Here is a 57,671-nt window from a genome sequence, read left to right as displayed (position 1 = left end):
GTTCAATGCTACTACTTCAGATAATTTGAATTTAGCACCAACACCTACAGGAACGAATGCTGTCAATTTGTTGTCACGGCCTTCATCGTTTTTATCACGGTCACCGATGATGCCTTCACCCCATTTACCTGAGTTATCATAAACAACTGTTCCTGAGAAATCGTTGTTTGAATATTGAACAGGGTTGTAAGCCATTGCTCCTAAACCGACTTTAGCGTAGAAGTTAACTGCATTTTCTCTTCTCAAGAAATCGATAGTACCCAATTGGAATACACCGTTCAAGCTAGCAGCCCAGTTTACTTTAGTTTCTACTGAACGAGCGCCTCTTGAGTTTTCGATAGCAGGACCTGATAAATCGTGGTTGTAAGTTTTGATCTTACCACGGTTTGCTTCAACTTCTAAACCGAAAAGGTGAGAGAATTGTTTACGTACTGTCAAACCATAGTATTCACCAACTTTGTTTTGGAAGTAACCTACTTTTTGACCAAAAGCGTTAGTTCCACCAAGAACGTTATTAGGTGTAGTGATACCACCTTGAACTCCGATAGACCAAGTTCTGTATTGTGATCTACCACCGAATACTTGTTGAGCTTGTGCTGTATCAGCGAAACCTAAAGCGGCAACTAATGTAGCAGCAACAGCTGTTTTTTTAATTGTAGAATAGTTCATACTCTTGTTTTTAAGGTTATTATTAATTTTAATTGTTTTCAATTTTTTATTACTTGTCTTAACATCTGGTACAGTACAATTGCCGTGCCAAAGTCTTAAAAATATGTTAAATTTTTATTTTTCCTATATGTCCACCCTAAATTAAGTATTTAATGTGAAACAACAAAACAAAAATCCGGTACGAAAGTACCAAATTTTTGTTTTGTTTCAATAGCTTTAAGAAAAAAATTAATAAATTCTTTCTAAAGTAAATAATGAACGATAACCAAGGATAGCCCACCAAGCAGTGCGGATACTGGAATTGTTAATATCCAGGCCCATAATAAACTGATGGTAACGCCCCAGCGAACGGCTGATACACGTTTGACAACACCAACGCCAATAATTGCCCCTGTAATGGTGTGCGTAGTGGAAGCTGGGATTCCAAAATGCTCCGTAATGCCTAGCGTTACTGCTCCGGCAGATTCAGCACAGACGCCTTCCAGTGGGGTTACTTTCGTAATTTTGGTTCCCATGGTTTTGACAATCTTCCAGCCACCACTCATGGTTCCAGCAGCAATTGCTGCATAACAGGTCAATGGAATCCATTCGGGCATATGTTCTGTTGTTGGTACATATCCTCCTGCGACCATGGCCACAAGAATAATACCCATTACCTTTTGGGCATCATTACCACCATGGGCAAAGCTCAGCGCTGCAGAGGAAATTAATTGCAATACCTTAAACCATTTTTCAGCAACACTGGGCCGTGAGTTTTTGGCCAAATTGATTACTATCAACGTGATAATAACAGATATGGTCAAACCAAGAATTGGGGCCAAAACGATGAAAGCAATGATCTTTAAGGTTGCATCGATGTTGATGGCATGGATCGGGTCGGCACCAAGAATGAAAGCATATGCCATCCCAGAGCCTGCAAATCCCCCAATTAACGTGTGTGAGGAACTGGATGGAACGCCATAATACCAGGTAAATAAGTTCCAGCCAATAGCCGCAAGTAAACCTGCGAAAATAACTTCTAGGGTAATGTACTCTTCTAGGACCGTTTTGGCAATGGTGTTAGCCACTTTATGGTCTGTAAAGTAAAAGTAAGCTGCAAAGTTGAATATGGCAGCCCATAATACCGCCATTGCTGGCGTTAAAACTTTTGTTGAAACAACTGTCGCGATTGAATTGGCTGCATCATGGAATCCATTGATGTAGTCAAATGCAATAGCTAGGACAATCACAACAACGAGTAATGTTGACATCATAATCTCGTAGAATTTTTATGCACTTAAATCGAATGATTATGCGTTTTTAACTAGAATGCTTTCTAATACATTCGCAACATCCTCGCATTTGTCTGTTGCGTCCTCCATTGCGGATAATACTTCCTTGTGTTTGATCAATGAAATCGCATCTTTTTCAAATTCAAAAAGATCGGCTACAGCTTTATCAAAAATATAATCAGCCTTGTTTTCTACGCTATTGATGCGGACACATGAATCTGTGATATTACGGATATTCTTTAAATCCCGAAGTTCGTGGATGGCCTTTGAAACATGTTCAGTTGCCTCGACTAATAAGTCGGCAATCTCGATCATCGGTTCAGTTGCTTTTTCTACTTTGTATAAATCCATTCTGTTGGCAGCACCATGAATGAAGTCTGCTACATCATCTAATGAACTTGCCAAGGAGTGAATATCTTCACGGTCAAATGGAGTAATGAAATTTTTTCCTAGTTCCAAATGAATCTGATGGGTGATGTTGTCGCCTTTGTGTTCCAAATCTTCCATCTTGCGCGTAAAGTCCTTCTTCTTCTCTGGATTGCTTGAGTTAACAATATCTTTCAACAACTTTGACATCTCGATCAAATTGTTACCGGCTTGTTCAAACAAAGGGAAGAATTTTTTGTCCTTTGGAACGAAGTATTGAAAAATGCTATTTAAAGACATATCTTAAATTTATTTCTGCAAAAATAATACCCTAATGTTAAGTTAATGTTAACATTGGTTTTGTTTAAACACAAAAGTGTCATCAATTGTTTAGTCGCCGGTCTGAACTTTTTGCAAAGTGAACCCAAATGTGGTTCCTATCCCTTCTGTACTGCGAACATTAACATTTTGTTGATGGGCCTCAATAATATGCTTTACGATAGCTAAACCTAGTCCTGAACCTCCGATATCTCTTGATCTACTTTTATCCGTACGGAAGAAACGCTCGAATACACGGTTGAGATTTTTTTCCTCAATACCATAACCATCATCTGTGATTTCAATCAGCACCTGTTCAAATAATGGAAAAATTTTAATTTTAGTCGTACCGCCCTCTTTTCCATATTTGAGTGAATTGTCGATGAGGTTATACAATACCTGATGAATTTTATTCCGGTCAGCTTTGACCCAGTGTGGAGTGCCGGCTTTGATTTTAAACTCAATCTTGATATTGTGCTGTTTTGCTTTGTCTTCTAACGAATAAGATGTGTCCTTTATGAGTTCGACGATATCGAATTTTTCTATATTCAGCACCATTTTCCCAGATTCTAGTTTTGATATCTCATCCAGGTCCTGGATCAAGTAATTTAATCGGTCGAGATTACGGGCGGCTTTATCCAGAAAATTCTTGGCCATGTCCATATCTTCTTCTATAAGCCCATCTTGTAATGTTTCTATATACCCTTGGGTGGCAAATAATGGGGTTTTGAATTCATGGGAAATATTGGATAGAAATTCCCGTCTAAACTTTTCTTGCGATTTTAGATGCTCAATCTCATTTTTTTTGTCTTTTGCCCAAGCTTTTACCTCGTTTTCAGCATCTGTAATAGGATCTTCACTCACATGTTCTCCGATTGCGTCTTTGAGGTCTTTGCCAAGTTTGAGGTTGTGGATCAATTTATACATCGTGTTGAGCCGGCGGTAGATGTATTTCTCAAAGAGATAATTGAAAAGCAGAAAGGTGATTATAAGGGCAACAAAAAAGATAATGACTGCGGTCTGCAAGTCATGTTTATAATAAAAGCTAATGGTTGATATGGCTATGCCCACACCTGCGGAGTTTGCCAATAATAATTGTCTAAAATTCATTTGTTGAATAAAAAAGGCCCCTAATTGGGGCCTAAGTTACTTATAATGATATTAATAAATTGTTAAAATTTACCAATGATCGTTTTAGCCCCGGTAACCTTGTCGCCAATATTAACATTAATTTCTGTTCCCAAAGGTAAGAATAAGTCGACACGGGAACCGAATTTAATAAAACCAAATTCATCACCCTGAACAACTTTGTCTTCTTCTTTTACATACCAGACAATGCGGCGGGCAAGCGCACCTGCGATTTGCCGGAAAAGAACTTCTCTTCCTGCATTGTCTTTAACCACTACTGTTGTCCTTTCGTTGTCTGTGGATGATTTGGGATGCCAGGCCACCAAGAACTTGCCCGGGTGATATTTGAAAAATGTCACAATACCGCTGATGGGGTTCCGATTGACGTGAACATTGACCGGTGACATAAAGATGGAGACCTGAATACGTTTATCATGAAAATATTCATTTTCCTCTGTTTCTTCTATTACAACAACTTTTCCGTCAGCAGGACATAAAATAGTTCCATCCTGAGGAACAACAACTTTTCTTGGGCTCCTAAAAAACTGGACCACCGTAATAAATAGAAAGGCTGAAAGGGCGTAAATAAACCATTTGACATATTGCGAAGCATCATAATAATCAGCAACAGCGTTGATGATGAAGATAATAAGTATAGCTATCGCTAACGTGGTATATCCTTCTTTATGGAATTTCATATCTATTTCTTTCTGCAAAGATAATTATTTACTCGAATTGTCGATTTGTCTTTCTATTTTAATTGAATGGGCATACGCTTTTCCATCACTGTTCTTACCTATGCTACCAGAAACTTTGATCGTATCGTCTTGAGGCTGATCGGGTTTATAGGTAGGAAAATAAAAGTCGATGTTTTTAGCAATCCGGCTTAAGATAGTGTCAAAATCCTCATTGTTGGAATCTGAAACCAATTTTAAGCTCCGAATAGTGGCCATTCCCGTTTTCTTTACTTCTACTAAATAAGTGAAATTAACCTGATTGACAAGCTCCATGCCGCTTTTATTGACCCCATCCGTAAAACGTTTGGCAAGAAAAGCATAAAAATTTGAGAAGTCATCAAAATTACACGATTTACTGGTCAGTAGATCTGCCCGGGAAAAGTAATCGTACGGCAGTATGCTTAATATCTGAAAATCTTCATTATTGAGATCCCCATTGTCATCATAGCTTGCTACTAGTTCACCATTGACAAACCGTTGGGTGAGGGCATAAATAGGCTGTTGACCAACATTATAGAAATAGGTATTCCAATTTCCCTGTGGTTTACCATTTTTTACTTTCCCTCTGCGGAGATAGAAATCATAGCCAAATTCAGTAAAACCTTCAAATGGTATGGCAAATTCGTAGTTCCCCTCGCCGTTGGAGACGTCTTGCTTTCCACGGTTGTCCCAGTAATCTTTGATGAAGTAGCCCCGTTCGTTTTCAGTGATGGTCAAGAGCGGCTTCCCATCCGGATAGTAATACTTCCATTCTCCTGAGGGACGGTTGGCTTTAAAATTTACTTCCCATTTCAGCACGCCATTTGGGTGAAAAGCCTGGAAAAGGCCTTCTTTTTTGCCGTCTTGATAGTTCCCGACGAGTATGCGGCTCCCATCGGAGGCAAAATCACGAAATTCACCTTCAAACACTTGCTTTGTGAAATCAAATTTACAGACACGTTCAATGGTTTTAAATTCACAGTCTTTTGCGGCAAGGTAATAATACTTATCAAAATAAAAGCGAATTAAACCTTGATCTAATTTTTCGTAAAAGACAGGTTTGTCTTCTTGAGCTTGTATCGTTTGAAAGCCAAGAGACGACATAAATAACAGTATATATATGAGTTTTTTAATCATCATATCGTCTTAATCTAGTGTGCTTCGAGCCAATTTTTTCCTTCTCCGATCTCAACAACCAAAGGAACAGTTGTGTTGATCGCATGTGTCATCTTGTCTAGAATAATGGTCTTGAATACTTCAATCTCTTGTTTTGGCACATCGAATACAAGCTCATCATGTACCTGCATGATCATTTTTCCTTCCAGTCCTTGCTGCTCTATTTCTTTTTGGATAGCTATCATTGCAATTTTGATTAAATCTGCAGCGGATCCCTGAATCGGCGCGTTGATCGCATTGCGTTCAGCAAATCCACGAACCGTCATATTTGCAGAATTGATATCTCTCAGATAACGTCTGCGCTTTAGAATTGTTTCAACATAACCGTTTTCTTTGGCGAATTCTATTGCATCGCTCATGTATTTTTTTATGCCTGTATACTGATTAAAATATTCGTTGATAATGTCAGAAGCTTCTTTACGGGAAATACCCAGATTTTGTGAAAGGCCAAAAGCTGATTGTCCATATATAATACCGAAGTTAACGGCTTTAGCATTACGGCGCTGCTCAGCGGTTACTCCGTCGAAATCCATGCTATATACTTTTGCTGCTGTGGCGCGGTGAATGTCATGGCCTTGACTAAAGGCCTCCATCATGTTTTGATCTTTGCTTAACTCTGCGATCAGCCTTAACTCAATTTGAGAATAATCCGCTGATAAAATGACATTGTTTTCGGAGCGTGGAATAAAGGCTTTTCTTACCTCTCGGCCCCGTTCGGTACGGATTGGAATGTTCTGCAAATTCGGGTTGGTGGAACTCAGGCGACCTGTGGCCGCGACGGCTTGATTGTACGATGTATGGATGAGGCCAGTTTCTGGATTAATCAATTCAGGCAGGGCATCCACATAGGTCGATTTTAGCTTTTGCAATTGTCTAAAGTTCAGGATGTCCTGCACGATGTCCGATTTGTTGGCCAATGCCATGAGTACGTCTTCGCCAGTTTTATATTGACCTGTTTTTGTTTTTTTCGCCTTCGGATCCAATTGTAGCTTGTCGAACAATACCTCCCCCAATTGTTTTGGTGAAGCAATGTTGAAGTTGATCCCTGCTTTTTCAAAGATGGTGGCCTCCAAGTTTCTAATATCCTCTTCTAAGGTCTTTGAGAATTCTTCAAGCGCCGGAACATCGATCTTTACCCCATTTCGTTCGATTTCGGCCAGCACATATACTAATGGAAATTCAACTTCTTGGGCTAACTGCATCGTATTCGTTTCCACCAAAAGGGGCTGAAATATATTTTTGAGCTGCAAGGTAATATCAGCGTCCTCTGCTGCATATTCTTTGATTTTTTCGAGTGCGACATCGCGCATATTGCCCTGTTTTTTACCTTTTTCTCCAATAAGCTCGGTAATTGAAACGGGGGTGTAATTGAGATAATTTTCGGCGAGCACATCCATCCCATGTCTTGTGTCGGGGTCAATGAGATAATGGGCAAGCATGGTGTCGAACAAAATTCCCTGAACTTTTACACCATATCTAGCCAACAACAGGATATCGTATTTAATATTTTGACCTATTTTTTCAATGGCAGGATTTTCCAGTACTGGTTTAAAAATATTGATCACGGCCTGCGCTTCCTCACGGCTTGCAGGCGTAGGGATATAATAGGCTTTACCAGTTTCAAAAGAAAAGGACAGTCCAACGATGTCTGCAAGATTTGCGTCCAGTCCGGTTGTTTCGGTGTCAAAGCAGAAGCTGTTCAGTGATGCTAGCTCCTGAGCAAGTTTTTCTTGTTTTTCGGTAGTATCTGCTAAGATATAGTCGTGATCTGTATTATGAATCGTATTTATTGTACCAGTATCAACAGGGATGTCCGTTATAATTTCTGTTGTCATGGTCACTGTTGTCGTTGTCTGAACCGAAAAGAGATCCATCTGTCCGTTTGTGGGGGTATTTTTTTCGAGAATGGAAAACTCCTCCCCAAAAACTCTTTTGCCTAGCGTTCTGAATTCCAGTTCAGCAAAAAGAGGCTCCAAAATATCCCTGTTTGGATCTTCAAGTTCCAGTGCTTTTTCATCGAGTTCAATAGGTACGTCCAAGAGGATGGTTGCCAGTTTTTTAGAAATCAGCCCTTGCTTCGCAAAATTCTCAACATTTTCACGCATTTTACCTTTCAGCTGGTCGGCATGGGCAATAATGCCTTCTACGGACCCATATTCTTGAACAAGTTTTTTTGCTGTTTTTTCACCAATACCTGGAATTCCAGGTATATTATCAACGGCGTCACCCCATAACCCCAAAATATCAATGACCTGGGAGACATCGGTAACTTCCCACTTCTCGAGAATTTCTTTTACACCTTGTATCTCTGCACCATTGCCCATGCGGGCGGGCTTATAGATAAAGATATTATCGGAGACAAGCTGACCGAAGTCTTTGTCGGGGGTCATACAATAGACCTCAAAATTTTGGTTTTCAGCTTTTTTTGCCAGGGTACCGATAATATCATCGGCTTCATAGCCATCCATGGTAATGATGGGAATATTAAATCCTTCGATCAGGCGATGAATATAAGGAATAGAGGTCGCAAGATCCTCAGGCATTTTTTCGCGATGTGCTTTATAAGCTTCAAATTCAATGTGTCGGGCAGTAGGGGCCGCTGTATCGAACACTACTGCTATATGAGAAGGTTGCTGATTTTTCAATACTTCCAAAAGCGTATTGGTAAATCCCATGATTGCCCCGGTATTTAGTCCCGTAGAGGTGATGCGCGGGGTTTTGCTCAATGCAAAATATGCTCTGTATATCAGAGCCATTCCATCTAAAAGAAATAGTTTTTTCACAAAATTGAATTTTAGTCTCCTTACAAAGGTAAGAAATTCATCAAACCGTAAGTTTAATAAATTTTTCCGATTTTTGCGCTATGACACATTTAATGCAACAGGATTTATGAGAGGATTGGTAACGAAGTCCACTGGTAGCTGGTATCAGGTTTTGGGTGAAGATGGCAAGAAGTATGATTGCCGGATCAAAGGTAAATTTCGTACGAAAGGAATTAAAACGACCAATCCTGTTGCCGTGGGGGACTGGGTGCATTTTGATCTGGAGCCGGATCAAGAAAGTGCTGTCATTCGTGAGCTTGAGCCCCGTCGGAATTATATTATCCGAAAATCGGTGAATCTTTCCAAGCAGACTCAAATTATTGGAGCCAACTTGGATCAAGCTTTTTTAGTGGTCACGTTGGCTTCTCCGCCAACCTCCTTAGGATTTATAGACCGTTTTTTAGTGACAACCGAAGCTTATGGAATACCGGCTGTCCTTATCTTTAATAAGCTGGATCTTTTTAGTGATGCAGGATTGGAGATACTCGCCGACTATAAGGCAATTTATGAACGGATAGGTTACCCTTGCTTTGAAGTTTCGGCTTTGACAGGAACGAATATTAATGTTATAAAAGATTTACTTCACGATAAAATTACCCTGGTTTCAGGACATTCTGGCGTGGGAAAGTCTACATTGATCAATGCTATTGTACCAGAATATGGATTAAAAACGGGTGAAATTTCGGATTGGTCCGACAAGGGAAAGCATACAACCACATTTGCCGAAATGTTTGACTTACCATTTGGGGGAAAACTGATTGATACCCCTGGTATCCGGGAGCTTGGGATTGTGGATATAGAAAAGCAGGAGTTATCCCATTTTTTCCCCGAAATGCGGGCGCTGATGAACCAGTGCCGGTTTAATAACTGCCGACATATCAATGAACCGGGATGTGTCATTATGGAAGCCGTAGAGGAGGGGCAAATTGAACGTTCACGTTATGAAAGCTATCTCAGCATATACCATAACGAAGATAGCCGGGCATAAACAACAGGGATCCATCCGAATTCTGGCGGATTCCTGTTGTTATAAAGCACAATACACTAGTGCATAACTGCTGTTGAATTGATAAAATCCCGTAGATAAGTACACTCCCTGGAGGCAATCCTGAAAAACGGCGTATCTTTATAGTGAGCATTTAATTCCTCAAAATACTTATTCTGCATGGAGAAACGGTAAAAAGGATCTTTTAATGGAGAATCGTAGTATTGCCAACGTGCTTCCTTGCTGTACACAAAATCCTTTTGTTCACATTTAGCCAGCATGAAGGTACATTTTGCTTTAAACTCTTTATCAGAACTTAGTGCGCGTGCTTTGCTATACCATTCTTTCGCAGATTTTGTCCGTAAATAATTCCGTTGCCAATGGAGCGTTGATGGTGCCTGGTTGTCGGCAGATGACCATTCATAGGAAACCATTGACCAGGCATTTCCATATGTGCTTGTCTGATAGATGCCGGTAGCCATCTGGAAATATAAATCTGCTTTTTTCTGGTTATTTTTTTCAGCTTTTATGGTATTTTCCAAGTGCGCCATACGTTCCGCATACTTTAGTTTGGTCGTATACTCTTTGCCATACTTTTTAGGGTAGTCATTGATGGCGACAATAAACGGGTTGGGTTTGATGTCTTCATCCTCATTATACCAATTCTTTAGTTCTTTTATTTTATGGTTTTTAGGAAGCTGTTGTAAGGTTTTTGCAGCCTGTTGAAAATCTAATTCCCGAAGATATGTCGTCCCCAAGAGCTCAGTAAGATAATCATGATTAAAATGCTTGATGTCTTTCAGCAAAAACTTGGATAAGGTATTCTGCTGCGAATCGTCAGAAAGCAAGCTCTTGATTTTTAGCAGGCTTTTTGGCGTTAAGCTATTTTCCCAGAAATGCATGGTTGGCCATTGCATATTGTCTTCAAGAGAATCCTTCACAAAGCCATAATTAAAGAAAATATCCGCCTTAACAGCTGCTAGGCCAGCCATTGCTGTATCCTGTGTTTGGAGATAATGTTTGACGACTAGGTTTTGAAGGATATTTCTACTGATCAGGCTATAGTTGCTGTATTCAAAGGTACTGTAGCTCCAATCGTCTTTCTTGGGATTGTTTTCCTTTTCCGATTTGGCTTTCTCTTCGAGCCAGGCTAATGTTTTTACAAGCTTTGACTGATCAAGCTGTTTGTTGCTTTGCCAGTCGGCCAATTGAGTCAGTAATACAGTGATCTGGAATTGGTCTGCTAATTTAGTGTTGAGATCGGCCTGATTGACCTGCTCAAGATACTTTTTTGCCAGATCATTTTCTTTATTCATCCAGCTTAAATACGCTGCGGTAATAAGTCCTAGCTGTGGTTGAATGTATTTTTTGTCGTGATAGAGATGTAAAGCAAAATTCCGGACCGAGTCCAGATGTAGTTGAGCTGTGTTTTTATCCTTGTTCCAAGCATAATAATTATAATGTTCGCCATAGCCAATATAAAAGGATTCATTCATGTCCCCTTCTATTTTATTGACCTCTCGTCCCAGCAGTACTGCATTGACGGTATTGGCTGGATCAAGATTGTAGCAGGCATCTAGGTATTTCATGGAGCGATCACTCGTCCCGAATCCCATAATTGCATTGATGTTGAACTTATCCGCGTCATTCTTAGCATATTGAAAAATTTCGGCATCGGTTGCGGTGATGTAATGGAAATTTGAATAGGCTAAGATACGTCGCTCAGGGCTTGCTGTAAATAATTTCGAAAAGAGATAAGCGGCTTTGGCTCCATCCCCATTTTTACGTACTGCACCTGCATAATTGGACAGGGCCCAATTTAAGATGGCATCGTTACCGTTGAGTGGCTGTAAGTATTTTTCATAAACAGCAATGCTTTTGGCATATTTCTGCCCGAATAAATATAACCGGGCAGCCTGATAGGCATAGCGTACATATAAAAAGCTTTTTCTGGGAAATTTGTCGATCTGCTGTTCTGCAAGTTCGGCATAGTGCACAATCGCTTTAAAATTTCGGGTATCAGGATCCCAATAATTATGCTGGATATTCGTAATGGGCTCTTGTTTCTTTGTGAAAATAAAGTAAGCTCTTTCTGGTTCGTGCCTACCATCGATCAATGTTTGAAGGAAAGTGTTTCTTTTGACGGAATCGGGGAGATTGCTCCAGGATGATTTTTGCTGATCAGTAACCAAATTTGATGTGGCTTCATCAGTATGATACATGAATTGTTCAATATCTCTTATTTTCACCCGTTTGCCCAGATGATTTGCCCATGCTTCGCTATTGATGAGACTCTCTTTGACAGGAGCCTCTTCCGTATAAAGAAATTGATAGGGGATGTATTGAAACGCGGAGAAACCTTTATCCTCTAAATTGGGGAGATAATAGGTTGTCTGATTGTCATAAGGATCCACTTCGGGGCCACAGGCTATATTTGTTGCGATCTCTCCAAAGAAGAAAGCCATGGTGGTGCTAGAAAGCACGAATAATTTCTTGTAATTCGGCGTTGCCATGATGTGCTAGTGTCGCTTGATCTAAATGATAAAAAATAATCTGATGTTCTTTGCCTTTCAATTCCGACCTCAAAAATTTTGCCGTTTGTAAAAGATCATCTTGGGTAGCCCGTTCGTAGCGGACAATATCTCCCTTTTTAAGATTTGCTCTTGGAAGGTCTGTTGTTAAAATGTATAGATTGGTCTTCGGGTTATGGGTAAATAAAGAATCATTCGAGAGGTCCTGTTCATCAATATGTTTGGAAATACCGATATAGCGGTTGTTTCTGAAAACTACGAACCACTGAAATAAGGGGAGCGCAACAGCGACGTCCATTGGATAATTGCGCAATGTTCCATTTAAATAAAGTCTCAGATCCTGTTGGTTCAAAATAGAGTTCTGACTTCCAAATTGACGCAAATTGCCCATATTGTAACACATCAAGGTGGCCTTTTTTACTGGCGGTATGCCACTTGTTGCGGTATTCTTGATTTGGTGCAGGCGTAACGTCGAACTAACCAGTACTTCCTTTAATGCTGGGAGTTCCTGGAGGTACTTGAGCAGGTAAAAGAATTTGTCCCGTGAAGCTTTGGTCCAATCACAATCCAGTTGTAGTTCGGTAAAATCTTCTTTGCCCGCTTGTTGTATTTTTGCAGCGATAAATGGGACGATCTTATTGGCAAGTCCCCTGATCTGTAGGCTGTCCATTTCCGAGAAAATGCGCTGGTTGATAAAGACGACTGGGATCAACTGCTGCTCTTTAGGCACAGGCTGAGCAAATGTGATGGGACTTATCGGGACTGCCTGAATGCCGGAAGGGTCGAAATCAATGTCCATAATCCGTACATAAATAGATTTTGCCCCAATTTCTTGTAAAGCCTTATGTTCCAGGGTGTCTAATTGGAAGGTCGTTTTCCAGAAATAAAAGCCAGTTTCATGTTGATTTTTATGGCAGGAATTGAATAAAAGTAGCGATAACGTTACAAGAAATAAAAATAATAGTGATCTATGGCGCATATTAATCTTATTTGATCGTATTGGAAACAAAAATGAGTTTAATTTTGTTTGTTAATCAATAAAATAAAGACGAAATTACAAAGAGATTGTGACTTTATGAAGCCTATTTTTAAATGGATCCTCGGTATTGTGATGTTTATCGTGGTGGCATTGACCGGAAGTGTCTGGTATTTTAGCAATAAGTGGAAGCCTCTCCTGGATACAAAGGTAAAGCAGCTGGTTCTGCAAGCTACGGACAGCTTGTATTCCATTCGTTATGATGATATCCATGTTAATTTGTTGTTGGGCAATTTAACAATAGAAAACCTCCATCTTATTCCAGATAGTATGGTTTATAAAAAGTTGGAGTTGATGAAAAAAGCTCCTGACAATCGTTTTGAAATTGCCATCAATAAGCTTAAAATAAAAAGCTTCGGTATACGTAAGGTGTTGATGGACAAAGAATTGTTTTTGCATGATATAACCGTAGATACGCCCACAATACATGTTGTAAATGAAGCTCATCATTACAATGACACCATTAATCAAGGACCGAAGAAACCACTTTATGAGAAAATAAAAGAAAACCTTAAAAAGATTCAGGTCAAGGCCGTGAACTTAAATGATATTAACCTGAAGTATACACAGGTGCAAAAGGGGGTGCATCAAGACATTGAAATTAAAAAGGTCATGGTCCGGATAGATGACATATTGATCGACTCTACTTCTGCTACTGATAAACAGCGTTTCTATCATTCAAAGATGATCGATATTGAAGTCCCTGGCTTTACCTATAAGACGCCCGATGGATTTTATAAAATCGACTTTGATAAGCTAAAGATCAATAGTAAGCACCGAAATGTTCTTTTAACGAAAGTCGCGTATCAGCCTTTATTGAATAAGGCTGCTTATTATAGAAAAAAAGGAAAAGGTGGCAGTTACATTGTCTTTAAGATGGATACGCTACAGTTAGCGGAGTTTAATTTTGGTAAGCTTTCCAGAGACAAAAAGATTTATGCGCAGAAGGCCTTTTTAAAAAATGGCCAACTTGCTGTGTACAGTGATAAGCATTATAAAAATCCGCCATCCCGTCAGATTGGCAATTCACCGCAGATGAAACTGATGCGCATGTCAACCCGGCTGGGCATTGACTCGATGATTTTAGATAATATTGGTATTTCTTATTCTGAAATGAGTGATCAATACAGCCAGATCGGAACGATTACCTTTGACCATACGTATGGCACACTTTTGAACGTAACCAATGACTCGACAAAATTGCAGCAGCAAAAGCTTATGCGTGCTAACTTGAGTACAAGTTTTATGAATTCAGGAAAATTGTTGGCCAATTTTGTATTTGATATGACCTCGAAGGTTGGGGCATATACCTATAAAGGAAGTCTGGGAAATATGGATCTGACTGTTGTCAATAAGATGATTCGACCACTTTTGAATGTTGAGGTCAAATCTGGAAATCTACAACAAATATCATTTGATGTTTGGGCTAATGATTACAGGAGTAAAGGTACATTTAAAATGGACTACAATGATCTAAAAGTCAATATTCTATCTGAGACAGGCGATAATGGTCGGCGGGAAAAGAAAGGATTACTTTCGTTTATGATCAATCAGGTTCTGTTCAACCCCAGTAATCCTGATCTGTATGGTCATTATACTACTGGGCACATCAACAAGCATCGGGACCCCAATCATCCATTTTTTAAAGCAATGTGGCAGAGTTTGCTGATGGGAATCAAGCAATGTGTAGGTCTGGGACCAGAGCGGGAGGCTAAATTAATGAATACCGCTGACCGGGTGGAAGAGGTTGTGAGCGGTGTTGGCAAAGCCAAGAAACTGATTTCAGGAATTTTTAAACGGCATAAAACGGCTGCAGAGTTGTTAGAAGAAGAAAAGAAAGCTGAAGAAGAGGCTGCGGCAAAAATGGAGGAAAAACGAAAAAGGGATCGTGAAAAAGCTGAGCGGGAACTGGAAAAAGAAGGAATAGAAAACTAAATATAATGCTGATGAGCTTGTTGAAAGTGAAAAATGTATTGTCGTTTCACGTGGAAAGCACGAGGGTAGCACCGGATGTTAAGGATAAAAAAATGCCGAATCTGTGGCGATGGGTCAATAAATTTGTAAATAAAGCAAATTTATCTTAGTTTGAGGCTTATCATGGTAGATTCGATATTAAGTTTTATTCGTTTTGTTTTCAAATATAAAAATGGGCTTGTAGATAAGATCATGCTCTATGTCAGCATGATTTGTGCAGCTATCGTGATCTTTAATGTTGGCTATGTGACCGATCCTATATTAGGTGATCTGCTGGGTAAGACGATTCATTATCTTTTTTTTGCGCTTTTCTTCATGATCGCGCTACGTGAATCCTCATCCATCTATGCGCTGAAGAAGATTGCTGTCGAACATTATTCAGGGCTACTGATCTTAATGTATTTCTTTTTTATCCTGATTGCCCGTTTCGGGGGTATCGGAGCACTGTCTGTCTTTTCCCGTGAGCAGTGGATTTATCTGGGGATTTACATTATCTTCATCGCAGAGTTATCCAAAAGTACCCTATTCTTTGATAATTTTTATTTTAATCCGACCATTTTATTTGTCATTAGCTTTCTGGTACTTATCCTGATCGGTACAGTACTATTAATGTTGCCTAGGACTACGGTGGAGGCTCCTTTAAGTTTTGTGGATGCATTGTTCATGGCCACTAGCGCGGTTTGCATAACGGGGCTATCTGTTGTGGATATATCGACCAATTTTAGCATGTTCGGACAAACAGTTATTATCGTCTTGATCCAGGTAGGTGGATTGGGTATAATGACCTTTACGGGCTTCTTTGGCTATTTTTTTTCGGGCGGTTTTTCGTTTAAAAACCAGTTGATGTTTGGTGAGATTTTGGGTGAAAATAAGGTTGCTTCGGTCATTAAGACCTTATTGACCATTATATTTATTACCCTGCTATTTGAATTTCTCGGTGCAGTATTAATATTCAGCACCTTGGAGAGAGCTAACTTTCCGAATGTGGGGGGTATGGTTTTCTTTTCTATCTTTCATTCCATCTCTTCATTCTGTAATGCCGGTTTTTCAATCCTATCTGGTGGGATTACCAACGAAGCTTATAAATTTAACTATCCTTTTCAGCTTGCCCTTTCGTCCTTGTTCATCCTGGGTGGTTTAGGTTTTGGCATTGTACTGAATTTTTATACTTACATCAAGGAATCCCTTCTGCTTTGGTATCACCGTTTGATTACCAAAAAGAGCTATAAACATAAAGCCTGGAGTTTTAGTTTTAATTCAAAACTGGTGCTGGTATGCAATGCCATTATTATTATCGGAGCGACGCTGTTTTTTTATTTTTTGGAGCGCAATCATACACTTTCGCTTGAAAAGGGAATCGATGGCGAATGGGTCACTTCCTTTTTCATGGCTAATGCAGCCCGGTCTGCAGGGTACAACAGTATTGATTTGAGCTTTGTGGGGGCTCCAACCGTCTTTTTGACCATGGTCTTAATGTGGGTGGGCGCTTCTCCTGGATCTACCGGTGGCGGGGTGAAAGTAACAACAGTAGCACTATCGCTGATCAACATCGTATCATTGGCAAAGGGAAAGGAATATATTGAAATCTTTAAACGAAGAATTGCAAGTGAATCGGTCAGCAAAGCTTTTGCAATAATTTTATTGTCCTTTATAGTCGTCGGACTCAGCTTTTTTATGCTCATTTTTACAGACCCTGATAAAAGCATGAAAAATCTATTATTTGAATCCTTGTCCGCATATACGACCTGTGGATTGAGTTTAGGGGTGACGCCTTCTCTAAGCATGGGGGGAAAACTCATCATTGTGGTGACGATGCTGGTGGGACGGGTTGGCATGTTGACATTATTAGTTGCTTTCATCAAAAACACAACACGGAGGAATATCATATTTCCGGAAGAAAAAATATTGTTTTAATGGCATATATTCTCCGCAATTAATACAATACAAAAAAGGTGCTGATCATATCATCGGTATAATGTGATTACATTTGTAAATAAAAGTAAATTTATCTTAGTTTGGGTTATGAAGTATATCGTTTTAGGGTTGGGGCATTTTGGTCGTTCATTGGGTGTTCACCTGACAGAACTGGGGCATGAAGTGATTGGTGCCGATAGGAACCTGAATATTGTTGAACAATTAAAGGACAAGATCACACATACGGTATGTCTTGATACAACAGATCGGGAGGCTGTAACGTCATTACCATTAAAAGATGCTCATGCCGTGATTGTGGCGATTGGAGAGGATGAAGGAGCATCGCTGATGACTGTGGCGCTTTTAAAACAATTAAAAGTAAAACGAATTATCGGGCGTATTGTGTCTGAACTACAGAAAACAGTTTTGGAAGCCATGGAGATCAATGAGTATATCATGCCCGAAGAAGAGGCAGCAGAGCGGTTGGCCATGCGTTTGGATAATATTGATATCGTGGATTCTTTTAAGGTTTCGGATCGATATTCCATTGTGGAGACCAAGGTGCCTACACGTTATGTGGGTATGACATTACGTGAGGCCAATCTCACGAACCTATATAAAATTATTGTACTGACTACGGTAAAAATAACAGAGACAAAAACAGATGGGGTCACTAAAGAACAAAAAGAAGCTTCCGGCATCGCCACGTCAGAGACAATCATGGCGGAAGGAGACATCTTAGTTGTTTTTGGGGAACTATCCAATATCAACAAATTAATTCAAAAAGGAGAGTAAATTATGTTATTGACAACGACAAGTAATATTGAAGGACATCAGATAGACCGTTATTTGGGGATCGTTTCTTCAGAGGTTGTGCTAGGAGCAAATGCCATCAAAGATATGATGGCTGGCTTAAGAGATTTTTTTGGTGGACGGTCCAATTCTTATGAACGTGCATTTCAGGAAACACGTGAGGCTGCTCTGCGAGAACTTGAGGACCGGGCCAGAGCATTGGGCGCTGATGCTGTAGTGGGTGTAAGGTTGGATTTTCAGACTGTTGGAACAGGCGGTATGATGATGGTCGGAGCGACGGGAACTGCTGTCAAAATGAAATAAACTTCGAAATGCCCCCAGTCTGATTGGGGGCATTTTGTTACAAAAAGATTTGGGCTTGGAGGGCTTTCAGCTGATGTCCATGTAGCCGCTGCGACAGCTGATTTCTGTGAGACGAAAAACTGAGGGAGACGAATGATCCATCGCAAATCAAAAGGATGCTTTGCTTTTGTGTTGCGCATAATTATAATTGTATATAAAAACAAATTTATCTAAGTTTGGCTTTTAAGACTTTTAAACAACCTAAGAGGATAAATGAAAAATTGGTTTAAGGCGAATTCGGCACATTTGATCGTTATTGCGATATTCATTGCCCTGGTATCTTTTTATTTCACACCCGTATGGCAAGGTAAAACATTGGCCCAATCGGATGTGGTACAGGCACAGGGGGGACAAAAGGAGTTATTTGACTACAAGGCTAAAGACGGGAAAGCCCCGCTATGGACCAATTCCATGTTTGGTGGTATGCCCACATATCAGATTTGGCAGGCCAATGAAAATAATATTGGTACTTATGTGTTGAAAGCCGTGAAATTTGTTTTTCCGCCCCCAATGGATACCGTATTATTCTATTTGCTGGGAGCTTATCTTCTTTTCAGCGTATTACGTATCAGGCCATGGCTCGCTGCGGTAGGAGCTATTGCCATAGCGTTTACATCTTATAACTTTATTTATATTGAGGCAGGCCATATCACCCGGGCTAATGCGATCGCATTTATTCCGCCTGTCCTAGCGGCGGTTATTATGTGCTACCGGGGGAGCAAACTGTGGGGACCTGTCCTATTGGCGCTTTTTCTCTCTTTAGAAATTCGTGTCAATCACCTACAGACCACTTATTATCTCCTTATGGCGCTCATGGTGTATGTTATTTTCACACTGGTAGATGCGATCAGGCAAAAGCAACTGAAGGAATTTTTTATTGCTTCTGGCAGGCAGGTTCTGGCCGTGGCAATTGCGATCATGGTTAATGCATCTATCTTATTGCCAACTTGGGAGTACAGCAAACTGAGTACCAGGGGACATGCCAATATCACCAAAGTTGATGATAATAAGACGAAAGAAAAAGGTCTGGATAAACAATATGCATATGAATGGAGTCAAGGTGTCGGTGAGAGCATGACCTTTGTGATTCCGAATGCTTATGGTGGAGCAAACGGAGGCCAACTGGACGAAAAGTCACATGTCGCCAAGTTTTTTATGGAAAAAGGCGGTATGCCTGCCGTTCAAGCAGGACAGATTGCCGAAGGAATGCCCACTTATTGGGGGGACAAGCCGTTTACTTCCGGGCCTTGGTACTTTGGGGCAGGTATTTTCTTCTTGTTTGTATTGGGTTTAATTATTGTCAAGAACCGGTTGAAATGGTGGATATTGGCAACAACCCTATTAGCCTTATTGTTGTCCTTTGGAAAAAATTTCACCCTGGTTTCAGACCTGTTCTTTGATTATTTCCCCATGTACAATAAATTCAGGGCTGTGGAATCCATTTTGGTATTGGTGTCAATTACGGTGCCTCTCATGGCAGTTCTGACCGTTAATGAGCTCTTGACCCGTGCAAAAGAAATTCCAAATCTGGAAAAAAAGGTGTTATATACCTTTGTTGGTGTCGGGGGATTCTGTCTGCTGATCGGCCTGCTCCCAGATCTGTTCCTGAATTTTAGAAATGCTGAACACAATACGCTCATAGAATCCTTTACGCAACAGATAGGGGATAAGACTACAGCAACCGAATTGGTCAATCAACTGGTGTTAGACCGTAAAGATATTGCCAGTAAAGATGCCTATCGTTCTTTTGCTATCATCTTGCTGACTTTTGGTCTTATTTGGTTCTACCTGAAGAAAAAATTAAGCGAAGGTATCTTGTTAGGAACTTTGTTGGTCCTCTTTTTGTTCGATCTGTGGAGTGTCGATAAACGTTTTTTAAATGACCGTTCATTTATGGATAAAGGGGCGACAACAAGCCAGGTCTTTCAACAGCGTGAGGTAGATCAATTGATCTTAATGGATAAAGATCCGAGCTATCGTGTGCTTGATCTGACTACAAATCCATTCTCTGATGCCCGTGCGTCCTATTTCCATAAATCTTTGGGTGGGTATCATGCGGCCAAATTGATGCGTTTTCAAGAAATTTTGGAAAACCAGTTCAATGGTGCACTGAATGAAGATGTACTGGATATGTTCAATGTCCGTTATCTCATTACTACTGACCAGCAGAATCAATCGCAACGTATTGTGAGAAGAAGTACTGCTGCCGGCAATGCCTGGTTTGTGGACAAAGTCTCTTTTGTGAAAGGAAACGCAGAAGAAATGCAGGCGATCAATTCTTTTGACCCACGTAAAGAAGCTTTTGTCAATCAGCAATACCAAAATGAGATTAAGGCAAAAACATCTAATGCTCCGACTACTGGAGAAATCAAATTGACATCTTACCATCCAGATAAGATGCAGTATGAGTATACCACGGCAAATGATGCCTTTGCGGTATTCTCTGAAGTGTTTTACGATAAGGGGTGGAAGGCCTTTGTGGATGGAAAGGAAACGCCAATCATTCGTGCAGACTATCTGTTAAGGGCATTGCAATTACCGGCGGGGACGCACAAGGTGGAATTTATCTTTGATCCTGAATCGCATAAGATGGGTAATATATTGACATTGATATCCTCCATTATCCTCGGTCTAGGGGTTGTGGCGGCAATATATTTCTCTTTTAAGGGAAGACAGAAAGAGACAGTGGCTTAGGCCAATGTCTCTTTCAAAAAAGGCAGGCTTTAAAATAATTTGAGCTGAGGGTCAGTTATTTTAAAGCTTTTTCTATGATGTGGTGTCGGACCATATTGCAGTACAGCAGTTCGATGTTTTACTGTTGGGTACCCTTTATTGCTGAGCCAATCGTAATTTGGATAGTCCTTTGCAATATTGTCCATGTATTCATCGCGATAGGTCTTTGCCAAGATCGATGCTGCGGCAATAGAAAGGTATTTTCCATCACCTTTGACGATACAGGAATGAGGGGTTTCCTGGTAAGGGATAAACTTATTTCCATCCACAATAATATATTCCGCTTTTAGCTTAAGCATATCCAGAGCCTTATGCATGGCTAAATAGCTCGCATTATGTATATTGATGCGGTCAATTTCCGCTGCCGATACGCTGGCTACAGCGTAAGCCAGGGCTTCACGTTCAATAATTGGCCGTAGGGTCATGCGTTTTTTTTCACTAAGCTTTTTGGAGTCATTAAGAAGTTCATGGTGGTAATCCGTTGGAAAAATAACCGCAGCAGCAAAGACAGGACCCGCCAGACAACCTCTACCCGCCTCGTCACAACCCGCTTCTATCCACTGTTCCTGATAATATGATAATAGCATATTTAGTCTCGTAAAATAAACGAAAGTACAAATAAATTTAGAGTTATCCATTGTAACTTCTATGTGAAAATTACCCATTTACACTAATTAACACTAATAATATCTTCTTTTGTAAAGATTTTGGATAGTTTGTCTGCGAATAGGTCTGGGTATAAGCGAGATGGTGAATTTGTTCGCGTATAGTTAAACTTAAGTAGCGCTATTCGGTCAAAGATTTGTCAACTATAGAAATATAAAAATAAATATTATGAGAGGCTTTGTGCTTTTTTTGTTAAGCATGTTTATGGGGTGGACCGCATATGGCCAGACCAAAAGTGTGCAGGGAATATTGAAAGATGATAAAAATAGAATTGTTGCCGGTGCCACAGTCAGATTGACTTCCAAACTGGATTCCATGACTACAGGATCAAATATGGCCGGTATTTTCACCTTTGATAAGATCAAGGCAGATACTTTTAAGATTATTGTGTCTAATTTGGGGTTTGAACGTTTTGAGAAAGAATTTGGTTTTCCTGAGGGGACGGAAAAATACATGATCCCAAGCCTGACCTTACAGCAAAATGCACAGATGCTGGAGGAAGTGGTTGTGGATGGTGTACCGACAGTGGTGGTGAAAGGCGATACCTTGGAATATACGATGAAAGATCTTAAACTGCGTGACGGATCGGTCGCTGAGGATGCGTTGAAAAAACTGCAAGGTGTCGAGGTTGATAAGGATGGGAATGTTACGGCCCAAGGAGAGACCGTCCAGCGGGTACGTATTAATGGTAAAGATTTTTTTGGTGGGGATGTAAAGACCGCAACACAGAATTTGCCGGCCAATATCATTCAAAAGATGCAGATCATCGATGATTATGGTGAGATGGCCAATATAACAGGCAATAAAGACGGAGAGTCGGAGAAAGTGCTGAATATTCAGATTGATCCCAAATATAATAAAGGCTATGCCACGACATTACGTGCCGGATATGGTACCGAAGACCGTTATCAGGCAACAGGTAGTTGGATGGGGCTGCGTGAAGGCGAACAGATCTCTGTTTTGGGTAATCTAAACAATACCAATGCACCTTTGTTTGATTTTAATACAACAGGGGGCGGAGCACGCCGGCGTCAGGGAGGTGGAGGCCGCCGTGGGGGTGGTATGTTCGGCGGTTCGGATGGCCTGACTAAAATCGGATCCATAGGTCTCAACTATCGTAAAGATTTCTCCGAGAAGCTGACAATGTATGGAAGTTATAGCTATAGCCACACCAATAATACGACACTGTCGGAGAAATATCAGAACAATACATTACCCGAAATCCAACAAATAGACAGCGTGCTGACCAATTCAAATACGATCGGTGGAAGCCATCGTTTTGAAGCGAACGTGGAATGGAAACCTACCGATAAGGATTACATCAAGATATCCCCTCAGTTTGGTTATGATGATGGGGATGCAACGACCTTATCGAATTCGGTAACCTATCGAACCGCGGCATTCAATAATTCACAGGACCAAAATACCCTGGCAAATTCTACTGCTCCACGTTTTGGTATCAGCGGGTTATACAACCGTAAATTGAATGATAAAGGCAGAAATGTCTTTGTCAATATGAATTACAATAATGCAAAGACAGTAAAGGATCAAAATGCGATTCTTGACAGGTTGTTGGCAGACCCAAATAATGCGGACTCAAGTTTGAGTTCAATTTATGAAAAAACCATTTTGGAGTCAAATAACAAAAGCTGGAATGCTGGAGCTTCCCTTAATTATACAGAGCCCCTTTCAGATAAAGGACGATTGGAACTGACCTATGATTTCAATAAAAATAAATACGATAATGCTAATTTTCAACAGGGCTTTGACAGAGATGGTAATCTGATTGCTGAGGATCCTAAATTGAATTTTGATTACAATTATGACTATTCCTTCTCCACACATAAAGTGGGGGCAAACTATTTGTATAATGGGGATAAAATAACCTATTCCATTGGAGCGGCTGCACAGCCTTCGCAATTGCGGGGCGAAGCGATCAGTTCGGGCTTAATAGTCCCTATCCATCGCAATAATATGAACTGGATGCCAATCGCGCGGTTTGAATATAAGTTTTCCCGGCAAGCAAATATTTCTGTAAATTACTCAGGAACACCCAATGAACCTTCGGTGACACAGATCCTGCCGTTTGATATGAGCACAAACCGGACAAGCATTGTCGTGGGTAATGCTGCTTTAAATCCTGAATTTAGCCATCAGTTAAATGTCCGTTTCCGCAAAAATGATTTTCAAAAAGGAAATAATTTCTTTGCTTTTGTGAGGGCAGGTCTGACGAATAATAAGATTGTCAGTCTGAACAAGAGTTATTTTGATGATTTGGTGGATTATCAGACAGGGAAGACCAACTCTACCTTGATTTCTGAAACACGGTACTTAAATGAAACAACGGATAAACCATTTAATGTCAGTTCATTCTATCATTATGGCAAATCATTAAAGGAAAAGACCTACAATATTATGTTGATGGGTGGAGTGACTTACAATAAAAACATTGGTTATCTTTCCACGACTAAGGATGATAATATTGGACAGAAAAACATTGCCCGGAATATCATTTTTAACCAGGGCCTGATGTTTAGGTACAATCCTTCTGAAAATCTGGAAATTAATCCGGGAGTTCGATATCAGTATACTCATACTGAAAACTCCTTGACCGGTCGGACTACCAATGTTTCTTCCTGGACACCAAACCTGATTGGCTCTGTCAATATTACCAAGTCGACTATTTTTGGCGCAGATCTGTCAAAAAGTTTTTATAATGGCTATAACATTAGTTCAAACCCATTTATCATCAATACCTATCTGGAACAGAAACTATTGAAAGATCAACGGGGAACGATTAGGCTGCAGGCATTCGATTTGTTAAATCAACAGACCAATATAGCGCAAACAGTGACTGAAGCAATGATCACCGATAGCCGGACCAATCGTCTGGGCCGTTACTTCATGTTGTCATTTACTTTTAAACTGCAAAAATTTGCCATGGGCAATCCGCAAGAAGATAATAGGTCTCATGGAGGAATGAGAAGACCACGTATGTAAAATGGGGGATATACAAAGAACAAATGGTCATAGTGATTTCGCTATGACCATTTTGCATTAAAAAATACCTAGTTTTGCAGAAAAAATAGATAAAATGATCAAGTTTGAAGAACTGGCCATCCAGGATATTCCGGTTATTGCAGCGATGATGGAGGAATTTTATGCGATCGATGGGTATGATATAGATCATGATACAACGGTAGAAAACTTTCATCATTTTGTCAGCGATCCTCAGCTTGGACAGGCATGGTTAATCCGGGAAGGCGCAGATGTGCTGGGGTATATGATCGTTGTCTATTTTTTTAGTTTTGAATTTAAAGGGCTGGTGGGACTTCTGGATGAACTTTTTATCCATGAAAACGCCCGTGGAAAAGGAGCCGGAAAGCTAGCGGTAGAGTTTGCAAACTCATTTTTGGAGTCAAAACAGTGCAAATTGATCCTACTAGAAGTAGAGCAGCATAATAAACCTGCCATTCATCTGTATGAGAAGAATGGTTTCAGTTTTCATCCGCGCAGATTTATGCGCAAACATATCAATTAAAGAAATCCCGTAGACTGAATGGAGTACGAAATTATTAGATTGTCAAACGGAATCCGTGTGGTGTTCCAATATCAAAATCTACCGATTACCCATGTGTGCATGGTTATTAATGCCGGTTCCCGTGATGAGAAAGCAGGTAAGTTTGGGGTGGCCCATTTTATTGAACACCTTCTATTCAAGCGTACTGAACGACGATCGACGCAACAAATTATCAATCACCTGGAATCTGTCGGTGGGGATCTAAATGCTTACACCACCAAGGAATATACCTGTGTGCATGCCTCTATATTACAGCCTTATTTAGGCCGGGCCTTGGATCTCTTTGAGGACATTTTTTTCCATTCTACTTTTCCAGAAGTTGAAATGGAAAAAGAAAAATCGGTTATTGTGGATGAGATGGCCTCTTATCTGGATAGCCCAGAAGAGTCCATAGTCGACGATTTTGAAGACCTGGTATTTAGGGGATCCGGTTTGGGCCATAATATTTTAGGCCTGGAAGAGCAGCTTGTTGCATTGCAGAAGGGTGATATACAGGATTTTATGAAGTCCAATTACAATACCCATGAAATGGTTATCGGAATTACGGGCAATTACAGGCTGAAGGAGGTTGAACGATTGTTATATAAGGTCTTTGGTGAGGTCGCTTCAAATCATGCAAAACGTTCCAGAAATGATGTAAAACCAATTGTGGAGCAACATGTGGAGATTGCCAAACCGATTAATCAGGTGCATTATATGTTGGGCTCATTGGCATATGACTACCGTGACGAACGTAAAACAGGTCTGCTTCTTCTCAATAATATGCTGGGCGGTATGGGTATGGGATCTATTTTGAACCTGTCTATTCGCGAGAAGTATGGTATTGCCTATACCATTGAGTCTAATTATACGATTTTTTCTGATACAGGGCTTTTTAGTATCTATCTGGGGACAGATGAGGAGAAAGTTGCAAAAGCAAAAAAACTGGTATTTAAGGAACTGTCCAACATGTGCCAACAACCTTTGTCGGATGCTAAGTTGAAGAAAGCCAAACAGAAGTTTATTGGTCAGATCGCCCTAACGGAGGAAAACCGGATGAGCATGATCATCTCAGCAGCCAAAAATGTGATGGATTATGACCGTGTTGTTTTACTTGAAGAGGTTATTGAAAAAATTCAGCTCCTGGAACCGGATCATTTATTGACCATTGCTCAGGATGTGTTTGATCCCAGAAAAATGCTGTCCTTGAGTTTTATTCCTGAGGATTAATTTCCAGTGGTGTCGTTAGCTCCGTTTTCGAAGTTTTTGACGTAGACAGACCCGAGCAGGCAAACGTCCTGTTTGAATGTTTAATCGATGAAGGAAACGAATAAATTCCGGGATGGAGTGCAATTATATTGCATATCAAGAGCAATTTATCTAAGTTTGCGGTTACAGTAATGTTTACAATATGAAATATCCCTGTTCAAAAAACAGAAACTGATGACACTGAGCTGGATATTTCATACAACCACTAAAAGATAAATTATTTACTTATGAAAACAGCATATGTATTTCCTGGTCAGGGAGCCCAATTTGTTGGAATGGGGCAAGACCTATATAATTTAAATGAAGAAACAAAAGCTTTGTTCGAACAGGCGAATGATATTCTGGGGTTTCGTATCACGGATATTATGTTTTCGGGCACGGATGAAGAACTGAAACAAACGAAGGTTACACAACCTGCCATTTTCTTGCATTCAGTTATTTTGGCGAAGGCTTTAGGTGAATCTTTCCAGCCAGACATGGTGGCAGGCCATTCGTTAGGAGAGTTCTCCGCTTTGGTTTCCGCTGGTGCGCTAAGTTTTGAAGATGGTTTAAAATTGGTGTCACAACGTGCTAATGCCATGCAAAAAGCTTGTGAGCTACAACCTTCAACCATGGCAGCAATATTGGGTCTGGAAGATGCTGTTGTGGAAGAAATATGTGCTCAGGTGGAGGATGTAGTTGTTGCTGCAAACTACAATTGTCCTGGACAATTGGTGATTTCAGGATCCATTGCGGGAGTAGATAAAGCCTGCGCATTGTTGACTGAAGCCGGGGCAAAAAGAGCATTAAAATTAAATGTTGGCGGAGCTTTTCACTCTCCATTGATGGAATCTGCCAAGGTAGAATTACAGGCTGCTATCGAAGCTGTGGATATTCTTGCGCCAAGATGTCCGATCTATCAGAATGTCGATGCAAAGCCGCAAACAGATCCGGCAGTCATTAAGCAAAATCTGATTGCCCAATTGACAGGAGCTGTCCGCTGGACGCAAACCGTACAAAATATGCTGGCAGATGGTGCAACGGCATTTGTTGAGGTTGGTCCGGGGAATGTTTTGCAAGGATTGGTCAAAAAGGTGGACCGTCAGGTGCAGACCTCAGCTGCGGTTGTGAACGCGTAAAATTAGGATTGACTTGATAAAAAAAGGAACCTTAGGTTCCTTTTTTTGTTGCTCAAAATTTTTCCAACGGCGCTGTTTTCGGTCTTATCTTATTTGTCTTTGAACATGCTGTAATGGTCTTTCATGACCTGCAAGACAAAGTCGTTGGGGGTCATTTTCTCAGGATGTTTGACTTCCATCACCGTTTCCAGGCGTTGGACTAAGGCTGTTAAGATGCCGACATCTTTTCTGTCGAAAGCGGTCTGATACACTTCCTTGATGGTGTTGGCATCTTGGTCGCTCAACTTGATGACCTGAGGAAATAAAATCGGGTGATTTTCAAAAGTTTCCTCATAAATGGTATCGTTCAGTTTTAATCCGGGTTTCAGGCTGATGACTGAAGTCTCGCCGGCGATATCTCCAATGCGTTGGCCATTCTTGGATAAAACAATTGCGGTAATGGCAATCCCACCCATGGTCATCCAAATATCCACAATCGAGAGGCTCCAGCGGGATAGATACTGATAAAAATTGGCCCGGGATCCGTCGAGCTTTACCACTTTTATCTTCATGACTTTCTTCCCGATCGTCTGTCCGCCAAAAGCAGTTTCAGTGATTAAGGTATAAAAAAATGCTGGTAGGGTCATGCCCATGACAATACCATAGAAAAGGTAGGGATCTCCACTCGTCACATGCAATGCATCCACAAGGAACATACAAAAGAAGAAATAACAGACGATAATAAAATAATCTATTGCGAATGCGATCATTCTTGAACCCAGGCTGGCCAGGTTATATTCGATCTTTACATTTTGTGCAGTATTTATCTCAAGCTTGTTCATATGTCAATTATTTGTCTTTCAATGGCCGTACGGTATATCCAGGTTATTTTCATCCCTGTTTGTGCTTTCCAATCGTGGATATTTCATATATTTGGTTTAGCCAGTTAAAAAATTAATGAGAGAAGCATCATTTGTAGAACGAAATAAAGAAAAATGGACGTTAATTGAAAATAATTTATCAATTAACACGGAAGTGGATCCGGATGAGCTGGCATCAAATTATATTGAACTGACCAATGATCTGGCTTATGCACAAACTTTTTATCCTGAAAGTAAGGTCCGTGCTTACTTGAATGAACTGGCTGTTACAGCACATCAAATGATCTACAAGGACCAGAAAGCTTCCAATAATAGATTTAAATCCTTTATTAACGAAGAGATTCCACAGGCAATATGGTCCATCCGTAGACCAATGCTCTACTCACTTTTGATCTTTATCCTGGCCTCGGCCATTGGCTTTTTATCCGCCATGTACGACCTTGATTTTATCCGGCTGATTTTGGGAGATTCTTATGTTGATGCAACGATAGAAAGTATTAAGAAAGGTGACCCCGCGGCAGTATATGGTAAAGGAAGTAATGTTGGGTCAGCAATCTGGATCACGATTAATAATGTCCGTGTTGCCTTTATGGCTTTCGCATTTGGACTATTCTTGAGTATCGGAACAGGCTATGTTCTGTTCAGCAATGGCATCATGCTGGGAGCATTCCATCAGCTATTTTTTCAGTATGGCGTGATGGGGAAGGCGATGTCAGCAGTATGGATCCACGGAACGATCGAAATAGCTGTGATTATTGTCGCCGGAGGCTGCGGCCTGGCCATTGGCAACAGCATTTTGTTTCCCAGGTCTTACACTCGTATGGCCTCGTTTGTCCATACGGCAAAGACCGCGATGAAAGTATTGGTCAGTACCATTCCTTTTTTTATCATTGCGGGTACCTTGGAAGGTTTTGTAACAAGATATTATAATGTGTCCATATGGTTATGCCTGCTGATTATCCTGCTATCTTTGATGGCTATTTTATATGTTTATATTATTAACCCTTATCGATTAGCAAAACGATTTCAATGGAAGTAGATTTTGAATTTCAGAAAGAACGAAAGGTAGGGGACTTTGTCCAAAGTTTTATTGATCTGTTTAAATTGATCTATAAACATTTTGTGACAACCGTATTTGGCCTGTCCGCATTGCCATTGGCCGGGATCGCACTGGTCTACTATTTTCTGTCGACAAAAATTACTTTTTCTGCAAACAGCAGTTCTTTTGAAGATATTGATGGGTTTACATGGGGCGCATTGCTGATTTTAGCATTGATTGCGTTGGGTTTATATGTATACGGTATTTCTATTGAGTATTTTCTGTTGCTAAAAGAACGGAAAAATATTGCTTTCACGGGAAAGGAGGTGCTTCAAAATTTTAGAGCAAACCTGGGACGATATTTTATGTTCTTACTTGCCATGGTTTTAGCGCTGATTGTCATTTTTATACCGCTTATGATTGTGACCGTGATCAGTGCTTTTATTCCCTTTGTCGGGAGCTTTGCCATAGGCATCTTGATCGCCATGGTCGGGATCTGGCTGTTCAGTTCCTTTTTGTTCTACCGGGAGGGATATTCCGATCTGGGGAGCTGTTTTACCGATGCGTATGTCATGCTCAGTAAGAAGCTGATCCAATATGGTGTGGCGACATATATTGTTAATTTTATCTTTCAGATGGCCGTGATGATGATTTCGATTGTTCCCCTGATTATTATTTCTTTGATATCATATAATTTCTTGGGCATGGATGCTGCTTTTTTTGATTCGTCATGGGGGAAATTATTGATGACATTAGGTGGTATGTTCGTTACGCTATTTACCTTGTTTTTGTATATGGCCGGTGTTTTGGCTAATGGTATCATTTATGAAACTGCTAAAGACTTAAAATTTGGTGAACGTATATATGGTATGATTGATCGGATCGGAGGGCCAGATGCATAAGTGGGTATTCTTTTTTTTCTTCGTATGTATCCTCATTGCCGCCTGTGATCCTAAACCTAGGGACCGGGAGGCTGAACTTACTACTGCCGATTCAACAACCATTCCTGTAGACTCTGTGATGGCAATATTGGATTCCGCAAGTGAAGCCGCAGATTCAGCGTTGACTGATTCGGCTGTTACGATGAAGACCGCGGCAGCCGAGGAGGACGCTAAAATTGACCTTTGGGATCCAAATTTGTTTGATTCTATCCCTAAATACAGCGCGCAAAGACCATTCAAAACGGATTCATTTGAGCATATTATTAACCGGTATGAGCATGATGATTTTGTATATTCCGAGAATATTAAGGACAAGGTAGGGGTATTGCAGCGTATCTTTTCACGGCTTACAGATTGGTTAAGTAGCATGATGCCTGATAATCCATATAAATTTAGAGAGGAGTTCGGTTATTTATTTGCTTTCTTAGCATTAATTGCTTTAGCTTTTATCCTGTATAAGGTCTTATATAATAAGAAACAATACTTTATCAAACATGATCAAGAAGAGGACGAACTGGACACATTGGCTTATGTAGAAAGAAATTTAATGAACAGCAATCTGGATCCGTATATTCAGGATGCAATGGTGCAAAAAAATTATGCTTTGAGCATCCGTTACCTGCAATTGCTCAATATTCAAAAGCTGGCCCATGCCGGATATGTTAAATGGAAGCATAGTAAGACGAACGCAGAATTTGCTCAGGAGATCCGGGATGAAAACCTTCGTCAGGGATTTATGGACTGTACGAGGATCTTTGATTATGTCTGGTTTGGACAGTTTGAATTGGCCGAATCTGATTTTAATCAGTACAAGGTGTTATTTAGTCAATATCAAAATCAGATTAAATGAAAGGATCGGTAAAATTTGGGTTGATATTATTGGGCGTCGTGCTGCTGCTGATCGGTGTCATCGATATGACGAGCAGGAAACCCATTATTTGGGAGCGGACTTTTGATGCTAAAGATAAAAATCCCTTTGGGGCTTATGTGTTCAGGCAGGAGTTAAAATATATGGGGCAGCAGGTGACAGATATCAAACGTCCCTTATATGAGTATTTGGATAGTGTTAAAAATACGAATACCAACCTGTTGTTTTATACTTCCTATTTTTCCTTCGGTGAGGCAGCAGAAGACAAATTATTGGATTATATCTCCAAGGGTGGCAAAGCCATGATTATTGCAGAAGATATTGATTATTACCTCTTGGATTCCCTATCTATTAAAACATATAATTTTTATGGTTATAAGCAAGGTGCGGATATAAAAAAACAGCTAAGGGTAAGGTTAATGAATGAAAACAATAAGATTCATTATGGCAAATCGGATTTAAATGTGGTCTTTGAGAAACTTCCCAAAAACGCGACCATTCTTGGGGGAATTACTTATCAGGATTTTAGCTTGCCCAATTTTGTTGAAGTGCGTATTGGTAAGGGGATGTTATATTTACACCTGACACCAGATTTATTTGCAAATTATTATTTGCTGAACTCGGCTTCACAATATGCCTATGTGGCCAAGTCACTATCGCATTTAAATGATAAGCCATTGGCTTGGTATGATTTCAACGCGAATATTGACCAATATAAAACGCCATTGCGTGTTTTGCTGACCCATGATGGGCTTAGACAGGCCTGGTATCTCCTGTTAGGCGGATTGGTGCTGTTGTTGGTTTTTAGAAGTAAACGTGAGCAAAGGGCTGTTGAGATTGTGAAGCCTGAACCTAATCTGTCCAAAGAGTTTTGTGAAACGATAGCAACCTTATACTATGAAAATGGCACGCCTGGTAATATGGTAGCCAAAAAGATAGATTATTTTCTACATGATCTGCGGAATCGCTTTCATATCGATACGCTGGAGCTGAAAGAAGAGGGCTTCTGTGCGGATTTGGCCGAACGCTCTGGTGTTCCATTGGCTGAAACGGAACATGTGATTAAACTGATTGCACGGATGCAGCAGGCGAAACAACATGATCTGACCGATTTAAAGCAAGTGAATGAAAATATTGAAGATTTTAAACATAAAGCAAAAATGATATGAGTGAATTCGATAAGTATATATCCTTTGAGAACCGATTGGATGTATCGGTTTTGTTCGAGAAAATGACTCAGGTAAAAATGGAAGTCAAAAAGGTGATCGTGGGTCAGGATGCGCTGATTGATATGTTGTTGATTTCTATTTTAGCTTCCGGACATTCGCTGATCGAAGGGTTACCGGGGGTGGCAAAGACTTTGTCTGCCAAGCTGATCGCCAAAACGATCAATAGTGACTTTAAACGCATTCAGTTCACTCCAGATTTGATGCCTTCAGATGTTACCGGATCATCCATTCTGGATCTGAAGAGTAATGAGTTTGAGTTTCGAAAAGGGCCAATCTTCGCTAATATTGTATTAATTGATGAGATCAACCGTGTCCCTGCCAAAACCCAGGCCGCACTTTTTGAGAGTATGGCCGAACATCAGGTTTCGGTAGATGGAAATACCTATATTCTGCCTGCTCCTTTTGTTGTCTTTGCCACACAAAATCCGATCGAACATGAGGGGACTTATCGATTGCCAGAAGCACAACTGGATCGTTTCCTCTTTAAAATTAATGTCAATTATCCTGAGCTTGAGCAAGAACTGGAGATCCTGAAGGAGCATCATGCGCAAAAGGCCTCGAATAAAGAGGATCAGGTAAACAGTGTGGTCACTGCGACGGAAATTTCTTCCTTCCAACGGCTTATTAAGTCGGTTTTTGTACATGAGGAGTTGTTAACCTATACTGCCCAGGTCATTATTAAGACCCGTAGCAACCCTAGTTTAACTTTGGGGGCGTCGCCAAGAGCATCCATTGCCCTTTTGGAATCTGCGAAGGCATCAGCAGCATTGAGCGGACGCGACTTTGTAACACCTGAAGATATCAGGCGGGTAGCACCGGCGGTCTTGGGGCATCGGGTGATGTTGACACCTGAGCGGGAAATGGAAGGATTCACGACAACGTATGTCATTGACCAAATTATTAATTCTGTTGAGATCCCAAGATAATGAGAAAATTAAAACAGCTTTTCCTTACCAGTCAGTTCTTTTATTCCCTATTGGGCGTAGCAGCATTCTTTACAGTTTCTTTTTTTATTAAAGGGCTGTTTGTGGTTGCCTGGATCGTATTTTGGTTGTGGATGGCTGTTTTGATCTTTGATTTCATCCTGTTATTCGCTGGAAAAGGGCGGATTGAAATCACCAGGATATACCCTGAGAAGCTGTCCAATGGAGATGAAAATCCCATGAAATTGCTTGTTCATTCCTTTTATCCATTTGCTACGGTAGTTGAGGTCCTGGAAGAATTTCCGGTACAGTTGCAGCTTCGGGGCAAAGAGTTTTTGACCCAGTTACCGGCAAATCAGCACACAGAAATTTCTTATTTCATGCGGCCCACACAACGGGGGATATATCAATTTGGCCGCTGCATGGCATTGGTAATGCGGTTTGGTTTTTTTAAACGTCGCTTTATTACCAATCAGGAACAGGAGATTCCCTGTTACCCTTCTTATATACAGTTAAGGAAATATCAGCTCTTAGCGACGAGCAACAGGCTGAATGAGATGGGAATAAAGCGTATCCGGCGCATTGGATCGGCCATGGAATTTGATCATGTCCGCGAATATGTACAGGGCGATGATTATCGCCATATGAACTGGAAGGCTTCGGCAAAGGTCAAAAAATTGATGGTCAACCAATATGAGGAAGAAAAATCCCAGCCCATCTATTCATTTATTGATCTGGGGCGGGCCATGCGCATGCCCTTTCATGGATTAACCTTGTTGGATTATGCAATCAATGCATCTTTGGTGCTTTCTAACGCAACGATATTGAAACAGGACCGTGCGGGACTACTTACTTTTTCGAAAGAGATGAACGCTTTTATTGCTGCGGAAAAAAGAAATAACCAAATGCATAAGATCTCGGAAGCCTTATATCAGATTACAACGAAATTTGATGAATCGGAATTTGGCAAACTTTATAGCTATGCCAATGCACACATCAATAAGCGTTCACTCATCTTTCTTTATACGAATTTTGAAACACTGGATTCCTTAAAACGGCAAATGGGATACCTGACGATGTTAAATAGGAGCCATATCATTGTCGTGATCGTATTTAAAAATGTTGAAGTCGAAGACCTGGCCAAGAGTTCCCCGAAAAAGACCATCGATATCTATAACCAGATCATTGCGGAAAAATTTATCTATGAGAAGCAGCTTATTGTACAAGAGCTTATCCGCAATGGGTTTCAGACGATCTATACTGCACCGGAGAATTTAACCATTAATTCGATTAACAAATACCTGGAAATAAAAGCGCGCGGGCTTATTTAATGATGGCGGTATCCTTTACCATGACTTTTGTCCAAAAGTGTTGATATTTTTCGATGGCTTTTAGATGTATGGGGTGTGTTTCGTAAACGCCGATGTCTTTCAGGTCCTTGAATGTTACGATCAAGGTATAATCAAAACTGTTGTCAACTACTGGACGGTCATTTGTTTGGGCCGGAATGCCATAATTTAGTGACTGGATAGTCTCTATCTTTCGGAGTTCTTCAAAAAAACCGACAAAGTCTTTCTTGTCTTTTTCACTGATATCTTTTTTTAGCCAGAAATTTACCACGTGGACGATGGTATTTGATGGGATCTTTTGATCCGATTGGGTTTCATTGGCCTGGGCCAGCGTTGGCACAGTCATTAGGACCATTGGTGCTAGTAGAAAGTTTCGTCTTTTCATGATGGAACGGTTTAGATGATTAAGGTACAAAAAAAGGGAGACATTGCTGCATCCCTTTTTTATTTTAATAATATTTATAAGCTTCTATAAGCCGAATTCTTCTTTTACTTTTTCGATGTAATCTAATTTCTCCCAAGTAAATAGTTCGACCTCTAGCTGTTTCTTTTCTCCAGTGGAACTTTCGAACTCTTTGGTCACTTTTCTTGGTGTCCTTCCCATGTGTCCGTAGGCGGCAGTTTCCGAATAGATTGGACTTCTGAGACCAAGACGGGTTTCAATACCATAAGGGGTCATGTCAAATAAGCAGGCTATTTTATCGGCAATCTGGCCATCAGACAAATTCACTTTGCTTGTGCCGTAAGTATTTACATAGATTCCCATCGGGTCTTTTACGCCAATTGCATAAGATATCTGTACCAGGATTTCATCAGATACACCTGCAGCGACGAGGTTTTTGGCAATATGACGGGTAGCATAAGCTGCGGAGCGATCTACTTTGGAAGGGTCTTTCCCGGAGAATGCCCCACCCCCATGTGCCCCTTTACCACCATAGGTATCTACAATAATTTTACGACCTGTCAGCCCTGTATCTCCATGTGGTCCGCCAATGACAAACTTTCCAGTCGGGTTGATATGAAATTTGATCTCATCATTAAATAACAGTTGCAGTTCAGGCTTTAATTGTGCTTTAACACGGGGGATCAGAATGGTTTTGATATCATGGGTAATCTTATCCAACATGGCCTGCTCCTGATCGAAGTCGTCGTGCTGTGTTGAAATGACAATGGTATCGATTCTCTTTGGTTTGTGGTCATCCCCATATTCAAGTGTTACCTGTGATTTGGCATCAGGACGCAGATATTTTATTTCACTGTTCTCCCTACGCAATTCAGCCAGTTCGTACAACAGGCGATGAGAAAGATCCAGTGCCAATGGCATAAAATTATCGGTTTCATTGTTTGCATAGCCGAACATGATTCCCTGGTCGCCAGCTCCTTGCTCTTGTCTTGTCTTACGGTCAACACCCTGATTAATATCAGCAGATTGCTCGTGAATGGCCGATAACACACCACAAGAATTGGCTTCAAACATATATTCGGATTTGGTATACCCGATTTTTTCGATGACCGAACGGGCTATTTTCTGAACATCCAAGTATATATTCGATTTAACCTCACCTGCAAGAACAACTTGTCCGGTAGTGACGAGTGTTTCAATAGCGACGCGTGAATCTTCGTCCCATGCTAAAAAATTGTCTATTAATGCATCTGAAATTTGATCGGCGATCTTGTCTGGATGTCCTTCAGAAACAGATTCTGACGTAAATAAATAAGCCATGCTTTACGTAATTTTAATAATGGATTTGCGCTTGAATGAATTGACAGCAAAGTGATAAGAGCCGTGATAGCGAAGGGTTTTTAGCACTTTTTTACTGTGGTTGCAATCTCCTTGTCGTTGCTTTCGTAAGGGCAACAGCACGCAAATCAGTCCACATTCTATTTTTAATGCGACAAAGCTACAATACTTTGGGGGATATTTAAAATCAAATTTGTCTTTTAGGTTTAAAAAGATGTGCATATGGAATCAAATCGGTGTAAAGATTACATTATTTTAAGAAATTAGTAATTTCCGCTATCTTTGGACATGTCAGATCGTAAACAAATATTGTTTGTTATTAACCCTATTTCAGGAGGAAAGCGCAAGACTTCGTTTAAAAAGCAGGTTTTGGATGTGCTGGACTTGCAGAAGTTTGATCCCACCTTTCAGCAGACTGCGCGTCCAAATCATGCCTATGAGATTGGGCTGCAAGCGATTAAAGAGGGTTATGATGCAGTCATTGCAGTTGGAGGGGATGGGACGATCAATGAACTGGGCTCGGCTTTAGTCGGCTCGGGAATTCCTTTGGGTATTATTCCTGAAGGTTCGGGCAATGGTCTTGCGCTTTATTTAGGCGTGCCTATGAATGAAGCCGCCGCTATACGGCGGATCAATCGTTTTGAGTCCATAGAAGTAGACTGTGGGGTAATCAATGAAAGGCGGTTCTTTAATATTGCAGGACTGGGGTTTGATGCCTCAGTGAGCGAAAACTTTGCGAATGAGAATATCCGGGGGCCACTGGGCTATATGAAATCCGTTTTTAATGTGCTGAGCAATTATAAACCAGCTCATTATAAATTGACTATAGATGGCCAGGTTTATGAAAGACAGGCATTTATGATCAGTGTGGCCAATTCTCCTCAATATGGGAACAATGCTTATATCGCACCTCAAGCTTCGGTGAATGATGGTATATTAGATGTATGCATTGTGCATAAATTTCCTTTGTATATCCTTCCTAAGATGATCTTTCACCTGTTTAATAAATCGGCGGACCAGTCAAGCTATGTGGAAATTATCCCTGGAAAAGATATACAGATCGAAGTTGATACAGTCTCACCAGTACATGTAGATGGGGAGCCATTGGAATTGGGTGATAAATTAAATATTTCCATTATGCCAAAGGCTTTAAAGATAATTTGTTAAAAAATGATGGGTAAAAATAAGAAACAGTCCTATGAGGGCGTTGTATATTCAACAGATGACAATTATAACTATCAATTTGCGGATGTTTTTCAGGAAGTTGATACGTTACCCGCTAACCAGCAGAATCTCAAGGTTCAGCTAGATCGCAAAATGCGAAAAGGTAAAGTGGTCACATTAGTAACGGGTTTTGTTGGTCAGGTTGCAGATTTGGAGAGCTTGGGTAAACTCCTGAAACAAAAGTGTGGAGTAGGTGGATCTGTAAAAGACGGTGAAATAATGATTCAGGGCGAATTTAAGCAAAAGATCTACGACTTGTTACTTAAAGAAGGGTATCGTGTAAAAATGGTCGGTGGTTAAACAACGATATTGATAGGGATTAGTAAGAAATCTAACGAATTGTTTATTAAGGTGATATGGTGAGGATAAAGGAAGAGATTTAGTAAAAAAACATGAGTAATCACTTACTTTTTGTCGCTTAAAATCCTTGATTTTCTTGCATATCAAAAAAAAAATGGTTTTCATTGTAAAATAATTATTGCTAATAAGCTATTTAGCGAATGGTAATAAGGATTATATAACGGGAACTGCTGAGAAAAATGACACTATTAAATAGTGTATTCAGTTTGAAAAAACAAATTTGATTTTTTTTATATATTTAAGATGAATATTTTAAATTTGATATTAAATATTAAATTTGCTTTGCAAAATTGATTTCAAAAGCGAATAAGAGTGCATATAATTTAAACAACATTATATATTTAAACAACAGTAAAAAACTAAAAATTAGAAAAATGGCAAACGCACCTAAAACTGCTGCAAAACAAGAGAGCAACAACGGAGGATCTTTCTTTGCTCAAGCTGCAATCATCATCTGTTTCATCGTGGGTTTCTGTGTATGGAAATTTGTGATGGGTAATCCAACTAACTTCGTTGACAACAATCCTGAAAATGCTCCTAATCCAGGTAACTATTTAGGAATGGTTTACCATGCTGGGGCAATCGTACCTGTTTTGCTTGGTTTATTCTTAATGGTATGGGTTTTCTCAGTAGAACGTTTAATCGTTATCAACAAAGCTTCAGGAACAGGAAACGTTGGAAACTTTGTTAGAAAAATCCAATCTTTAATTAATGGTGGAAACATCGATTCAGCTATTGCTGAATGTGACAAACAAAAAGGTTCAGTTGCAAACGTTGTAAAAGCAGGTTTATTGAAATACAAAGCTGTATCAGCTGATGTTAATGTTGACACTGAAAAAGCAACTATTGCAATTCAAAAAGAAATCGAAGAAACTACAGCATTGGAAATGCCAATGTTAGAGAAAAACTTAAACGTAATCGCTACGTTGGTTTCTATCGGTACATTATGTGGTCTATTGGGTACGGTAACAGGTATGATCAAGGCCTTCTCGGCGTTGGCAACAGGTGGTGCTCCAGATTCAGCTAAATTGGCAAATGGTATCTCTGAAGCCTTGATCAATACAGCAACTGGTATTGCAACTTCAACATTCGCCATCGTATTGTATAACATCTTTACTGCGAAAATCGATAAATTAACTTACTCTATCGACGAAGCTGGTTTCTCAATCGTACAAACATACGCTGCAAACCACAAATAAGAACCGTGATGGAAATTTTTGATTTTAATTTATGGAAATCAAAGATTGAAAGCATCATGGGATAGAAGATTGAGTTTTAATTTAAAAAGAAGAATTTAAAATGGGTAAAGCAAAAGTAAAAAGAGCCAGTACGTCGATCGACATGACAGCGATGTGTGACGTATCGTTCTTGCTGCTTACGTTCTTCGTCTTAACGGCGACTGCGCGCCAACCGGAAGCATTGACGGTGGATACCCCAGCATCAACTACGAAAGATAAGTTACCGGATTCAAATGTCGGTATGATCACGATAGGGGATAACGGTAAAGTTTTCTTCGGTACAACTGATCAACAGGTTCGCGTAAAAGCATTAGAAAGAATGTCTGCAAAATATGGCATTGGCTTTTCACAAGAGGACTATGATCACTTCAAGTTGATGGAAAACTTTGGTGTACCAATGTCTAAACTAAAAGGATTGTTGGCATTGGACGCGGGTAAGCGTAATGAACCAGGATTGCAAACTGGTATTCCAATCGATAGTACAGAGAATACGTCCAATGAGTTGTATTACTGGGTTCAAAACACGCGTCTTGCCGCTGAGGAAGTAAACAAGGAAAAGGAATCTGCCGATAAAAACTTCGTGCATCCTGGTCCTTTGAAAATGGCTATCAAAGCAGATGCGAATGAAAAATATCCTTCGGTTAATTTAGTTATTGAAACGTTGCGTAATCAAAAGCAAAATAAGTTTAGTTTCATAACAGGCATGCGTGCTGAGGATAAATAATTGACGATTTAATAAGAACAAACAATGGCAGAATTAAATCAGGACAGTGGTAAACAAGGCAAAGGCGGGAAAGTAAGATCCAAGAAAAATGGGGGTAAGGTCGACCTTACAGCCATGGTGGATTTGGCCTTCTTGTTGATTACCTTCTTCATGTTGACCACGTCCTTAAATAAACCACAAGCTATGGATGTGGCCATGCCAGACAAAAATAAAATTAAAGAAGAGCAAAATGATGACTTGCTTACAGCAGACAATCGCTCCCTTACAGTTTTATTGGGTTCTGACAATAAAGTCTCTTGGATATATGGTCAAGTTGCCAAACCTATCGAAGGTCCGACTGTTGCTGGTTATGGTGCAGATGGTATCCGTAAGGTTTTGATGGAGAAAAAAGCATATGTACCTCGAGTTTCTGGCGGTAAAGACATGATCGTAATCATCAGACCTAGCGAAAAATGTACACAACGTAATCTTGTTGATATTCTTGATGAGATGAAAATTGTTGACGTTAAGCGTTATATGATCGGTAAGATCAGTCCAGAGGAAGTGGAAGTGTTAAAACGTGACAATATCTATAATGATTAGTTATTAGATTGACACGAAAAACTAAAATAATATGATAGGGTCAAAATTAGATATTTTTAAGAAAGAATGGCTTGACGTCGTTTTTCAGGGCCGCAACAAAGAATATGGAGCTTACGAGCTTCGTAAGCTTGCGCCTAAAGCGACGAACAGAGGACTTTTGGTCGTGATCGGCTTTGTGGTTCTGATGAGTCTTCTTCGTCTTTTCGGAGACAAAATTTTTCCGAAAAAACCGGTTGAAGCACCTCCAGCGGTAACGGAAGTTACTTTGGAAGACCTTGAAGAAATCAAACCACCAGAACCACCAGAAGAAGAACCTCTTCCGCCAGAGCCGGAAGAAAAGCCTCAACAAGTGGCTATGGATGTGCCAAAAGAGGATTTGGTACGTTTCCCTGAGCCTAAAGTAGCTCCGGCCAACAAGGTTGTTGAAGAAGTTGCTTCTCAGGAAGAACTGAAAGACCAAAATAAAACTCCGGCACGTATTACCTTGAAGGGTAGCCCAACAGGTACATCAGTTGCACGTGGTGAGTTCGGTTCAAAGAAACAAGATGGTGCTATCACGGGCGCCAAAAAAGGAGATCCGAATGGAGATCCGAATGGTAATGAGATCTTTACTGCGGTAGAGGTGAATCCTACACCGATCGGTGGAATGAAGGCGTTTATGTCGTGGATTTCTAATAACTATGATTATCCTGCTGCTGCATTGGAAAACGGAATCAACGGTGTTGTTGAAGTTTCCTTCGTGGTGGAGAAAGATGGTAGTTTGACTGATATCAACGTGAAACGTGATTTGAAATACGGTACAGGTGATGCAGCTGTTAAGCTGTTGAAGAAAGCGAAGAAATGGAAACCAGGTATTCAGAATGGTCGTCCTGTTCGTGTCGCTTATACTTTGCCGATTCGTTTGAATACTATTCAAAATTAAAATGACAGATTTTAATTCGAAGAATAATTCTAATTACAGACAGAAATCGCCTCTAAAGCGATTTCTGTCTATTTTAGGACTATTTATGTTTGCTTTTTATTTTGTCTTAGGCTTATTGATCATTTTCTGGGATAATTTCCCCATTGAGATCAACCCTACGTATAAGACCATTTTTGGTGTCGTGTTGATCCTATACTCTTTTATGCGTTTTGTGCGCTTATGGCAAAATAATTTTAATTAGCTTTCGCTACCTTTTTAGATTCCAATTAACTCTCTTCAAAAATTAAACTATTCTTTTATTAAATTGTCCTATTGTATGATGTACCGTATGAGAAAATATAGTGTAATTCTTGTGATGCTTGTGATTGGTGCAGGAGCGATTGTTTCTTGCAAAAATAAAACAAAGAACAACAAGGGGAGTGAAGATATTCTGACAGGGAAGTTGCCGGTTTTGGTTGACCAGACTTTGCTACCTGTTATTCAGGAGTCTGCGGATGTATTTGAGAGTTCCTATCCAAATTCCAGTCTTGAGATTATGGCAAGGCCGGAGATCCGGGCAGTCAATGCCCTGCTGTCGGATTCGGCCTATGTTGTCGTGCTGACCAGAAAATTGACAACGCAAGAGGATAGCTATTTTAAGAAGCGTGGTATTCAGCCCAAAATCTTTCAAATGGCATCCGATGCTGTGGTATTGATTAATAATCGCAGCAGTACAGATACTATAATACCTCAAAAAGACGTTAAGTCTTTGTTGGAAGGTAATTTAGCTGGAAAGCGCTTGATCTTTGACAATGCCAATTCAAGTACTTTGCGTTACTTGAAGGATTATTTCAAGCTTGCCAAACTGGATCCAAAAGCTGTTTCAGCGATGAAGGATAACGCAGAGGTGATGCAGTATGTTAGTGAGCATGCTGATGCAGTAGGGGTTATTGGTTATAATTGGTATCTGAAAGCAGTTGAAAAAAATTCGAATTTATTGGATAAAATTCGTACATTGAGCATCGAAAATGTTAGTGAAGGTGTAGATAAGGCACATTTTTATAAGCCATCACAGTCAACTATTGCCGACGGTGTGTATCCGTTTATAAGACCGGTTTATATTATGAATTATCAACCTAATATGGGATTAGGTTTAGGCTTCAGCGCTTTTTTGACGGGAGATCGGGGACAACGTATTGTTTTAAAGGCAGGATTGGTGCCTGCTACAATGCCTGGACGTGAGATCATTATTAGAGATGAAAGTTATATTAAATAGATAATAAATAGTACAAAAATAGATTATGACAAACAGTAAATTATTATTTAGTCTTTTATTGGCTGGAACTGTGGGCACAGTAAGTGCACAGAGTTTGAAAGATGCTAGAGCGGCCATCGAGGCTGAAAACTATGGTAAAGCGAAAACTATTCTTCAAAAATTAGTGAGTAAGCAACCTAAGAATGGAGATAATTATTTCTATTTGGGTCAAATTTATTTGGTAAACGACAGAGCGGATTCTGCGGCTGCGATTTTCAACCAAGGTTTGACTAATGATCCAAAAGCAACGATCAACAATGTTGGTTTGGGTTATGTTGACTTAATGAAAAAAGATAAAGCTGGCGCTGAATCTAAGTTTGCTTTAGCAACTGCGAAATTGGGTAAGAAAGATTACGAACCGTTATTGGAAATCGGTCGTGCATATATTAATACACCAGAGCCGGATTATGCAAAAGCTTTGGAATATTTGACCCAAGCGAAGGAAAAAAACAAAAAGGATATTGCTATTCCTTTGGCATTAGGTGATGCTTACCGCGGGTTGAAAGAAGGTTCTTTGGCCTACACTAGTTATGGTGAGGCGATGGACATCGATCCAAATTCGGTACAGGCGAAAGTAGGTCAGGCTGTCATTGTACGTGGTGCTCAGGCTTATGATGAAGCCGTTACGCAATTAGAGGCTGTTGCTGCTGAAACACCAACTTATGCACCTACTTACCGTGAATTGGCAGAGACTTATTATCAATGGTCGAAAGCTCCTGGTACATCAGATGAGAAATATGTGGAGCTGAACAAAAAAGGTGTTGAGCAATACAAAAAATATTTAGAGGTTGCGGGTGATAATACCTTGGAAGCAAAAATCCGTTATGCAGACTTCTTGGTTTATGCGCGTCAGTATGATGAGTTGAAGACTGTATCAGAAGAATTGGCGAAAAATCCGGATGTGGATCCAAAAATCTACCGTTACCTAGGTTATATTGCATTTCAAAGTGCCAAAGATTATCCAAAAGCAATGGAATACTTGGATTTGATGTTCAGCAAAATGGAGAAAGACCGTGTGATTCCTTTGGATTATATGTACTTAGGTATGTCTCAAATTGCGGCTAATAGTCCAAAAGCTGTGGCTCCGACTGCAGCTGCTGGTGCTGACAGTACCGCTACTGCTGTTGATAGCGCTACAACTGCTGTTGATAGTGCAGCTGTGGCAACTGCTCCAGCTGTGACTCCTGAAAATGAGGCAAACATTCAAAAGGGTATTGCAAATATTAAGAAAGCAATTGAAGGTGACAAAGAATTGCTAGCTGAAGTTGCTGAATTGGCTTTTGCGAAATACCAAGACCAAGAATTGCAAACGGCAGTTTCTTTGTTTGAACTTGTAGGTCAATATAAAGATTCACCTTACTATTTCGATTCTCACTACTATGCAGGTGAAGGTAATTACCAAATTGGTTTCAAAAAAGATAGTGGAAGTAAAGATGCTGAAGGTAACTACGTTAACCAGGAGCTAAGAAATGGAGCTATTGCTAATTTTGAGAAAGCACAAACTGAGCTAACAATTATAGAAACTACTGATAATAAAGAAGCACAAGATAAGTACTTGATCAATGCGCTGTATTATAAAGCTTTTTCTGCGTTGGGTGCTGATAATTTGGAGCAACCAACAGGTGATTTCGTGGCGCCGTTCCAAAAATTGATTGAAACCATCAATCAGCGTGGTACGCAAGAAAAGAACAAAGCATATTTAATTGATGCATATACTTATATTGGCCTTTTCCACCTTATTAAAGCGGAAAACCCACAAGCGAAGACTAATTTCCAAAAAGTAATAGAACTTGATCCGGCAAATGAGGCTGTTCAAGGATACTTAGAGGCTTTAAAATAAGCTTAACTAAAATCATTCTAAATTAGGCGCAGGTAACATTATCTGCGCCTTTTTTGTTTTGAATTTAGTCTTGGAATCTCTATATTTAGAGACAGTTACCAATATAAATTTTGATAGAGATGGAGCACGCCAATAGTATGCCGATAGATTACTTACCTATATTCATACAGCTTATCGTAGCGGTGGGATTTGGGGTAGGTACCATAATTATTACACATTTAATCGGGCCAAAAGTTCGGACAGAAAATAAGCTTGGAGCATTTGAATCGGGGGTTGAGGTTGTCGGTAATGCGAGACAGCCATTCTCGATTAAATATTTTTTGGTGGCTATCCTGTTTGTCATCTTTGATGTCGAGGTGATCTTTATGTATCCTTGGGCAGTCAATTTTAGGGAAATGGGCCTGCAAGGCTTAATCGAGATGTTTATTTTCATGGGATTGCTCTTATTGGGCTTTATCTATGTCATTAAGAAAAAAGCACTGAACTGGGATTAATATGATCCCTCAGCGATTGGCTGTGTTTGGCCAATTGTACTTAAACCTTTATAAATCGTCTTTTCATGAGTGATATAAAATTGGCAGAAGCTCCTCCGGGAGTAGAAGGCGCAGGTTTTTTTGCGACAAGTTTGGATAAAGCGATTGGATTGGCCCGCGCTAATTCGTTATGGCCTTTGCCATTTGCTACATCGTGCTGTGGTATTGAATTCATGGCTACCATGGGGTCTACCTATGATTTGGCCAGGTTCGGAGCAGAGCGGCCCAGTTTTTCCCCGCGGCAGGCAGATATGTTGTTGGTGATGGGGACCATTGCCAAGAAGATGGCGCCAGTGCTCAGGCAGGTGTATATTCAGATGGCGGAACCCCGTTGGGTGATTGCTGTGGGGGCATGTGCTTCCAGTGGCGGTATCTTTGATACTTACTCTGTCTTACAGGGGATTGATGAGGTGATTCCTGTGGATGTATATGTGCCGGGCTGTCCGCCCCGCCCTGAGGCAATCTTGGATGGTGTCCTCCGTTTACAGGAAATTGTTAAAAATGAATCCTTAAACAGACGAAATACCCCTGAATATAAAGCATTGTTGGAGAAGTACGGCATACATACAAATAAATAACGGATGGAGAACAGTATTTTATTGGAGAAACTTCAGGGAAATTTTCCTGCGAAAGTCGTAGAAGTTCCGGATGCCCATGGCTTACTGACGATTGTGGTGGACGTTGAAGATGTAATAGAAGTGCTTCGTTTTTTGAAGACAGCTAGTGAATTGCAATTTATTCATCTTACAGATATTACAGCGGTGCATTACCCGCATCTCGAAAAAGAGTTTGCCGTGGTTTACCATATTCATAGTCTTATTCATAATGTCCGGATACGCGTCAAGGTCTTCTTATATGGCCCGAATCCTGAGATTCCTTCAGCGACCGTTGTTTGGAAAGGGGCCAACTGGATGGAGCGTGAGACATTTGATTTCTTTGGTGTGAATTTTATTGGCCATCCAGATTTAAGAAGGATTTTAAATGTTGACGAGATGGAAGTGTTCCCGATGCGTAAGGAATATCCGTTGGAAGACCCGAATCGAGTAGATAAGAAAGATTTGTATTTCGGCCGTTAATTTATATGATATGAGTGAGTTTATAAGCAAGATGACAGCTAATCAGCCTGTTTTTGAAGATAATGATCCGCAGGATGAATTAATTACCCTGAATATTGGCCCGACTCACCCTGCTACTCATGGTGTGTTCCAGAATGTGGTGCAGATTGATGGGGAACGTATTGTTAGTGGGGTATCTACTATTGGTTACATTCATCGAGCATTTGAGAAAATCGCCGAACATAGGCCATTTTATCAGATTACTCCATTGACCGACCGTTTAAATTATTGCTCGGCTCCGATTAATAACATGGGCTGGCATATGACGGTTGAGAAGCTGCTGAAGATAGAAATCCCTAAACGGGTGCAATATATGCGGGTCATTGTGATGGAGCTTGCCCGTATCGCAGATCATATTATTTGTAACGGGATTCTGGGTGTTGATACAGGGGCTTTCTCTGGCTTCCTGTATGTGATGCAGGAACGTGAATTTATCTATGAGATCTTTGAAGAAATCTGTGGGGCACGGTTGACCACTAATATTGGTCGTATAGGCGGTTTTGAACGAGATTTTAATGCAACAGCTTTTGCAAAGATCCGTGAATTTTTGAAACGTTATCCGCCGGTGTTGAAAGAGTTTGAGGAAATGTTTGTTCGGAACCGGATTTTCATCGAGCGTACTTCTGGTGTTGCGGCAGTGAGTCAGGAAGAGGCTTTGGATTATGGCTGGTCTGGACCTATTCTTCGGGCAACTGGTGTGGATTATGATGTCAGGGCCCAAAATCCATATTGCTCTTATGAGGAATTTGATTTTGATGTACCTGTTGGGACAACAGGAGATGTGTACGATCGTTTTATGGTCCGCAATGAAGAGATGTGGCAGTCGCTGCGTATTATAGAACAAGCGCTGGAAAAGATTGAAAAAGAACCAAAAGGTGTTTTCCATGCGGAAGTGCCAGATTTTTACTTGCCGCCAAAGGAACAGGTATATACCAATATGGAGGCGCTGATCTACCACTTCAAGATTGTCATGGGAGAAGTTGATACGCCCAAAGCGGAGGTGTACCATGCAGTGGAGGGGGCAAATGGAGAACTTGGTTTTTATTTGATCCATGACGGTGGGCGTTCTCCCTATCGTCTGCACTTTAGGCGACCTTCTTTTGTCAACTATCAGCTATTTGCGCCAATGAGTGCGGGGATGTTGATTTCAGATGCAATTATAAATATGAGTAGTCTTAACGTTATAGCAGGAGAATTAGATGCTTAGTGTAAAACAACATAATGAAAATGTAACGTTTTCTCCAGAATTGCTGGCCAAGTTTGGAGACGTAGTGAGCCGTTATCCGGATGGAAAGCAAAAATCTGGACTATTGCCCATTTTGCATTTAGTCCAAGCAGAATTTGGGTGGGTGAGTGCTGATGCCATGGAAAAAGTGGCTTTGTACTTAAATATATTACCCATTGAGGTTTATGAAGTGGCAACGTTCTATACCATGTTTCTGTTGGAGCCCAAAGGGAAGTACGTCCTGGAAATTTGCCGTACAGGTCCCTGCTGTTTGGTCGGTGCTGAACGTATAATGAACCACCTGGAGCAGAAGTTAGGGGTAAAAGAGGGGGGGGTAACGGCGGACGGGCTTTTTTCTTGGCGTGGAGTGGAATGTTTGGCAGCCTGTGGTTTTGGTCCGGTACTACAGATTGGGCCTGAATATACCTTCTATGAGAACTTGGATGAAGCTAAGGTGGATGAATTGATTGATCATTTAAAAGCTAAAACAGAATAATATGGCACGTAAACTTTTGTTGACTCATATCGATGTCCCCGGCATCAATACTTTTGAGGTTTATCGTCAAAAAGGAGGTTATGTTGCTGTTGAAAAAGCGTTAAAAACCATGTCCCCTGAGGATGTTGTTGAGGAGGTGAAGAAGTCCGGCTTGCGTGGTAGAGGAGGAGCGGGCTTTCCGACAGGTATGAAATGGTCTTTTTTAGCCAAACCTGAGGGAGTACCGCGTTATTTGGTATGCAATGCCGATGAGTCTGAGCCTGGAACATTCAAGGATCGTTATTTAATGACCCATATACCGCATGCACTCATCGAAGGGATGATCGTTTCGAGTTTCGCCTTGGGGGCAAATACGTCGTACATCTATGTGCGGGGAGAAATGATGCCTCAGATCCGAATTCTGGAACGTGCCATTGCAGAGGCAAAAGAAAAGGGCTTCTTGGGCAAAAATATCCTCGGTTCAGGATATGATCTGGAGATCTATGTTCAACCTGGTGGAGGAGCTTATATCTGTGGAGAGGAAACGGCCTTATTGGAATCCTTGGAAGGAAAGCGTGGAAATCCACGTATTAAACCACCATTCCCTGCAATCGCAGGACTATACAATTGTCCCACGGTGGTTAATAATGTTGAATCCATCGCGGCTACTGTTCCCATCATTAATCTTGGTGGCGAAGAGTATGCCAAGATAGGCGTAGAGCGTAGTACGGGCACAAAGTTGATCTCCGCGAGTGGCAATATCGTAAAACCTGGTGTTTATGAAATTGAACTCGGTTTGCCGGTAGAAGAATTTATTTATTCGGATGAATATTGTGGTGGTATTGCCAATGGAAAGCGTATGAAAGCTGTCGTCGCAGGTGGTTCTTCGGTGCCTATTCTTCCTGCAAATCTGATTCTCAAAACGGCCGCTGGTAATAATCGTTTGATGACCTATGAATCATTAGCGGATGGTGGGTTCCAGACGGGCACTATGCTTGGGTCCGGTGGTTTTATCGTATTTGATGAAGACCAGTGTGTCGTGCGTAATACATGGAACTTTGCCCGTTTCTATCATCATGAGAGCTGTGGGCAATGTTCACCCTGCCGTGAAGGAACTGGATGGATGGAGAAAGTGCTGCATAAGATTGAAAGCGGACATGGTTCGATGGAAGACATTGACTTATTGTGGGATGTGCAACGGAAAATTGAAGGAAATACAATCTGTCCATTGGGTGATGCTGCGGCATGGCCGGTAGCTGCTGCAATTCGACACTTCAGAGATGAATTTGAATGGCATATACTTCATCCAGAAGAGTCCCAAACACGAAATTATGGACTGGCACATTATGCTGATCCTTTAGAACCAATTGTATCATAATAAAAGCTGTAACGATAAATAAATCATATCATGGCAGAAGCGGAAGATGTAAAGTTTAAGGTCACCATTGACGGGATACCGGTAGAGGTCGCCCCAGGGACAACTATATTGAATGCAGCAAGGCAGATTGGTGGGGATATTGTCCCGCCGGCGATGTGCTATTATTCCAAATTGGAGGGCAGTGGAGGAAAGTGCCGTACCTGTTTAGTGAAGGTATCAAAGGGTTCGGAAAAGGACCCGCGGCCTATGCCCAAATTAGTGGCATCTTGTCGGACGACGGTAATGGACGGTATGGAGGTGCAAAATATTACTTCTCCGGAGGTCGTGGAAGCAAGAAAGGGCGTTGTAGAAATCCTTTTGATCAACCATCCCTTGGATTGCCCTATTTGTGATCAGGCTGGCGAATGTAAGTTGCAAGATCTTGGTTATGAGCATGGAAGTGCAAATACGCGTTATGAATTTGACCGTCGAACCTTTGAACGCATTGACCTGGGAGACAAGATCCAACTGCATATGAATCGCTGCATTCTGTGTTATCGTTGTGTTTATGTCGCTAATCAGCTGACAGATCAACGTGTGCATGGTATTTTGGGGCGCGGGGATCATTCGGAAATATCCACCTATATTGAAAATGTAATTGACAACGATTATTCGGGAAATGTGATTGATGTGTGTCCAGTCGGAGCGCTGACTGATAAAACTTTTCGCTTTAAGAATCGGGTCTGGTTTACGAAACCGGTAGACGCACACCGCGATTGTCCCACTTGTTCGGGTAAAGTGACACTGTGGTACAAAGGAGAGGAAGTGATACGGGTGACAGCAAGGAAGGATGAATTCGGTGAAGTGGAAGAGTTTATCTGTAATACCTGCCGCTTTGATCAAAAAAAGACGAGCGATTGGATTTTGGAAGAACCGACAGAAATTGATTCACGTTCCGTTATTTCAGCCAATCACTATGAACTTTTTAATCCACCAAAGGTCGTGAAGGAGAATCCGATACTTCAGCAGCAAAATCGCGAACAGTTGGCTAGAACAGAAAAATTGAAATAAGCACAAATTATGGAGTGGTCTTTTGTCATAGAAAAATTAATATTAGTGTCTGTTATTTTCGTGATCACATTGGTGATTGCGATGTATTCAACACTGGCTGAGCGCAAAATTGCTGGCTTTATGCAGGATCGATATGGCCCCGATAGGGCCGGTATCTTCGGAATCTTGCAGCCGCTGTGTGACGGTGGTAAATTCTTTTTTAAAGAGGAAATTATTCCTGCTGGTGCCCATAAAGTGCTTTTCATTGTTGGTCCGACCATAGCAATTATAACGGCTTGTATTAGCTCTGCGGTTATTCCATGGGGACAAGAGCTACAGATCGGCGATCGGGTCGTCTCCCTGCAGGTGGCCGATGTTAATGTTGGTATATTGTATATGTTTGGTGTTATTGCATTAGGGGTATATGGTATTATGCTTGGTGGCTGGGCCTCCAATAATAAGTTCTCCCTGATGGGGGCCATTCGTGCGGCCTCACAGAGTATCAGTTATGAGATTGCTATGGGGCTTTCAATCATTGCATTGCTGATGGTGACACAAAGCCTTTCACTAAGGGAAATTGTGGCTGGGCAATCTGGCTTTGTCAATTGGAATATCTGGGCACAGCCTCTAGGCTTCATTATTTTTATGGTCTGTGCTTTTGCGGAGTGTAACCGGGTTCCTTTCGATTTACCGGAATGTGAGACGGAACTGGTAGGAGGATATCATACCGAGTATTCCTCGATGAAATTGGGGCTCTATATGTTTTCTGAATACATTAATATGTTTGTATCCTCGGCATTAATGGCATCGCTTTATTTTGGGGGATATAACTTTCCGTTTATGAATGACCTGGGACTGTCTGCGAATTGGATCACTATTATTGGTGTAATCGTATTCTTCCTGAAAATATTTGGATTTATCTTTTTCTTTATGTGGGTGCGGTGGACGTTGCCCCGATTCCGCTATGACCAACTGATGAACTTGGGCTGGAAAATGTTGATCCCATTGGCTATTGCCAATATTGTACTTACAGGTGTATTTACATTGATTAAAGATACTTATTTCTCATAAGAAAGGACTTTTATGCAACTAAGCAATCGTAAAAAAGTAATTGAACAAAAACAGATGACATTTGCGGAAAGGATCTATTTCCCCGCCATTATCAGAGGTTTGCGTATTACATTAAGGCATTTTTTTAAGAAAATCCCTACAGTTAAATATCCCGAGGAAATAAGACCTTATTCAAAGAATTTTAGGGGACAACATTCGCTCAAACGCGATGAAGAGGGGCGGGAGCGTTGTACTGCTTGTGGATTGTGTGCATTGTCTTGCCCGGCGGAAGCCATCACGATGACTGCTGCCGAACGTAAAAAAGGGGAAGAACATCTTTATCGTGAGGAGAAGTATGCATCAGTCTATGAAATCAACATGCTGCGGTGTATCTTCTGTGGTCTTTGTGAAGAAGCTTGCCCAAAGGAAGCTATTTATTTGGACGGCCCACATGTGACAGCAGATTACTTGCGTAAGGATTTTATATATGGCAAGGACAAATTGGTCGAACCGACTTTCGATATCACCAAATTAAAGAGCTAATTCAGGAAATTATGACAGTATTTTATTTTGTAGCCTTCTTGTCTATTTTCTTTGCACTCATGACCATCTTTACGAAGAATCCAGTGCATAGTGTATTATACTTGGTTATTACGTTTTTTACGTTTACCGTGCATTACATATTATTGAATGCTCAATTTTTGGCGGTGGTCAATTTTATCGTATATATGGGTGCCATTATGGTTCTCTTCTTGTTTGTGCTCATGCTGCTCAACCTGAATAAAGATACCGAACCGATGAAATCCAATCTGGTCAAGTTTATGGGGGTTATTGCAGGTTGCTGCCTGTTGGTGACCTTCTTTGGCGTCTACCGTGTATTTGATATCTCTAATCCTTTGACGGTAACAAATCCTGAAATCGGATTGGTTAAAAATCTAGGTAAAGTGTTGTTTAACGAATTTTTGCTTCCTTTTGAGCTGTCTTCCTTATTATTGTTGACAGCCATGATCGGAGCAATATTATTAGCTAAGAAAGAACCTAAACAAATCTAATGGAAACAGTTGTTCAGCAGTTGCAAGGTGTGCCGATCAATCATTATTTGATCTTTTGTGCAATTATTTTTGCTATTGGTGTTATTGGTGTGCTCATTCGCCGTAATGTCATCATTATCATGATGTCTATTGAATTGATGCTTAATGCTGTCAATCTACTTTTAGCGGCATTTTCAGTGCAACATGGTGATTCATCAGGGCAAGTGTTTGTCTTTTTTATTATGGCATTGGCGGCAGCGGAAGTAGCCGTAGGGCTTGCGATTATTATTATGGTATATCGGAATACGAAGTCTGTGGATATCGATTCCTTAAATAAACTTCGTTGGTAGAATTTAAGAAATATATACGATGAGTGAATTAATTTGGTTGATTCCCCTTTTGCCCTTAATCGGGTTTATAGTGAATGGATTGGGCAGGAATGCGTTTTCCAAAAGTATGATCGGTGTTTTGGGCAGCGCCGTGGTTCTTATTTCTTTTGTCTGTAGCTGTATGCTGTTTTTCGATGTATATCAGTCGAGACAGGCAGGACAGCCAGGCGTTATCGAACAGCATATATTTGATTGGATATCGGTAGGACACCTGAAAATTGGGCTCTCCTTTTTGGTCGATCCATTGAGTGCTATCATGTTATTGATTGTGACAGGTATAGGTTTTCTGATTCATGTTTATTCTATTGGGTATATGCATCATGACAAAGGTTTTGGGAAGTTTTTCGCATACTTAAACCTGTTTATCTTCTTCATGTTGCTGTTGGTACTGGGGTCCAATTATCTCGTGATGTTTATAGGCTGGGAAGGCGTAGGTTTATGTTCCTACTTACTGATCGGGTTCTGGTATAAAAATAGTTCTTATGCCAATGCTGCAAAAAAAGCATTTGTTATGAATAGAATCGGGGACCTGGGCTTTCTGCTGGCTGTGTTCTTGATTTTGGGCACGTTTGGTTCATTGGAGTTCTCGACAGTATTTGCCGCAGCAAAGAATTTTGCTATTGGTGATATTGCAGTTGTGAGTATTACGTTGTTGCTCTTTATTGCTGCTACAGGTAAATCAGCCCAGATACCATTGTTTACATGGTTGCCTGATGCTATGGCTGGGCCTACACCGGTATCTGCTCTGATACATGCTGCGACAATGGTTACGGCTGGTATTTATATGATTGCACGTTCTAATGTATTATTTGTGCTGTCTCCATTTACGTTGCAGCTGATCGCTGTCATCGCCATTTGCACAGCCCTGCTTGCGGCGGCTATTGCACTGACTCAAAATGATATTAAGAAAGTGCTGGCTTATTCTACGGTGTCTCAATTGGGCTATATGTTCCTTGGTTTAGGTGTTGGGGCATTCACTGGAGCATTCTTTCATGTATTGACCCATGCATTTTTCAAAGCCTTATTATTTCTTGGGGCCGGTTCAGTGATCCATGGTATGAGCGAAGAACAGGATATGCGTAAGATGGGTGGATTGAAGAAAGCAATGCCCGTAACTTATATGACGATGCTGATCGGTACCATTGCGATTGCGGGCATTCCCCCTTTTTCTGGGTTCTTTTCGAAAGATGAAATACTTGCCAATGCATTTGTTGCCAGTCCAATCTTATGGGGTTTAGGTTTCATCGGTGCTTTAATGACTGCTTTTTATATGTTTAGAATGTTATTTATGACATTTTCTGGATCATTCAGAGGGACTGCGGAGCAAAAACATCATTTGCATGAATCTCCCAAAAGCATGACTGTCCCGTTAATCGTATTGGCAGTGTTGTCGGTGCTTGGCGGTGGGATCAATCTTCCGGAGGCTTTAGGCGGTAATCACTGGCTTGCAGATTTCTTAAGTCCTGTTTTTGCAGAAGGGAAAGCTTTAACGCCCGTAACCAATCACTTGGAGCATAGCACTGAATATTTACTCATGGCAGTTTCCACGATTGGAGTGTTGATTATGGCTGCTCTGGCTTTTAATACCTATGTTAAACGTCAGCAAATACCTGAAGGTGATGAGGCTCCAAGAGCTTTCTTGAGCAGGCTTTCTTACCATAAATTTTATGTTGACGAGCTTTATGAGAGTCTTATTGTACGGCCAATCAATTGGATGTCGGCTTTCTTTGGAAATATTGTTGATCAACGTGGCATAGATGGACTTGTTAACGGAGCTGGTAAAGCAACTTATGATACAGGAAAAGTACTTCGTTTGCTTCAAAATGGAAATGTTGGTTTTTATTTATTGATGATGGTGATTGGGGTAATTGCCATTTTCGTATATGGATTATTGAGTCTTTAATATTGTAGTATAATCGATGGATAACTTGTTTTTACTTATTTTATTGCCGTTAATAAGCGCATTGATACTAACTTTTTTGAAGACCAATGCCGCCAAGTCAATAGCACTGATATTATCATTAATATCACTTGCCTTGACTATTCCGTTCCTGTGTGCTTTTGATACCAATGGGGGAATGCAATTTGAACAAAATTGGACCTGGATATCTTTTCTACATATCCACTTTCATATAGGTGCAGATGGCATTAGCTTACCGTTAATCTTGCTGACCAACGGCTTGATGCCCTTGATTATTGGGACGACGTTTGGGAAGAATTATAAAGGTAACTTCTATGCCTTGATGGCTTTTATGCAAGCAGGTTTATTATTGGTGTTTTTGGCACTGGATGCATTTACATTTTATGTAGGCTGGGAGATCGCTTTGATCCCGATCTATTTTATCTGTGCTCTATGGGGTGAAGGAGATCGCATCCGTGTTAATCTCAAGTTTTTTGTCTATACTTTCTTGGGAAGCCTGTTGATGTTAATCGGTATTCTTTATCTCTATCAACAAGTTCCTAATCATGATTTTGAATGGACTTCTTTTATTGCTCTAGAACTGGAGGACCATACGCAAAGATGGTTGTTTTGGGCATTTTTTATTGCTTTTGCCATCAAGATCCCAATTTTTCCTTTTCACACCTGGCAACCAAATACCTATACCAATGCACCGGCGGCAGGCACCATGTTATTGGCTGGTATCATGCTGAAGATGGGGGTGTATGGTTTAATGCGCTGGCTGTTGCCTGTTGTTCCAACAGGAGTCGCTTTGTATGGTCAGTTTGCCATGATCTTATGCGTCATCGGTATTGTCTATGCTTCCATTATTGCTATTAAACAGGATGATATGAAGCGCCTGATTGCTTATTCATCCATAGCACACGTCGGGCTGATCAGTGCCGGGGTTTTTTCTTGGAATACGAATGGCCTGAGTGGGGCAACAATACAGATGCTGAATCATGGTATCTCTGTTGTCGGACTTTTCTATGTGCTGGATATTGTTCAGCAAAGGACCCAAACGCGAAGTCTTTCTGAGCTCGGTGGAATTGCGGGCAAGGCTCCACGGTTGGCCATATTTTTTATGATCATCTGTATGGGGGCTGTTGGCTTACCTTTGACAAATGGTTTTATCGGCGAGTTTCTATTATTGAAAGGGGTTTTTCAATATGGCTTCTGGTTCGCGGTTTTCGCGGGATTGACCCTAATCCTGGGGGCAGTATATATTCTTCGCCTGTATCAGCAGACCATGTTGGGAGAAACGACTGAAAAGACAGCACAATTTGATGATGTGAAAGGAGGAGAACTGATCATATTGGCGATAGTTTCTTGCTTGATTCTATATATCGGTATATTCCCGAATTTCCTATTGAACCTTTCTGCGGGTTCGGTGGAAGTGTTAAGTACTTTTTTAGGCAGATAAATAGATATATTCAATTGTATGGGAGCAATAATTACACTTTCGATATTAGCATTAGTAGTCCTTTATCTCGGTCTTTTCAAAGCAAAAAAGATGCTTTTGCCGGTTTCTATTCTTGGTTTCTTAGCAGCTATTGGCTTTTTATGGAATGATTGGTCATCAACTACGGGCCCCTTATATAGCGGAATGGTTTATTTTGACCATTTTGCTATTGCCTTTTCGATCGTATGTGTCGCTATAACTTTATGTATTTTTGTGATTTCAAAAGGATATTTTGATGAGGAGGGGCAAGTTGCTGAATACTATTCGCTGCTTATATTCTCCTTGACTGGTGCTGTTTTGGTCAATAGTTATCACAATTTTTCTATGCTTTTTCTGGGGATAGAAATTATGTCGGTAGCCCTTTATATTTTGGTGGGTATACGTAAAAAAGATAAGGTATCCAATGAGGCTGCATTGAAATATTTCCTGATGGGCGCATTTTCGACAGGGTTCCTGCTATTTGGAATTGCGTTGCTCTATGGAGCTACGGGATCGTTCGATTTAAGTCAAATTAAATCGTACGTGGTAAACAATCCACAGACGATTTCCCCTTTATTTTATGGTGGTATCTTACTGCTTATTGTAGGGTTGACTTTTAAAGTTGGGGCTGCACCTTTTCATTTTTGGACCCCGGATGTATATGATGGAGCGCCGATTTTGATTACAAGCTATATGAGTACTGTCGTGAAAGTGGCATCTTTTGCTGGTTTATTGCGCTTGTTCAGTTATAGTTTGTTACCGCTTCAAGAGTTTTGGACTCCGGTTTTCTTAATTATCGCAGTCATCACCTTATTTGTGGGCAATATCTCGGCATTAATGCAGTCATCTTTTAAACGGATGCTTGCTTATTCAAGTGTTTCACATGCGGGATATATGTTGTTCGCCATTATAGCTGTTGGAGCTACCTCGGCTAATGCTATTCTTGCTTATGGGCTAGCCTATTCACTTGCAACGATCATTGCATTCACAGGTTTGATCCTGGTGAAAAAAACAACTGGATCAGAGCATTTTGAAGCATTCAATGGATTAGGAAAACGAAATCCTATGTTGGCTTTGGCCATTACGATCGCGATGCTTTCCCTGGCAGGTATACCGCTGACAGCAGGGTTTATTGGTAAGTTTATGATGTTCTCTTCTGTTATGGAGAATTATCACGTTGTGTTGCTCGTACTAGCTGTGATAAATGCTGGAATTGCAGTCTATTACTATCTGAAAGTCGTTGTCGCCATGTATTTTAGGGACAGTGAAGAATCTTGTGTAAATGTGCAGTGGAATTATTCTTTTGTATTGTTTATTGCAGTCGGACTGACCATATTGATCGGTGTGTATCCTGACTGCCTTTTGAAGTTAATATAAAGTGATGGAGGTGATGACAGGTGTGCAAGGAATACAAGACCGGCATAACCTATAACCTTTATAACTGCTATATGGAATTGCAACAATAAAATGGACACATAGTTAAGCTGCAATATTTTGTTTATTGATTTTTCTAGCAAACTCCTCTG

The 57,671-nt window shown here is 40.6% G+C and carries 51 protein-coding genes (1 of these 51 running past the window's edge); 38 read left to right on the top strand and 13 right to left on the bottom strand.

Annotation, left to right across the window (positions count from 1 at the left end):
* From HX021_RS21130 to polA, 7 genes are all read right to left on the bottom strand, one after another.
* Window positions 1-711, bottom strand: partial view of an OmpA family protein gene (locus HX021_RS21130; RefSeq protein ID WP_502959020.1) — the 5' portion only. Its footprint begins 708 nt before the window's first position; only the first 711 of its 1,419 coding nucleotides appear in the window; it begins with the start codon at window positions 709-711; the stop codon falls past the left edge of the window.
* A gap of 200 nt (window positions 712-911) precedes the next feature.
* The gene (locus tag HX021_RS21125) at window positions 912-1,922 is read right to left on the bottom strand and encodes an inorganic phosphate transporter (RefSeq protein ID WP_286592605.1); all 1,011 of its coding nucleotides are present in this window, start codon (window positions 1,920-1,922) and stop codon (window positions 912-914) included.
* A 36-nt stretch (window positions 1,923-1,958) separates the two neighbouring features.
* Window positions 1,959-2,606, bottom strand: coding sequence for a DUF47 domain-containing protein (locus HX021_RS21120; RefSeq protein WP_209582087.1), 648 nt, complete (start codon window positions 2,604-2,606; stop codon window positions 1,959-1,961).
* Between the two features lie 90 nt (window positions 2,607-2,696).
* Window positions 2,697-3,734 (bottom strand): sensor histidine kinase, encoded by a 1,038-nt coding sequence (locus HX021_RS21115; protein WP_286592604.1) that lies wholly within the window; start codon window positions 3,732-3,734, stop codon window positions 2,697-2,699.
* Between the two features lie 62 nt (window positions 3,735-3,796).
* Entirely contained in the window at window positions 3,797-4,450 is a 654-nt protein-coding gene (locus tag HX021_RS21110; protein WP_286592602.1) for a phosphatidylserine decarboxylase family protein, read from the bottom strand.
* A gap of 24 nt (window positions 4,451-4,474) precedes the next feature.
* A complete protein-coding gene (locus HX021_RS21105) occupies window positions 4,475-5,608 on the bottom strand; it encodes a toxin-antitoxin system YwqK family antitoxin (protein WP_286592601.1) in 1,134 nt (377 codons plus the stop codon).
* Window positions 5,609-5,619: 11 nt separating this feature from the next.
* Window positions 5,620-8,427 carry a DNA polymerase I gene (gene polA, locus HX021_RS21100; RefSeq protein WP_286592600.1) on the bottom strand — a complete coding sequence of 936 codons (2,808 nt, stop codon included), beginning with the start codon at window positions 8,425-8,427 and terminating at the stop codon, window positions 5,620-5,622.
* A 106-nt stretch (window positions 8,428-8,533) separates the two neighbouring features.
* Between polA and rsgA the strand changes: the two genes are divergently transcribed.
* Window positions 8,534-9,454 carry a ribosome small subunit-dependent GTPase A gene (gene rsgA / locus HX021_RS21095; protein WP_286592598.1) on the top strand — a complete coding sequence of 307 codons (921 nt, stop codon included), beginning with the start codon at window positions 8,534-8,536 and terminating at the stop codon, window positions 9,452-9,454.
* A gap of 56 nt (window positions 9,455-9,510) precedes the next feature.
* Here the strand turns inward: rsgA and HX021_RS21090 are convergent, their stop codons facing one another.
* Entirely contained in the window at window positions 9,511-11,964 is a 2,454-nt protein-coding gene (locus HX021_RS21090) for a hypothetical protein (RefSeq protein ID WP_286592597.1), read from the bottom strand.
* Window positions 11,924-12,961: a hypothetical protein gene (locus tag HX021_RS21085; RefSeq protein ID WP_286592596.1), complete on the bottom strand. Its 1,038-nt coding sequence runs from the start codon at window positions 12,959-12,961 to the stop codon at window positions 11,924-11,926. Before HX021_RS21085 ends, HX021_RS21090 begins: the two co-directional genes overlap by 41 nt.
* A gap of 96 nt (window positions 12,962-13,057) precedes the next feature.
* On the opposite strand from HX021_RS21085, the gene HX021_RS21080 reads away from it, so the two are divergent.
* The 5 genes from HX021_RS21080 (at window position 13,058) to HX021_RS21060 (ending at window position 20,755) form a co-directional block, all read left to right on the top strand.
* Window positions 13,058-14,953, top strand: a complete 1,896-nt coding sequence (locus HX021_RS21080) for a hypothetical protein (RefSeq protein WP_286592595.1) — start codon at window positions 13,058-13,060, stop codon at window positions 14,951-14,953.
* Between the two features lie 162 nt (window positions 14,954-15,115).
* Window positions 15,116-16,906, top strand: coding sequence for a TrkH family potassium uptake protein (locus HX021_RS21075; protein WP_286592594.1), 1,791 nt, complete (start codon window positions 15,116-15,118; stop codon window positions 16,904-16,906).
* Window positions 16,907-17,014: 108 nt separating this feature from the next.
* Window positions 17,015-17,701, top strand: a complete 687-nt coding sequence (locus HX021_RS21070) for a potassium channel family protein (RefSeq protein WP_286592593.1) — start codon at window positions 17,015-17,017, stop codon at window positions 17,699-17,701.
* A gap of 3 nt (window positions 17,702-17,704) precedes the next feature.
* Window positions 17,705-18,022, top strand: a complete 318-nt coding sequence (locus tag HX021_RS21065) for a YbjQ family protein (RefSeq protein ID WP_286592592.1) — start codon at window positions 17,705-17,707, stop codon at window positions 18,020-18,022.
* Between the two features lie 252 nt (window positions 18,023-18,274).
* Window positions 18,275-20,755 carry a YfhO family protein gene (locus tag HX021_RS21060; RefSeq protein WP_286592591.1) on the top strand — a complete coding sequence of 827 codons (2,481 nt, stop codon included), beginning with the start codon at window positions 18,275-18,277 and terminating at the stop codon, window positions 20,753-20,755.
* A 29-nt stretch (window positions 20,756-20,784) separates the two neighbouring features.
* Here HX021_RS21060 and rnhB read toward each other — a convergent pair whose 3' ends face one another.
* Window positions 20,785-21,381 carry a ribonuclease HII gene (rnhB, locus tag HX021_RS21055; RefSeq protein ID WP_286592590.1) on the bottom strand — a complete coding sequence of 199 codons (597 nt, stop codon included), beginning with the start codon at window positions 21,379-21,381 and terminating at the stop codon, window positions 20,785-20,787.
* A gap of 283 nt (window positions 21,382-21,664) precedes the next feature.
* Between rnhB and HX021_RS21050 the strand changes: the two genes are divergently transcribed.
* The 4 genes from HX021_RS21050 (at window position 21,665) to fabD (ending at window position 27,406) form a co-directional block, all read left to right on the top strand.
* Complete coding sequence (locus tag HX021_RS21050; protein ID WP_286592589.1) at window positions 21,665-24,460, top strand: outer membrane beta-barrel protein; 2,796 nt, start codon at window positions 21,665-21,667, stop codon at window positions 24,458-24,460.
* 94 nt (window positions 24,461-24,554) lie between these two features.
* Window positions 24,555-25,001, top strand: coding sequence for a GNAT family N-acetyltransferase (locus HX021_RS21045; protein WP_286592588.1), 447 nt, complete (start codon window positions 24,555-24,557; stop codon window positions 24,999-25,001).
* An 18-nt stretch (window positions 25,002-25,019) separates the two neighbouring features.
* A complete protein-coding gene (locus tag HX021_RS21040) occupies window positions 25,020-26,249 on the top strand; it encodes a M16 family metallopeptidase (RefSeq protein ID WP_286592587.1) in 1,230 nt (409 codons plus the stop codon).
* Window positions 26,250-26,515: 266 nt separating this feature from the next.
* Entirely contained in the window at window positions 26,516-27,406 is an 891-nt protein-coding gene (gene fabD, locus HX021_RS21035; protein ID WP_286592586.1) for an ACP S-malonyltransferase, read from the top strand.
* Window positions 27,407-27,495: 89 nt separating this feature from the next.
* On the opposite strand, the gene HX021_RS21030 is transcribed toward fabD, so the two are convergent.
* Window positions 27,496-28,227 (bottom strand): RDD family protein, encoded by a 732-nt coding sequence (locus HX021_RS21030; RefSeq protein ID WP_286592585.1) that lies wholly within the window; start codon window positions 28,225-28,227, stop codon window positions 27,496-27,498.
* 115 nt (window positions 28,228-28,342) lie between these two features.
* Between HX021_RS21030 and HX021_RS21025 the strand changes: the two genes are divergently transcribed.
* From HX021_RS21025 to HX021_RS21000, 6 genes are read left to right on the top strand one after another with little or no spacing between them, the layout of a single operon-like run.
* Window positions 28,343-29,305, top strand: a complete 963-nt coding sequence (locus HX021_RS21025) for a stage II sporulation protein M (protein WP_286592584.1) — start codon at window positions 28,343-28,345, stop codon at window positions 29,303-29,305.
* Window positions 29,296-30,207 carry an ABC transporter permease gene (locus HX021_RS21020; RefSeq protein ID WP_286592583.1) on the top strand — a complete coding sequence of 304 codons (912 nt, stop codon included), beginning with the start codon at window positions 29,296-29,298 and terminating at the stop codon, window positions 30,205-30,207. Before HX021_RS21025 ends, HX021_RS21020 begins: the two co-directional genes overlap by 10 nt.
* Window positions 30,200-31,096: a DUF4129 domain-containing protein gene (locus HX021_RS21015; RefSeq protein WP_286592582.1), complete on the top strand. Its 897-nt coding sequence runs from the start codon at window positions 30,200-30,202 to the stop codon at window positions 31,094-31,096. The genes HX021_RS21020 and HX021_RS21015 overlap by 8 nt, the downstream gene beginning before the upstream one ends.
* Window positions 31,093-32,283 (top strand): DUF4350 domain-containing protein, encoded by a 1,191-nt coding sequence (locus tag HX021_RS21010; protein WP_286592581.1) that lies wholly within the window; start codon window positions 31,093-31,095, stop codon window positions 32,281-32,283. The genes HX021_RS21015 and HX021_RS21010 overlap by 4 nt, the downstream gene beginning before the upstream one ends.
* The gene (locus tag HX021_RS21005) at window positions 32,280-33,269 is read left to right on the top strand and encodes an AAA family ATPase (protein WP_286592580.1); all 990 of its coding nucleotides are present in this window, start codon (window positions 32,280-32,282) and stop codon (window positions 33,267-33,269) included. The genes HX021_RS21010 and HX021_RS21005 overlap by 4 nt, the downstream gene beginning before the upstream one ends.
* Window positions 33,269-34,597 (top strand): DUF58 domain-containing protein, encoded by a 1,329-nt coding sequence (locus HX021_RS21000; protein WP_286592579.1) that lies wholly within the window; start codon window positions 33,269-33,271, stop codon window positions 34,595-34,597. The genes HX021_RS21005 and HX021_RS21000 overlap by 1 nt, the downstream gene beginning before the upstream one ends.
* Here the strand turns inward: HX021_RS21000 and HX021_RS20995 are convergent.
* Window positions 34,590-35,000, bottom strand: a complete 411-nt coding sequence (locus HX021_RS20995) for a Dabb family protein (protein ID WP_286592578.1) — start codon at window positions 34,998-35,000, stop codon at window positions 34,590-34,592. The two genes, HX021_RS21000 and HX021_RS20995, sit on opposite strands and share 8 nt — an antisense overlap.
* 84 nt (window positions 35,001-35,084) lie before the next feature.
* The gene (gene metK / locus HX021_RS20990; RefSeq protein WP_286592577.1) at window positions 35,085-36,338 is read right to left on the bottom strand and encodes a methionine adenosyltransferase; all 1,254 of its coding nucleotides are present in this window, start codon (window positions 36,336-36,338) and stop codon (window positions 35,085-35,087) included.
* A gap of 306 nt (window positions 36,339-36,644) precedes the next feature.
* Here metK and HX021_RS20985 point away from each other — a divergent pair, with 306 nt between their 5' ends.
* The 22 genes from HX021_RS20985 (at window position 36,645) to HX021_RS20880 (ending at window position 57,522) form a co-directional block, all read left to right on the top strand.
* Complete coding sequence (locus HX021_RS20985) at window positions 36,645-37,523, top strand: diacylglycerol/lipid kinase family protein (protein ID WP_286592576.1); 879 nt, start codon at window positions 36,645-36,647, stop codon at window positions 37,521-37,523.
* A 6-nt stretch (window positions 37,524-37,529) separates the two neighbouring features.
* Window positions 37,530-37,880 carry a translation initiation factor gene (locus HX021_RS20980; RefSeq protein WP_286592618.1) on the top strand — a complete coding sequence of 117 codons (351 nt, stop codon included), beginning with the start codon at window positions 37,530-37,532 and terminating at the stop codon, window positions 37,878-37,880.
* 434 nt (window positions 37,881-38,314) lie between these two features.
* A complete protein-coding gene (locus tag HX021_RS20975) occupies window positions 38,315-39,139 on the top strand; it encodes a MotA/TolQ/ExbB proton channel family protein (protein ID WP_121121127.1) in 825 nt (274 codons plus the stop codon).
* A 100-nt stretch (window positions 39,140-39,239) separates the two neighbouring features.
* Entirely contained in the window at window positions 39,240-39,902 is a 663-nt protein-coding gene (locus tag HX021_RS20970; protein WP_286592575.1) for an ExbD/TolR family protein, read from the top strand.
* Between the two features lie 24 nt (window positions 39,903-39,926).
* Window positions 39,927-40,484 carry an ExbD/TolR family protein gene (locus HX021_RS20965; RefSeq protein ID WP_286592574.1) on the top strand — a complete coding sequence of 186 codons (558 nt, stop codon included), beginning with the start codon at window positions 39,927-39,929 and terminating at the stop codon, window positions 40,482-40,484.
* A 31-nt stretch (window positions 40,485-40,515) separates the two neighbouring features.
* Complete coding sequence (locus HX021_RS20960; RefSeq protein WP_286592573.1) at window positions 40,516-41,406, top strand: TonB family protein; 891 nt, start codon at window positions 40,516-40,518, stop codon at window positions 41,404-41,406.
* A gap of 328 nt (window positions 41,407-41,734) precedes the next feature.
* Window positions 41,735-42,661, top strand: a complete 927-nt coding sequence (locus HX021_RS20955) for a PstS family phosphate ABC transporter substrate-binding protein (RefSeq protein WP_286592572.1) — start codon at window positions 41,735-41,737, stop codon at window positions 42,659-42,661.
* Window positions 42,662-42,686: 25 nt separating this feature from the next.
* Window positions 42,687-44,540, top strand: a complete 1,854-nt coding sequence (locus HX021_RS20950) for a tetratricopeptide repeat protein (RefSeq protein ID WP_286592571.1) — start codon at window positions 42,687-42,689, stop codon at window positions 44,538-44,540.
* A 119-nt stretch (window positions 44,541-44,659) separates the two neighbouring features.
* Window positions 44,660-45,034 (top strand): NADH-quinone oxidoreductase subunit A, encoded by a 375-nt coding sequence (locus tag HX021_RS20945; protein ID WP_286592570.1) that lies wholly within the window; start codon window positions 44,660-44,662, stop codon window positions 45,032-45,034.
* A 65-nt stretch (window positions 45,035-45,099) separates the two neighbouring features.
* Window positions 45,100-45,651, top strand: coding sequence for an NADH-quinone oxidoreductase subunit B (locus HX021_RS20940; protein ID WP_028070978.1), 552 nt, complete (start codon window positions 45,100-45,102; stop codon window positions 45,649-45,651).
* 3 nt (window positions 45,652-45,654) lie between these two features.
* Window positions 45,655-46,149, top strand: coding sequence for an NADH-quinone oxidoreductase subunit C (locus HX021_RS20935; protein ID WP_286592569.1), 495 nt, complete (start codon window positions 45,655-45,657; stop codon window positions 46,147-46,149).
* A 10-nt stretch (window positions 46,150-46,159) separates the two neighbouring features.
* The gene (locus HX021_RS20930) at window positions 46,160-47,395 is read left to right on the top strand and encodes an NADH-quinone oxidoreductase subunit D (RefSeq protein WP_286592567.1); all 1,236 of its coding nucleotides are present in this window, start codon (window positions 46,160-46,162) and stop codon (window positions 47,393-47,395) included.
* Window positions 47,388-47,909: an NADH-quinone oxidoreductase subunit NuoE family protein gene (locus tag HX021_RS20925; RefSeq protein WP_286592566.1), complete on the top strand. Its 522-nt coding sequence runs from the start codon at window positions 47,388-47,390 to the stop codon at window positions 47,907-47,909. The genes HX021_RS20930 and HX021_RS20925 overlap by 8 nt, the downstream gene beginning before the upstream one ends.
* Window position 47,910: 1 nt before the next feature.
* Window positions 47,911-49,266, top strand: coding sequence for an NADH-quinone oxidoreductase subunit NuoF (gene nuoF / locus HX021_RS20920; protein WP_286592565.1), 1,356 nt, complete (start codon window positions 47,911-47,913; stop codon window positions 49,264-49,266).
* Window positions 49,267-49,296: 30 nt separating this feature from the next.
* Complete coding sequence (locus HX021_RS20915; protein WP_286592563.1) at window positions 49,297-50,316, top strand: NADH-quinone oxidoreductase subunit G; 1,020 nt, start codon at window positions 49,297-49,299, stop codon at window positions 50,314-50,316.
* 9 nt (window positions 50,317-50,325) lie between these two features.
* Window positions 50,326-51,366 (top strand): NADH-quinone oxidoreductase subunit NuoH, encoded by a 1,041-nt coding sequence (gene nuoH, locus HX021_RS20910; protein WP_286592561.1) that lies wholly within the window; start codon window positions 50,326-50,328, stop codon window positions 51,364-51,366.
* Between the two features lie 12 nt (window positions 51,367-51,378).
* Window positions 51,379-51,888: a NuoI/complex I 23 kDa subunit family protein gene (locus tag HX021_RS20905; protein WP_286592560.1), complete on the top strand. Its 510-nt coding sequence runs from the start codon at window positions 51,379-51,381 to the stop codon at window positions 51,886-51,888.
* 11 nt (window positions 51,889-51,899) lie between these two features.
* Window positions 51,900-52,397 (top strand): NADH-quinone oxidoreductase subunit J family protein, encoded by a 498-nt coding sequence (locus tag HX021_RS20900; protein ID WP_286592558.1) that lies wholly within the window; start codon window positions 51,900-51,902, stop codon window positions 52,395-52,397.
* Window positions 52,397-52,726, top strand: coding sequence for an NADH-quinone oxidoreductase subunit NuoK (gene nuoK, locus HX021_RS20895; RefSeq protein ID WP_286592556.1), 330 nt, complete (start codon window positions 52,397-52,399; stop codon window positions 52,724-52,726). The genes HX021_RS20900 and nuoK overlap by 1 nt, the downstream gene beginning before the upstream one ends.
* Window positions 52,727-52,745: 19 nt before the next feature.
* A complete protein-coding gene (nuoL, locus tag HX021_RS20890) occupies window positions 52,746-54,668 on the top strand; it encodes an NADH-quinone oxidoreductase subunit L (RefSeq protein ID WP_286592555.1) in 1,923 nt (640 codons plus the stop codon).
* 16 nt (window positions 54,669-54,684) lie between these two features.
* Window positions 54,685-56,127, top strand: a complete 1,443-nt coding sequence (locus tag HX021_RS20885; protein ID WP_286592554.1) for a complex I subunit 4 family protein — start codon at window positions 54,685-54,687, stop codon at window positions 56,125-56,127.
* Between the two features lie 18 nt (window positions 56,128-56,145).
* On the top strand, window positions 56,146-57,522 hold the full coding sequence (locus HX021_RS20880) for an NADH-quinone oxidoreductase subunit N (protein ID WP_286592552.1): 1,377 nt from the start codon (window positions 56,146-56,148) through the stop codon (window positions 57,520-57,522).
* Window positions 57,523-57,671 lie beyond the last annotated feature (149 nt).

The sequence above is a fragment of the Sphingobacterium sp. N143 genome (assembly GCF_030325625.1).
GTDB lineage: Bacteria > Bacteroidota > Bacteroidia > Sphingobacteriales > Sphingobacteriaceae > Sphingobacterium.
Note: the sequence above shows the minus strand (reverse complement) of the source record. Positions and strands in the feature narration are given on the sequence as shown.

Bases quoted from the DNA above. Each gene is read 5' to 3' on its own strand.
- HX021_RS21125 (WP_286592605.1), bottom strand. From the start codon at position 1,922: ATGATGTCAACATTACTCGTTGTTGTGATTGTCCTAGCTATTGCATTT.
- HX021_RS21120 (WP_209582087.1), bottom strand. From the start codon at position 2,606: ATGTCTTTAAATAGCATTTTTCAATACTTCGTTCCAAAGGACAAAAAA.
- HX021_RS21115 (WP_286592604.1), bottom strand. From the start codon at position 3,734: ATGAATTTTAGACAATTATTATTGGCAAACTCCGCAGGTGTGGGCATA.
- HX021_RS21110 (WP_286592602.1), bottom strand. From the start codon at position 4,450: ATGAAATTCCATAAAGAAGGATATACCACGTTAGCGATAGCTATACTT.
- HX021_RS21105 (WP_286592601.1), bottom strand. From the start codon at position 5,608: ATGATGATTAAAAAACTCATATATATACTGTTATTTATGTCGTCTCTT.
- rsgA (WP_286592598.1), top strand. From the start codon at position 8,534: ATGAGAGGATTGGTAACGAAGTCCACTGGTAGCTGGTATCAGGTTTTG.
- HX021_RS21090 (WP_286592597.1), bottom strand. From the start codon at position 11,964: ATGGCAACGCCGAATTACAAGAAATTATTCGTGCTTTCTAGCACCACC.
- HX021_RS21085 (WP_286592596.1), bottom strand. From the start codon at position 12,961: ATGCGCCATAGATCACTATTATTTTTATTTCTTGTAACGTTATCGCTA.
- HX021_RS21080 (WP_286592595.1), top strand. From the start codon at position 13,058: ATGAAGCCTATTTTTAAATGGATCCTCGGTATTGTGATGTTTATCGTG.
- HX021_RS21075 (WP_286592594.1), top strand. From the start codon at position 15,116: ATGGTAGATTCGATATTAAGTTTTATTCGTTTTGTTTTCAAATATAAA.
- HX021_RS21070 (WP_286592593.1), top strand. From the start codon at position 17,015: ATGAAGTATATCGTTTTAGGGTTGGGGCATTTTGGTCGTTCATTGGGT.
- HX021_RS21065 (WP_286592592.1), top strand. From the start codon at position 17,705: ATGTTATTGACAACGACAAGTAATATTGAAGGACATCAGATAGACCGT.
- HX021_RS21060 (WP_286592591.1), top strand. From the start codon at position 18,275: ATGAAAAATTGGTTTAAGGCGAATTCGGCACATTTGATCGTTATTGCG.
- rnhB (WP_286592590.1), bottom strand. From the start codon at position 21,381: ATGCTATTATCATATTATCAGGAACAGTGGATAGAAGCGGGTTGTGAC.
- HX021_RS21050 (WP_286592589.1), top strand. From the start codon at position 21,665: ATGGGGTGGACCGCATATGGCCAGACCAAAAGTGTGCAGGGAATATTG.
- HX021_RS21045 (WP_286592588.1), top strand. From the start codon at position 24,555: ATGATCAAGTTTGAAGAACTGGCCATCCAGGATATTCCGGTTATTGCA.
- HX021_RS21040 (WP_286592587.1), top strand. From the start codon at position 25,020: ATGGAGTACGAAATTATTAGATTGTCAAACGGAATCCGTGTGGTGTTC.
- fabD (WP_286592586.1), top strand. From the start codon at position 26,516: ATGAAAACAGCATATGTATTTCCTGGTCAGGGAGCCCAATTTGTTGGA.
- HX021_RS21030 (WP_286592585.1), bottom strand. From the start codon at position 28,227: ATGAACAAGCTTGAGATAAATACTGCACAAAATGTAAAGATCGAATAT.
- HX021_RS21025 (WP_286592584.1), top strand. From the start codon at position 28,343: ATGAGAGAAGCATCATTTGTAGAACGAAATAAAGAAAAATGGACGTTA.
- HX021_RS21020 (WP_286592583.1), top strand. From the start codon at position 29,296: ATGGAAGTAGATTTTGAATTTCAGAAAGAACGAAAGGTAGGGGACTTT.
- HX021_RS21015 (WP_286592582.1), top strand. From the start codon at position 30,200: ATGCATAAGTGGGTATTCTTTTTTTTCTTCGTATGTATCCTCATTGCC.
- HX021_RS21010 (WP_286592581.1), top strand. From the start codon at position 31,093: ATGAAAGGATCGGTAAAATTTGGGTTGATATTATTGGGCGTCGTGCTG.
- HX021_RS21005 (WP_286592580.1), top strand. From the start codon at position 32,280: ATGAGTGAATTCGATAAGTATATATCCTTTGAGAACCGATTGGATGTA.
- HX021_RS21000 (WP_286592579.1), top strand. From the start codon at position 33,269: ATGAGAAAATTAAAACAGCTTTTCCTTACCAGTCAGTTCTTTTATTCC.
- HX021_RS20995 (WP_286592578.1), bottom strand. From the start codon at position 35,000: ATGAAAAGACGAAACTTTCTACTAGCACCAATGGTCCTAATGACTGTG.
- metK (WP_286592577.1), bottom strand. From the start codon at position 36,338: ATGGCTTATTTATTTACGTCAGAATCTGTTTCTGAAGGACATCCAGAC.
- HX021_RS20985 (WP_286592576.1), top strand. From the start codon at position 36,645: ATGTCAGATCGTAAACAAATATTGTTTGTTATTAACCCTATTTCAGGA.
- HX021_RS20980 (WP_286592618.1), top strand. From the start codon at position 37,530: ATGGGTAAAAATAAGAAACAGTCCTATGAGGGCGTTGTATATTCAACA.
- HX021_RS20975 (WP_121121127.1), top strand. From the start codon at position 38,315: ATGGCAAACGCACCTAAAACTGCTGCAAAACAAGAGAGCAACAACGGA.
- HX021_RS20970 (WP_286592575.1), top strand. From the start codon at position 39,240: ATGGGTAAAGCAAAAGTAAAAAGAGCCAGTACGTCGATCGACATGACA.
- HX021_RS20965 (WP_286592574.1), top strand. From the start codon at position 39,927: ATGGCAGAATTAAATCAGGACAGTGGTAAACAAGGCAAAGGCGGGAAA.
- HX021_RS20960 (WP_286592573.1), top strand. From the start codon at position 40,516: ATGATAGGGTCAAAATTAGATATTTTTAAGAAAGAATGGCTTGACGTC.
- HX021_RS20955 (WP_286592572.1), top strand. From the start codon at position 41,735: ATGAGAAAATATAGTGTAATTCTTGTGATGCTTGTGATTGGTGCAGGA.
- HX021_RS20950 (WP_286592571.1), top strand. From the start codon at position 42,687: ATGACAAACAGTAAATTATTATTTAGTCTTTTATTGGCTGGAACTGTG.
- HX021_RS20945 (WP_286592570.1), top strand. From the start codon at position 44,660: ATGGAGCACGCCAATAGTATGCCGATAGATTACTTACCTATATTCATA.
- HX021_RS20940 (WP_028070978.1), top strand. From the start codon at position 45,100: ATGAGTGATATAAAATTGGCAGAAGCTCCTCCGGGAGTAGAAGGCGCA.
- HX021_RS20935 (WP_286592569.1), top strand. From the start codon at position 45,655: ATGGAGAACAGTATTTTATTGGAGAAACTTCAGGGAAATTTTCCTGCG.
- HX021_RS20930 (WP_286592567.1), top strand. From the start codon at position 46,160: ATGAGTGAGTTTATAAGCAAGATGACAGCTAATCAGCCTGTTTTTGAA.
- HX021_RS20925 (WP_286592566.1), top strand. From the start codon at position 47,388: ATGCTTAGTGTAAAACAACATAATGAAAATGTAACGTTTTCTCCAGAA.
- nuoF (WP_286592565.1), top strand. From the start codon at position 47,911: ATGGCACGTAAACTTTTGTTGACTCATATCGATGTCCCCGGCATCAAT.
- HX021_RS20915 (WP_286592563.1), top strand. From the start codon at position 49,297: ATGGCAGAAGCGGAAGATGTAAAGTTTAAGGTCACCATTGACGGGATA.
- nuoH (WP_286592561.1), top strand. From the start codon at position 50,326: ATGGAGTGGTCTTTTGTCATAGAAAAATTAATATTAGTGTCTGTTATT.
- HX021_RS20905 (WP_286592560.1), top strand. From the start codon at position 51,379: ATGCAACTAAGCAATCGTAAAAAAGTAATTGAACAAAAACAGATGACA.
- HX021_RS20900 (WP_286592558.1), top strand. From the start codon at position 51,900: ATGACAGTATTTTATTTTGTAGCCTTCTTGTCTATTTTCTTTGCACTC.
- nuoK (WP_286592556.1), top strand. From the start codon at position 52,397: ATGGAAACAGTTGTTCAGCAGTTGCAAGGTGTGCCGATCAATCATTAT.
- nuoL (WP_286592555.1), top strand. From the start codon at position 52,746: ATGAGTGAATTAATTTGGTTGATTCCCCTTTTGCCCTTAATCGGGTTT.
- HX021_RS20885 (WP_286592554.1), top strand. From the start codon at position 54,685: ATGGATAACTTGTTTTTACTTATTTTATTGCCGTTAATAAGCGCATTG.
- HX021_RS20880 (WP_286592552.1), top strand. From the start codon at position 56,146: ATGGGAGCAATAATTACACTTTCGATATTAGCATTAGTAGTCCTTTAT.